At 63.7% G+C, this 55,109-nt stretch carries 58 protein-coding genes and 1 riboswitch (2 of these 59 running past the window's edge); of the genes, 30 read left to right on the top strand and 28 right to left on the bottom strand.

The genetic code is table 11. From position 1 onward, the window contains the following. From AC1IQ6_RS26565 to AC1IQ6_RS26545, 5 genes are all read left to right on the top strand, one after another. Positions 1-96 carry the end of a D-alanyl-D-alanine carboxypeptidase family protein gene (locus AC1IQ6_RS26565; protein WP_102775113.1) on the top strand. Its footprint begins 1,173 nt before the window's first position, so 96 of the gene's 1,269 nt are visible here — the last part of the coding sequence; its start codon lies beyond the left edge, outside the window; its stop codon occupies positions 94-96. A gap of 135 nt (positions 97-231) precedes the next feature. Next, positions 232-1,098 (top strand): D-amino acid aminotransferase, encoded by an 867-nt coding sequence (locus tag AC1IQ6_RS26560; protein WP_485865555.1) that lies wholly within the window; start codon positions 232-234, stop codon positions 1,096-1,098. A gap of 99 nt (positions 1,099-1,197) precedes the next feature. Next, a complete protein-coding gene (locus AC1IQ6_RS26555; RefSeq protein WP_102775115.1) occupies positions 1,198-1,470 on the top strand; it encodes a YbeD family protein in 273 nt (90 codons plus the stop codon). Positions 1,471-1,483: 13 nt separating this feature from the next. Next, positions 1,484-2,125, top strand: a complete 642-nt coding sequence (gene lipB / locus AC1IQ6_RS26550; RefSeq protein ID WP_111826919.1) for a lipoyl(octanoyl) transferase LipB — start codon at positions 1,484-1,486, stop codon at positions 2,123-2,125. After that, positions 2,122-2,847 (top strand): tetratricopeptide repeat protein, encoded by a 726-nt coding sequence (locus AC1IQ6_RS26545; protein WP_102775117.1) that lies wholly within the window; start codon positions 2,122-2,124, stop codon positions 2,845-2,847. The genes lipB and AC1IQ6_RS26545 overlap by 4 nt, the downstream gene beginning before the upstream one ends. A 5-nt stretch (positions 2,848-2,852) precedes the next feature. Here AC1IQ6_RS26545 and AC1IQ6_RS26540 read toward each other — a convergent pair whose 3' ends face one another. Then, positions 2,853-3,665, bottom strand: a complete 813-nt coding sequence (locus AC1IQ6_RS26540) for a LacI family DNA-binding transcriptional regulator (RefSeq protein ID WP_111826918.1) — start codon at positions 3,663-3,665, stop codon at positions 2,853-2,855. Positions 3,666-3,835: 170 nt separating this feature from the next. Here AC1IQ6_RS26540 and lipA point away from each other — a divergent pair, with 170 nt between their 5' ends. The 8 genes from lipA (at position 3,836) to AC1IQ6_RS26500 (ending at position 13,351) form a co-directional block, all read left to right on the top strand. Next, positions 3,836-4,840, top strand: a complete 1,005-nt coding sequence (lipA, locus tag AC1IQ6_RS26535) for a lipoyl synthase (protein ID WP_102775119.1) — start codon at positions 3,836-3,838, stop codon at positions 4,838-4,840. Between the two features lie 210 nt (positions 4,841-5,050). Continuing rightward, positions 5,051-6,484: a UbiA family prenyltransferase gene (locus tag AC1IQ6_RS26530; RefSeq protein ID WP_485865554.1), complete on the top strand. Its 1,434-nt coding sequence runs from the start codon at positions 5,051-5,053 to the stop codon at positions 6,482-6,484. Then, positions 6,478-7,776 (top strand): FAD-binding oxidoreductase, encoded by a 1,299-nt coding sequence (locus tag AC1IQ6_RS26525; RefSeq protein ID WP_485866602.1) that lies wholly within the window; start codon positions 6,478-6,480, stop codon positions 7,774-7,776. Before AC1IQ6_RS26530 ends, AC1IQ6_RS26525 begins: the two co-directional genes overlap by 7 nt. A gap of 2 nt (positions 7,777-7,778) precedes the next feature. Continuing rightward, positions 7,779-8,543, top strand: a complete 765-nt coding sequence (locus AC1IQ6_RS26520; RefSeq protein WP_485865553.1) for an SDR family NAD(P)-dependent oxidoreductase — start codon at positions 7,779-7,781, stop codon at positions 8,541-8,543. Positions 8,544-8,606: 63 nt separating this feature from the next. Then, positions 8,607-10,703 (top strand): hypothetical protein, encoded by a 2,097-nt coding sequence (locus AC1IQ6_RS26515; RefSeq protein ID WP_485865552.1) that lies wholly within the window; start codon positions 8,607-8,609, stop codon positions 10,701-10,703. 10 nt (positions 10,704-10,713) lie between these two features. Beyond that, positions 10,714-11,658: an NAD-dependent epimerase/dehydratase family protein gene (locus AC1IQ6_RS26510; RefSeq protein WP_485865551.1), complete on the top strand. Its 945-nt coding sequence runs from the start codon at positions 10,714-10,716 to the stop codon at positions 11,656-11,658. 2 nt (positions 11,659-11,660) lie between these two features. Beyond that, positions 11,661-12,950, top strand: a complete 1,290-nt coding sequence (locus AC1IQ6_RS26505; RefSeq protein ID WP_485865550.1) for an NAD(P)/FAD-dependent oxidoreductase — start codon at positions 11,661-11,663, stop codon at positions 12,948-12,950. Positions 12,951-12,952: 2 nt separating this feature from the next. After that, positions 12,953-13,351: a GtrA family protein gene (locus AC1IQ6_RS26500; RefSeq protein ID WP_485865549.1), complete on the top strand. Its 399-nt coding sequence runs from the start codon at positions 12,953-12,955 to the stop codon at positions 13,349-13,351. A gap of 367 nt (positions 13,352-13,718) precedes the next feature. On the opposite strand, the gene AC1IQ6_RS26495 is transcribed toward AC1IQ6_RS26500, so the two are convergent. The 14 genes from AC1IQ6_RS26495 to AC1IQ6_RS26430 all read right to left on the bottom strand — a co-directional run bounded on the left by AC1IQ6_RS26495 (position 13,719) and on the right by AC1IQ6_RS26430 (position 28,155). After that, positions 13,719-15,245 carry a polysaccharide pyruvyl transferase family protein gene (locus AC1IQ6_RS26495; RefSeq protein WP_485865548.1) on the bottom strand — a complete coding sequence of 509 codons (1,527 nt, stop codon included), beginning with the start codon at positions 15,243-15,245 and terminating at the stop codon, positions 13,719-13,721. Between the two features lie 166 nt (positions 15,246-15,411). Beyond that, positions 15,412-16,908 carry a hypothetical protein gene (locus AC1IQ6_RS26490; protein WP_485865547.1) on the bottom strand — a complete coding sequence of 499 codons (1,497 nt, stop codon included), beginning with the start codon at positions 16,906-16,908 and terminating at the stop codon, positions 15,412-15,414. 90 nt (positions 16,909-16,998) lie between these two features. Next, positions 16,999-17,754 carry an ABC transporter ATP-binding protein gene (locus AC1IQ6_RS26485; RefSeq protein WP_485865546.1) on the bottom strand — a complete coding sequence of 252 codons (756 nt, stop codon included), beginning with the start codon at positions 17,752-17,754 and terminating at the stop codon, positions 16,999-17,001. A gap of 28 nt (positions 17,755-17,782) precedes the next feature. Continuing rightward, positions 17,783-18,520 carry an ABC transporter permease gene (locus tag AC1IQ6_RS26480; protein WP_485865545.1) on the bottom strand — a complete coding sequence of 246 codons (738 nt, stop codon included), beginning with the start codon at positions 18,518-18,520 and terminating at the stop codon, positions 17,783-17,785. A 134-nt stretch (positions 18,521-18,654) separates the two neighbouring features. Further along, on the bottom strand, positions 18,655-19,725 hold the full coding sequence (locus AC1IQ6_RS26475; RefSeq protein WP_485865544.1) for a rhamnan synthesis F family protein: 1,071 nt from the start codon (positions 19,723-19,725) through the stop codon (positions 18,655-18,657). A gap of 1 nt (position 19,726) precedes the next feature. Further along, complete coding sequence (locus AC1IQ6_RS26470) at positions 19,727-20,674, bottom strand: NAD-dependent epimerase/dehydratase family protein (RefSeq protein ID WP_485865543.1); 948 nt, start codon at positions 20,672-20,674, stop codon at positions 19,727-19,729. Further along, positions 20,671-21,933 (bottom strand): glycosyltransferase family 4 protein, encoded by a 1,263-nt coding sequence (locus tag AC1IQ6_RS26465; RefSeq protein ID WP_485865542.1) that lies wholly within the window; start codon positions 21,931-21,933, stop codon positions 20,671-20,673. Before AC1IQ6_RS26465 ends, AC1IQ6_RS26470 begins: the two co-directional genes overlap by 4 nt. A gap of 6 nt (positions 21,934-21,939) precedes the next feature. Beyond that, positions 21,940-22,950 carry a glycosyltransferase family 2 protein gene (locus tag AC1IQ6_RS26460; protein ID WP_485865541.1) on the bottom strand — a complete coding sequence of 337 codons (1,011 nt, stop codon included), beginning with the start codon at positions 22,948-22,950 and terminating at the stop codon, positions 21,940-21,942. Positions 22,951-22,964: 14 nt separating this feature from the next. Next, the gene (rfbC, locus tag AC1IQ6_RS26455) at positions 22,965-23,510 is read right to left on the bottom strand and encodes a dTDP-4-dehydrorhamnose 3,5-epimerase (RefSeq protein ID WP_485865540.1); all 546 of its coding nucleotides are present in this window, start codon (positions 23,508-23,510) and stop codon (positions 22,965-22,967) included. Further along, the gene (rfbA, locus tag AC1IQ6_RS26450) at positions 23,510-24,391 is read right to left on the bottom strand and encodes a glucose-1-phosphate thymidylyltransferase RfbA (RefSeq protein ID WP_485865539.1); all 882 of its coding nucleotides are present in this window, start codon (positions 24,389-24,391) and stop codon (positions 23,510-23,512) included. The genes rfbC and rfbA overlap by 1 nt, the downstream gene beginning before the upstream one ends. Beyond that, complete coding sequence (rfbD, locus tag AC1IQ6_RS26445) at positions 24,388-25,284, bottom strand: dTDP-4-dehydrorhamnose reductase (RefSeq protein ID WP_485865538.1); 897 nt, start codon at positions 25,282-25,284, stop codon at positions 24,388-24,390. The genes rfbA and rfbD overlap by 4 nt, the downstream gene beginning before the upstream one ends. 7 nt (positions 25,285-25,291) lie before the next feature. Then, positions 25,292-26,215, bottom strand: a complete 924-nt coding sequence (locus AC1IQ6_RS26440; RefSeq protein WP_485865537.1) for a glycosyltransferase family 2 protein — start codon at positions 26,213-26,215, stop codon at positions 25,292-25,294. A 140-nt stretch (positions 26,216-26,355) separates the two neighbouring features. After that, positions 26,356-27,417, bottom strand: a complete 1,062-nt coding sequence (rfbB, locus tag AC1IQ6_RS26435; RefSeq protein WP_485865536.1) for a dTDP-glucose 4,6-dehydratase — start codon at positions 27,415-27,417, stop codon at positions 26,356-26,358. Between the two features lie 177 nt (positions 27,418-27,594). Next, positions 27,595-28,155 (bottom strand): cob(I)yrinic acid a,c-diamide adenosyltransferase, encoded by a 561-nt coding sequence (locus AC1IQ6_RS26430; protein ID WP_485865535.1) that lies wholly within the window; start codon positions 28,153-28,155, stop codon positions 27,595-27,597. A gap of 208 nt (positions 28,156-28,363) precedes the next feature. Between AC1IQ6_RS26430 and AC1IQ6_RS26425 the strand changes: the two genes are divergently transcribed. Continuing rightward, a complete protein-coding gene (locus AC1IQ6_RS26425) occupies positions 28,364-28,669 on the top strand; it encodes a copper-binding protein (protein WP_485865534.1) in 306 nt (101 codons plus the stop codon). Between the two features lie 68 nt (positions 28,670-28,737). On the opposite strand, the gene hslU is transcribed toward AC1IQ6_RS26425, so the two are convergent. From hslU to AC1IQ6_RS26400, 5 genes are all read right to left on the bottom strand, one after another. Then, positions 28,738-30,072 carry an ATP-dependent protease ATPase subunit HslU gene (hslU, locus tag AC1IQ6_RS26420; protein WP_102775126.1) on the bottom strand — a complete coding sequence of 445 codons (1,335 nt, stop codon included), beginning with the start codon at positions 30,070-30,072 and terminating at the stop codon, positions 28,738-28,740. A gap of 53 nt (positions 30,073-30,125) precedes the next feature. Next, the gene (hslV, locus tag AC1IQ6_RS26415) at positions 30,126-30,665 is read right to left on the bottom strand and encodes an ATP-dependent protease subunit HslV (protein ID WP_102775127.1); all 540 of its coding nucleotides are present in this window, start codon (positions 30,663-30,665) and stop codon (positions 30,126-30,128) included. Between the two features lie 117 nt (positions 30,666-30,782). Further along, positions 30,783-31,247, bottom strand: coding sequence for an RNA polymerase-binding protein DksA (gene dksA, locus AC1IQ6_RS26410; RefSeq protein WP_102775128.1), 465 nt, complete (start codon positions 31,245-31,247; stop codon positions 30,783-30,785). Between the two features lie 124 nt (positions 31,248-31,371). After that, positions 31,372-32,487, bottom strand: a complete 1,116-nt coding sequence (locus tag AC1IQ6_RS26405) for a CobW family GTP-binding protein (protein ID WP_485865533.1) — start codon at positions 32,485-32,487, stop codon at positions 31,372-31,374. A gap of 397 nt (positions 32,488-32,884) precedes the next feature. Beyond that, positions 32,885-33,391: a Fur family transcriptional regulator gene (locus AC1IQ6_RS26400; RefSeq protein WP_102775130.1), complete on the bottom strand. Its 507-nt coding sequence runs from the start codon at positions 33,389-33,391 to the stop codon at positions 32,885-32,887. A 152-nt stretch (positions 33,392-33,543) separates the two neighbouring features. Here AC1IQ6_RS26400 and AC1IQ6_RS26395 point away from each other — a divergent pair, with 152 nt between their 5' ends. The 6 genes from AC1IQ6_RS26395 to AC1IQ6_RS26370 are packed head-to-tail and all read left to right on the top strand — an operon-like array spanning position 33,544 to position 37,859. Further along, entirely contained in the window at positions 33,544-33,702 is a 159-nt protein-coding gene (locus AC1IQ6_RS26395; RefSeq protein WP_485865532.1) for a hypothetical protein, read from the top strand. Next, the gene (locus AC1IQ6_RS26390; RefSeq protein ID WP_102775131.1) at positions 33,699-34,418 is read left to right on the top strand and encodes a metal ABC transporter ATP-binding protein; all 720 of its coding nucleotides are present in this window, start codon (positions 33,699-33,701) and stop codon (positions 34,416-34,418) included. Before AC1IQ6_RS26395 ends, AC1IQ6_RS26390 begins: the two co-directional genes overlap by 4 nt. Further along, on the top strand, positions 34,415-35,281 hold the full coding sequence (locus AC1IQ6_RS26385) for a metal ABC transporter permease (protein WP_485865531.1): 867 nt from the start codon (positions 34,415-34,417) through the stop codon (positions 35,279-35,281). The genes AC1IQ6_RS26390 and AC1IQ6_RS26385 overlap by 4 nt, the downstream gene beginning before the upstream one ends. Positions 35,282-35,299: 18 nt before the next feature. Next, on the top strand, positions 35,300-36,274 hold the full coding sequence (locus AC1IQ6_RS26380; protein ID WP_485865530.1) for a metal ABC transporter substrate-binding protein: 975 nt from the start codon (positions 35,300-35,302) through the stop codon (positions 36,272-36,274). Positions 36,275-36,324: 50 nt separating this feature from the next. Further along, positions 36,325-36,918, top strand: a complete 594-nt coding sequence (locus AC1IQ6_RS26375) for a DUF1007 family protein (RefSeq protein WP_246842542.1) — start codon at positions 36,325-36,327, stop codon at positions 36,916-36,918. Then, entirely contained in the window at positions 36,909-37,859 is a 951-nt protein-coding gene (locus AC1IQ6_RS26370; protein ID WP_479731837.1) for a nickel/cobalt transporter, read from the top strand. The genes AC1IQ6_RS26375 and AC1IQ6_RS26370 overlap by 10 nt, the downstream gene beginning before the upstream one ends. Position 37,860: 1 nt before the next feature. Here the strand turns inward: AC1IQ6_RS26370 and xerC are convergent, their stop codons facing one another. The 5 genes from xerC to AC1IQ6_RS26345 are packed head-to-tail and all read right to left on the bottom strand — an operon-like array spanning position 37,861 to position 42,252. Continuing rightward, positions 37,861-38,844: a tyrosine recombinase XerC gene (gene xerC, locus AC1IQ6_RS26365; protein ID WP_209165863.1), complete on the bottom strand. Its 984-nt coding sequence runs from the start codon at positions 38,842-38,844 to the stop codon at positions 37,861-37,863. A 1-nt stretch (position 38,845) separates the two neighbouring features. Continuing rightward, positions 38,846-39,523 (bottom strand): DUF484 family protein, encoded by a 678-nt coding sequence (locus AC1IQ6_RS26360; RefSeq protein ID WP_102775136.1) that lies wholly within the window; start codon positions 39,521-39,523, stop codon positions 38,846-38,848. Positions 39,524-39,526: 3 nt separating this feature from the next. Further along, positions 39,527-40,438: a diaminopimelate epimerase gene (gene dapF, locus AC1IQ6_RS26355; protein WP_209165862.1), complete on the bottom strand. Its 912-nt coding sequence runs from the start codon at positions 40,436-40,438 to the stop codon at positions 39,527-39,529. A gap of 28 nt (positions 40,439-40,466) precedes the next feature. Beyond that, the gene (locus tag AC1IQ6_RS26350) at positions 40,467-41,357 is read right to left on the bottom strand and encodes a lysophospholipid acyltransferase family protein (RefSeq protein ID WP_102775138.1); all 891 of its coding nucleotides are present in this window, start codon (positions 41,355-41,357) and stop codon (positions 40,467-40,469) included. A 40-nt stretch (positions 41,358-41,397) separates the two neighbouring features. Beyond that, entirely contained in the window at positions 41,398-42,252 is an 855-nt protein-coding gene (locus AC1IQ6_RS26345; protein WP_209165861.1) for a lysophospholipid acyltransferase family protein, read from the bottom strand. 285 nt (positions 42,253-42,537) lie between these two features. Here AC1IQ6_RS26345 and metK point away from each other — a divergent pair, with 285 nt between their 5' ends. Then, complete coding sequence (gene metK, locus AC1IQ6_RS26340) at positions 42,538-43,701, top strand: methionine adenosyltransferase (protein WP_111826903.1); 1,164 nt, start codon at positions 42,538-42,540, stop codon at positions 43,699-43,701. Between the two features lie 74 nt (positions 43,702-43,775). Here metK and AC1IQ6_RS26335 read toward each other — a convergent pair whose 3' ends face one another. Beyond that, positions 43,776-44,699, bottom strand: a complete 924-nt coding sequence (locus AC1IQ6_RS26335; RefSeq protein ID WP_209165860.1) for a LysR family transcriptional regulator — start codon at positions 44,697-44,699, stop codon at positions 43,776-43,778. 126 nt (positions 44,700-44,825) lie between these two features. Between AC1IQ6_RS26335 and AC1IQ6_RS26330 the strand changes: the two genes are divergently transcribed. From AC1IQ6_RS26330 to metF, 9 genes are all read left to right on the top strand, one after another. Then, positions 44,826-45,809 (top strand): tripartite tricarboxylate transporter substrate binding protein, encoded by a 984-nt coding sequence (locus AC1IQ6_RS26330; protein ID WP_485865529.1) that lies wholly within the window; start codon positions 44,826-44,828, stop codon positions 45,807-45,809. Positions 45,810-45,825: 16 nt separating this feature from the next. Then, entirely contained in the window at positions 45,826-47,241 is a 1,416-nt protein-coding gene (leuC, locus tag AC1IQ6_RS26325) for a 3-isopropylmalate dehydratase large subunit (RefSeq protein WP_111826979.1), read from the top strand. Then, positions 47,242-47,892 (top strand): 3-isopropylmalate dehydratase small subunit, encoded by a 651-nt coding sequence (gene leuD / locus AC1IQ6_RS26320; protein WP_485865528.1) that lies wholly within the window; start codon positions 47,242-47,244, stop codon positions 47,890-47,892. Between the two features lie 9 nt (positions 47,893-47,901). After that, positions 47,902-48,804 carry an alpha/beta fold hydrolase gene (locus AC1IQ6_RS26315; protein WP_102775149.1) on the top strand — a complete coding sequence of 301 codons (903 nt, stop codon included), beginning with the start codon at positions 47,902-47,904 and terminating at the stop codon, positions 48,802-48,804. A gap of 74 nt (positions 48,805-48,878) precedes the next feature. Next, positions 48,879-49,115, top strand: a complete 237-nt coding sequence (locus AC1IQ6_RS26310) for a DUF1289 domain-containing protein (protein WP_062683348.1) — start codon at positions 48,879-48,881, stop codon at positions 49,113-49,115. Between the two features lie 100 nt (positions 49,116-49,215). Beyond that, on the top strand, positions 49,216-50,280 hold the full coding sequence (locus AC1IQ6_RS26305; RefSeq protein ID WP_485865527.1) for a glycosyltransferase family 4 protein: 1,065 nt from the start codon (positions 49,216-49,218) through the stop codon (positions 50,278-50,280). Between the two features lie 57 nt (positions 50,281-50,337). Continuing rightward, positions 50,338-50,441: riboswitch (S-adenosyl-L-homocysteine riboswitch) on the top strand. A 100-nt stretch (positions 50,442-50,541) separates the two neighbouring features. Next, entirely contained in the window at positions 50,542-51,960 is a 1,419-nt protein-coding gene (gene ahcY, locus AC1IQ6_RS26300; RefSeq protein WP_111826892.1) for an adenosylhomocysteinase, read from the top strand. Positions 51,961-52,077: 117 nt separating this feature from the next. Continuing rightward, positions 52,078-52,413 (top strand): phage holin family protein, encoded by a 336-nt coding sequence (locus AC1IQ6_RS26295; protein ID WP_006389784.1) that lies wholly within the window; start codon positions 52,078-52,080, stop codon positions 52,411-52,413. Positions 52,414-52,551: 138 nt separating this feature from the next. Beyond that, a complete protein-coding gene (gene metF, locus AC1IQ6_RS26290; RefSeq protein WP_102775152.1) occupies positions 52,552-53,400 on the top strand; it encodes a methylenetetrahydrofolate reductase [NAD(P)H] in 849 nt (282 codons plus the stop codon). A 178-nt stretch (positions 53,401-53,578) separates the two neighbouring features. Here the strand turns inward: metF and AC1IQ6_RS26285 are convergent, their stop codons facing one another. Together AC1IQ6_RS26285 and AC1IQ6_RS26280 are read right to left on the bottom strand one after the other, a co-directional pair. Beyond that, positions 53,579-54,550 carry a Bug family tripartite tricarboxylate transporter substrate binding protein gene (locus AC1IQ6_RS26285; protein ID WP_485865526.1) on the bottom strand — a complete coding sequence of 324 codons (972 nt, stop codon included), beginning with the start codon at positions 54,548-54,550 and terminating at the stop codon, positions 53,579-53,581. Between the two features lie 28 nt (positions 54,551-54,578). Continuing rightward, a protein-coding gene (locus AC1IQ6_RS26280; RefSeq protein ID WP_485865525.1) for a CaiB/BaiF CoA transferase family protein crosses the window boundary here: on the bottom strand, positions 54,579-55,109 show its final stretch. The gene runs 627 nt beyond the window's last position; 531 of the gene's 1,158 nt are visible here — the last part of the coding sequence; its start codon lies off the right edge, out of view; the stop codon is at positions 54,579-54,581.

Raw genomic sequence — 55,109 nt, 5'->3', positions numbered from 1 at the left:
GTGCTGCGCAGCGAGCCGCTGGTGGTGCAGGACGCGGTCGAACGCGCGGGCTTCTTCGGCCGCATGGTCGATACGGTCAAGCGCTGGTTCGAATAACAGAACGGCCGGGGGCGCGGCCGCGCGCCCCGTGGGTGTAAGCTAGCGACGGGCGTTTCGTGATGAAACGCCCGTCTTCATTCCCGGGGCGGACCTGCCGGTGCGCCCCTATCCTTCGATTCTCAGGAGTGCGTCATGATTCCGGGCGTGCCGGGCGATAGCCAGGTGTATCTCAACGGTGAGTTCCTGCGGGTGGACGAGGCCAAGATCTCCGTCCTCGACCGCGGCTTTATTTTCGGCGACGGCATCTACGAAGTCGTGCCCGTGTACCAGGGCAATGCGTTCCGCATGGCCGAGCATCTCGACCGCCTGGACCGCAGCCTGGCGGCGCTGCGCATCGCCCAGCCCTTCGACCGCGCCGGCTGGATCGACCTGATCCAGCAACTGCTGGCGCGCACCGAGCTGGAAACCTGCATCGTCTATCTGCAGGTGACGCGCGGCGTGGCCAAGCGGGACCACCAGTTCCCGTCGGTTCCCGTGACGCCCACCGTCTTCGGCATGGTGTCGGCCTGGTCGCCGCCGGCCGCCGCGCAGCGCGACCAGGGCCTGTCCGCCATCAGCATCCCCGACGAGCGCTGGCTGCACTGCGAGATCAAGTCGGTCTCGCTCCTGGGCAACGTGCTGGCCAAGCAGCAGGCTGTCGACGCGCAGGTCGACGAGGTGCTGCAGTTCCGCGACGGCTACCTGACCGAAGGCTCGTCCACCAACATCTGGGTGGTTTCCGGCGGCAAGCTGCTGGCCCCGCCCAAGAACAACCTGATCCTGGAAGGCATCCGCTACGGCCTGATGGGCGAGCTGGCGGCGGAGGCGGGCATCCCGTTCGAATCGCGCCGCATCTCGCGCCAGGAGGTCGAGCAGGCCGACGAACTGATGCTGTCTTCGGCCACCAAGGAAGTGCTGGCCATCGTCTCGCTGGACGGCAAACCGGTGGGCGCGGGTAAGCCCGGCCCCGTTTTTGAGCAACTGCGCGCGGGTTATGATGCCCGCATCGCCGCGCTCTAGGCTTCAAGGCCTTCGGGCCTGCGGCATCGGGCGGCCCCGGCGGGGCCGCGCCGGCGGCCTTGCCGGCGCGCTGCCCGGCTCAAGGTTAAAAGGTAGATCATGCATATCCCGCCCGAAGAGTCCCTCATCGAATATCCCAGCGACTTTCCCATCAAGGTGATGGGCAAGCAGCATCCCGATTTCGCGCAGACGCTGACCGAAGTCGTCCTGCAGTTCGACCCCGGCTTCGACGCCGCGACGGTGGAAATGCGGCCCAGCAAGGGCGGCAACTACATGGGGCTGACCTTCACCGTGCGCGCGACCTCGCGCGAGCAGCTGGACGCGCTCTACCGCGCCCTGCACGGCCATCCCATGGTGTCCATCGTTCTCTGAAGCAAGGCGTGTCGTGATCAAGTGGCTCGCGCGGCCGGCGGATTACCTGTCGACCTGGCAGGAGATGCAGGCCTATACCAACCTGCGCGGCGCCGATACGCCCGATGAGATCTGGCTGTGCGAACACGCGCCGGTCTACACCCTGGGCCAGGCCGGGCTGCCGCAGCATGTGCTCAACCCCGGCAACATCCCCGTCGTGCGCTGCGACCGCGGCGGGCAGGTCACCTACCACGGCCCCGGCCAGGTGATGGCGTACGCGCTGTTCGACCTGCGCCGCGCCGACATGTACGTCAAGGAATACGTGAACCTGCTGGAAGGCGCGGTCATCGACACGCTGTCCGATCTGGGCGTGGCGCACGCCTGTCGCAAGCCGGGCGCCCCGGGGGTATACGTGCCCGACCCGGACGGCGGCGGCGAGCTGGCCAAGATCGCCGCGCTCGGCATCAAGATCCGCAACGGCCGCGCCTATCACGGCGTGTCGCTCAACGTCGCAATGGACCTGGCGCCTTTCCTGGGCATCAATCCCTGCGGCTACCAGGGCCTGCGCACCGTCGACATGGCCAGCTGCGGCGTGCGCTGCGCGCCCACCGAGGCCGGCGACGCGCTGGCGCGCAATCTGCAGCAGGCCTGGCGGCGCGCGAGGGAAACGGCATGAAGACCTACAGCGCGGCCGACGTCGCCGCCACCACGCCCGAGCAACTGGCCCGCCTGCGCGAACAGGGCCCGCCCGAGGAGTACGCCGCCTGGATCGGCGCGGCCGCCGAGCTGGGCCTGGCCGAGGCCCAGGCCATCTACGGGCAGATGCTGCTCGACGGCGCCGGCGTCGAACGCGACCAGGCGGCCGGCCTGGCGTGGTTCAAGCGCGCCGCCAACGCCGACCACCCCATGGCCATCAACATGGTCGGGCGCTGCTACGAGAACGGCTGGGGCGTGGCGCCGGATGATACCGTGGCGGCCTACTGGTTCCGGCTGGCCGCCGATCGCGGGCTGGACTGGGGCATGTACAACTACGCCCACATGCTGCGCAGCGGCCGCGGCGGCGTGGCACAGAATTCCGCCGCCGCGCTGGCGCTGTACCAGCAGGCGGCGCAGGCCGGCCACGTCAAATCCATCGGCATGGTCGGGCGCTACTACGAAGCGGGCGACGTGATCGCCCAGGACATGGAACGCGCCTTCGACTGCTACCAGCGCTGCGCCGAAGGCGGCGATTTCCGCGGCATGTTCCACCTGGGACGCCTGCTGCTGTTGCGCGGACGCAAGGAAGAGGCCGTGCAATGGCTGGTCCGCGTGCCCGAAACCGCCACCCCCGCCTTTCTGCGGGAAGCCAACGCCATGCTGCAGGCCAGCGGATTCCCGGCGTTGTACGAGGGCGTGTAGCCCCGTTACGTGCTCAACCGCTCCTCGAATACGGCCTCGATCGTTTCCCGTTCGCCGGCGCCGCGTTCGCCCTGCAGGCGGTCGAGCAGGAACCGGGCGGCGCGCCGGCCCAGGTCGGCGGCGTCCACGGCCAGGGTGGTCAGGCCTTGCGCCCATTGGGCCGCGCTGCCGTCGTCGCTGAAGCCCAGCACCGCCAGGTCCTGCGGCACGTGCAGGTCGCGGTTATGCGCTTCCGATACGGCGGCCGCGGCCAGCAGGTCGGAGCTGCAGAACACCGCGTCGAAGATGGTGTTGGTGGCCAGCAGGCGCAGAAAGGCCATGCGGCCGTCGTTCAGGTGCTGCACCTCGGGCTGCACGATGTCGGCCACCAGTTCCAGCCCCAGCGCGGCGGCGCTGCCGATGAAGCCGGCGCGCCGCGCGCGTTCCCAGGGGCAGTCGGCGCTGACGCAGGCCACCCGCGCGTAGCGTTTGGCCGCGAAGTGCCGCGCGGCCCGGCGTCCCGCTTCCTCGTTGTTCACCACGACAGCGCCGTCGGGCGGCTGCGCCGAGGCGCTCCAGGTCTCGACCAGCGGGATCTCCAGCGCGGCCACCGCGGCCCGCAGGCCGGGGTCGTCCAGTGGGCCGATGACCAGCGCGGCCGCCGGGCGCAGCGCGTCCAGCATGGCCAGCGCCGCCGGGTCCTGCCAGGGCGCGGCGGCCAGATAGTAGCCGGCGGGCGCCAGCGCTTCGGCGCAGGCCTGCATGGCGCGGGCGGCCGGGGCGGCGTCCAGGCGCGGTGCGATCAGGGCGATGGGGCGGGGCGGGAGCAGGCTGGCCATGGGGAAAACCGGGATTCGTCAGGCGTGACGATAACCCAGGCGAGCCGGCCGCGAGGCGGGCCGTCCGTCCTGGGATCGGTCCGCTTCGGGGGCGTTTCCGGCCGCCAGGGGTAAAATGCCATTTTTGTCCCAAAGCCGGCCCGTTCGCGCGCCGGCCGTGAAGGTGTCCAATGTCCACGCTCGCCGAGTCTCCTGTTCCTTCGAACGAATCCGCCGCCACGCCTGCGGACGCGGCCTACGATCCGACGCAAAAGCAGAAATCGCAGGCCAAGACGGCGCGCATTCCCATCAAGATCGTTCCGGCCGAACGCCTGAAGAAGCCCGAGTGGATCCGCGTGAAGGCCGCCGCGCCCGGTTCGCGTTTCTACGACATCAAGCGCATCCTGCGCGAACACAACCTGCACACGGTCTGCGAAGAAGCCTCCTGCCCCAACATCGGCGAGTGCTTCGGCAAGGGCACGGCCACCTTCATGATCATGGGCGACAAGTGCACGCGCCGCTGCCCGTTCTGTGACGTGGGCCACGGCCGTCCGGACCCGCTGGACACCAAGGAACCTGAAAACCTCGCGCGCACCATCGCCGCGATGAAGCTGAACTACGTCGTGATCACCTCGGTCGACCGCGACGACCTGCGCGACGGCGGCGCCGGCCACTTCGTCGACTGCATCACCCACATCCGCGAACTGTCGCCCACCACCCGCATCGAGGTGCTGGTGCCGGACTTCCGCGGCCGCCTGGACCGCGCGCTCACCATTCTCAACGCCGGCCCGCCGGACGTGATGAACCACAACCTGGAAACCGTGCCGCGCCTGTACAAGCAGGCGCGTCCGGGGTCGGACTACATGCACTCGCTGAAGCTGCTGGCCGAGTTCAAGAAGCTGCATCCCGAAGTCCCGACCAAATCCGGCCTGATGCTGGGCCTGGGCGAGACCGACGAGGAAATCCTGCAGGTGATGCGCGACATGCGCGCGCACGGCGTGGACATGCTGACCATCGGCCAGTACCTGCAGCCGTCCGAACACCACCTGCCGGTGCTGCGCTACGCGCATCCCGACACCTTCGCCATGTTCGAGCGCGAAGCCTACGCGATGGGGTTCTCCCACGCGGCGGTGGGCGCGATGGTGCGTTCTTCGTACCATGCCGACGAGCAGGCGCATGCGGCCGGGGTTAATTAAAGCTTTCAAGTATCGGCGATAGGTCAGGCGGCGGCAGTTCCCTCCTCCTGGCTCGCCAGATACCCCATTACTTTCCGTTTTGTTTAGTTATCTGTGAGCGCGCTAAAATGGCGTGCTTTTGTTTTGGCTGGTCGTTTTATTTAACGCCCGGTCGGATCGTGACGCGTATGCGCGGCCGGCTGGCCCATTTTCTATTTTGAAGGTGCCCGCTTGACTGCAATTCCGCTTGTTGTTGACCTCGACGGTACGTTGATCCGCACGGACATGTTGCATGAGGCCGCATTGAAAGCGGTTCGTGAACACCCTTTGGACGCCTTGCGTATACCGATGTGGCTGGCTCGAGGCAAAGCGATACTGAAGCATCATCTAGCCCAGCGCGCGGATATGGATGCCAGCTTGCTGCCGTATAACAAGGAGCTAATAGACTGGCTGCGTGGCGAGCGCCAGGCGGGCCGCATGCTGGTGTTGTGCACCGCGTCTGACAAGGTGCAGGCCTGTGCGATCGCCGAGCATCTTGAACTGTTCGATATCGTCATGGCCAGCGACGGCGAAATAAATCTGGCGGGCACGAACAAGGCTGCTGCATTGCAGCGGCGTTTCGGCGAACGAGGCTTTGATTACGCCGGGAATTCATCTGCAGACCTGCACGTCTGGCAAGCGGCGCGTCGCGCCGTGGTGGTGGAAGCACCCAAAGGTTTGGCGCAGTTGGCATCTTCCCTCTGTGAAGTCGAGCGGGAGTTCAAGACGCCCGTGGCCGAACTGGCTGTCTGGCGCCGGGCGCTGCGCATTCACCAATGGCTGAAGAACATCCTGCTTTTCGTGCCCTTGTTCGCCTCTCATCATTTTTCCGATGTCGGTATCTGGCAGGCCTTGGCACTAGCGTTCCTATCGTTCAGTTTGTGCGCCTCCTCGGTCTATATCGCCAATGATCTGACGGACCTGGATAGCGATCGGCAACATCCGCGCAAGTCCAGGCGGCCGTTTGCTTCTGGTGCCTTGCCAGTGTGGAAAGGCGTGATAGCTGCGCCCTTGCTGTTGCTGCTCAGCTTGGCAATCGGAACATTCGTGGGCGGCCATTTCCTTGTTGCACTGAGCATCTATTTTTTCGTGACATGCGCCTATTCCTGGGGTTTGAAGCGTTTGATGCTGCTTGACTGTCTGACGCTGGCGGTTCTATATACGATGCGCATCGTTGCCGGAGCTGCGGCGTCCGATCTCGAGCTGTCGTTTTGGTTGTTAGCGTTTTCCGGTTTTCTGTTTCTTTCGCTGGCGTTCGTGAAGCGATACGCCGAATTGCAACTCCAACTTTTACGCGGCAAGAACAGGGCGCACGGGCGCGCCTACGTTACTACTGATGCACCGCTGATCCAGGTGCTAGGCGTGAATTCGGGTTTTGCCGCTGTCGTGGTGCTGGCGTTGTATTTCAACAATGAAAGTGTGCTGCGCCTCTACCATACGCCCGAGCTTGCCTGGGTAGGTGTGCCGGTCATGCTGTTCTGGATCAGTTGGGTATGGATACGTGCTCACCGCGGTGAAATGCACGATGACCCCGTGATTTTTGCAGTCAAGGACCGCGCGAGTCTTGTCGCCGGGGTTATTTTTGGTGCGGTGTTAATGGGAGCATCCGCTCCGTGGCCATGGTAGCGGTCTCCTCCTGGGGGCGGCTCACCAGTGACGATCACGAAGTCCTGGCGCTGTCCGAACTGCCGGATGTTCAGGCTCATATGCAAGCCTGTAGGCTGCCTGGCCTTGCTTATGGCATGGGACGCAGCTATGGCGACGTGTGCCTGAATCCTGGAGGTACGCTGTGGCGCACTTCCGGGCTGAATCGTTTCATCTCATTCGATAGCGACACCGGCCGATTGGTATGCGAGGCGGGTGTTCTGCTGCGGGACATTCAGCGGTTGGCCATTCCCCGCGGCTGGGCGCTTCCGGTCACACCTGGTACGCAGATCGTTACGGTCGGCGGTGCCATTGCCAACGATGTGCATGGCAAGAATCACCATGTCATGGGCTCCTTCGGCGACAACGTACTGTCCTTGCGGTTGATCCGGACAAACGGAGATGTGCTTGATTGTGGACCGCGTCAACAAGCGCCCTGGTTTGCCGCGACTGTCGGCGGATTGGGTCTGACTGGCGTAATTGTTCAGGCGGAGTTGCAGTTGCGTCGATGTCATGGGCCCTGGTTGTCGACGGAAACCTTGCCTTACGCCGGTGTGGATGAGTTCTGTGAGTTGGCCGATGCCTCCGAGGCCGACTGGGAATATACGGTCTCCTGGATCGACTGCATGTCGCCGAAAGGTCGGGGCGTTTTCATGCGCGCTAACCACGCTGATGCTGGGCAATTGCCGATGCCGGCTCGCGTTCCCCGAACTATGCCGATCGTGCCTCCCATGTCCCTGGTGAATCGCTTGTCTCTCAAACCCTTCAATTTCCTATATTTCCACATGAACCGGATGAAGGCGACCAGGGGACTTGATCATTACCAACCGTTTTTCTATCCCTTGGACAATCTGCTGGAATGGAATCGGATGTACGGTCCCAAGGGCTTTTTTCAATACCAGAGCGTGGTGCCACGAAATGTGGGCAAGGACGCCGTCAAGGAGATGCTCAATGTGATCTCTCGCTCTGGACAGGGATCCTTTCTGGCCGTGTTGAAGACCTTCGGCGATAGGCAGGCATCCGGCATGTTGAGTTTTCCGCAACCCGGCATAACGCTTGCTCTCGACTTTCCCAACCGTGGCAGCGCGACCCACCGGTTGTTGATGCGCCTGGACGAGGTCGTGCGGTCTGCAGGGGGGCGCATTTATCCGGCGAAAGACGCGCGTATGCCTCGCGAGCTGTTCGAAGTGGGTTACCCCCGCTTGCCAGAGTTCCTGGCCTATCGCGATCCGGGAATCAGTTCGGCGCTCTCGCGCCGCTTGATAGGAAGCTGAGAATGCATGGAAACCTGACGCGGGTCGTTGTCGTCGGCGCCACGTCCGCCATTGCCGAACACTGTGCGCGGCTGTGGGTAAAGGACGAAGCAATTGAACTGACGCTGGTGGGCCGTGATTTGGCCAAGACCGAGCGGGTGGCGGCCGACCTCAGAGTCCGCAGCCCGGGCTCGGAGATCATCGTTCGCCATTTTTCGGATTTCGCAGATCCTGAGGCCGTTGGCGCATTAGTGTCTGAATTGACCGCAACGCGCCCTGTGCATCGCGTGCTGATTGCGCATGGTTCGCTTCCCGATCAGCGTGCATGCGAATTGAATCCTACCGAAACCGTCAAAGCTCTGGAAATCAATGCGACGTCGCCGGTCTTATTTGCGGAAGCCTTCGCATTGACCATGGAGAAGGCTCAATTGGGTACGCTGGCCCTGATCGGCTCGGTTGCAGGTGACCGCGGCAGAAGGTCAAATTACGTTTACGGTGCTGCAAAAGGCCTGGTTACGCGGTACGCGCAGGGGCTGCAGCATCGCTTTGCGGCGAGCCCCGTGAAGGTCGTTCTGATCAAACCAGGCCCTACCGAGACGCCCATGACAGCATCAATGCGGCAGGCAGGCAAAGGCGGATCCATGGCCCGCGTCGAGGATGTGGCGGCCGTGATCGTCAAGGGCATGGCGCGCGGAGCGCCCGTTATCTATGCGCCCGGCAAATGGGCGCTGATCATGCTAGTTATCCGCCATTTGCCACGATTCGTGTTCAACAAGATGGATATCTGAGCGGCCATGTTCTACTCAGCATCATCGCGTGAGTCCCCCCTCCACTCCGACAACACAATAAGCATGCGTCTAGGCGAAAGATGCATCCTGGCGGCATTTTTCGTGGCGACAGCGTTCACAGTAGCCTTCGCCGTGGTGAGCGGGATACGCATGTATTCGCCTGTGCCTTACTGGGACATGTGGGACGGATACCTGGACTTCTACATGGCTGTCACTCAGGGAGATTGGTCGGCCTGGTGGATGCAGCACAACGAACACCGGATATTCTGGTCTAGGGTGTTGTTCTGGTTGGATATAAGTTGGTTTGGGGGGGCGGGCGTTTTCCTGGTGGTCATGAATTATGTGCTGGCAGGCCTTGCCGGCCTGGTTTTTTGCCGCGTGCTTGCGTGGTCGATGCCGGGTCCGGGCTTGCGGCTCTCCCGCTGGTGCATCAGTCTTTTCCTGATGGGGTGGGTGTTCTCCTGGTGCCAAAGCGAAAACTTCACCTGGGGGTTTCAAAGCCAGTTCTTTTTGGCACAACTGTTGCCACTGTGCGCGCTGACCGCCTTGTATCGCTCGGAAGAGCCCCAGGCTGTGCGAGGTACGTATGTGCTCGCCTGCCTGTTCGGTCTGGCTTCCATGGGGACGATGGTCAATGGTGTCATCGTCTTGCCTTTGATGGTGTTGTACGCGGTACTGTTGCGCATGTCCTTGTCACGGATTCTGGTATTGCTGGTCCTGACAGTTGGCGGCAGCTTGCTCTACTTTTATAACTATGTGTCGCCCAATTCTGCGAGCCACGATTCGATACTGGTCATTCTGCTCGCACATCCGATGGATATAGCACGCAATGTGCTGGCTTATCTCGGCAGCCCATTTTTCTATCTGATGCACAAGAGTAGCCACAAACTTCAGATCGCGATCGGCGCAGGGACGCTGCTGGTCGCGACATCTGTCATCTGGGGTATTGCCGCGGCCTGCCGCGCACGGCAAGCAGGCTTGCGGCTTGCGCTCTTAAGTTATTTGATATTCATTGGAGGTACTGCGCTTGCGACAGCCATTGGACGCCTGCAGTTCGGGCCCGAACAGATTCTTTCCAGCCGCTACAGCACGCCAGCCATCATGGCATGGGCGGCTTTCTTTGTTCTATTGACCGATAGTCTGAAAGCGCGAATCAAGGGGCGGGCGTTCGCATACTTATTACCGTTACTTGCGCTGCATGCCTACGTCGGGCTTGTTCAGGGACGAGATCTGTCCGGACCGCTTGTTGCCGAGTCGGAAAGAAAGCTGGCTGCGTTAGCGCTGGCCATGGGTGCCAAGGATGACAATAGGATTGGCCTCGTTTATCCGTTCATCGGGCATGTAGAAGGGATAGCCGCTCGCGCAGCGCAGGCCGAATTGTCAATCTTCGATTCACCCGCCTTGCGCGGAGTTCGCGCAAGGCTGGGTACGCCTGCCGAGGTGGGCACGGTGGGCGAGTGCCAAGCGCGGGTCGACTATGTGTTCGAACTTGCGGCAGGAGACTACGATCGGATAAGCGGGTGGGTACGCGGCACGGCGGTCGTTAACGGTCAGGGGGCTTGGTTGAGCGATAGCAATGGCAGGCGGATAGGGTACGCTCTGATTTCAAGTCCGCCGCTCTTGTTCCGACAAAGTGGCGATACTTTGCACCGTTTTGAAGGGTACCTCGCGAAAGCAGGAGCTGTGGGCCTCGAAGCCGTACAGGTGGTGGGAGCGGGTTGCACAGCAAGACTGACCTCGCCACTGCCTAGTCTGAAGGCTTCAACCGCGAACGCCTCCATGCCTGACGGACAGGACATTGGTATTAGCGCGGTCTTGGCCAATGGCGGTTGGACCGGATCCGACTACGAGAGGTCAAGCTTCAAGGGATTGCAGGTGATAGGCAGCAATGTTCAAGGAGACTCCGACACCGGTACGCTGCATTTGAAAGTCAAATCGGGCGAGTCGGTTCTATACCGTTCCGGTCCCTATGCGCGCTCGCAATTTCTTCTGATCGGAAAAGAAGCGACTGCGCCAGTGATGTTGCCCTCGACCGAGGGTTGGATCCGGCTCGAATTCGATCGCTTGGCTTGGCCTGCGCAAGAGTACGAAATCACGCTTACGGATGCGGGCACAGGCTTTGGCGAGTGGTCCGCTGTGGCACTGCGCCTGGATAGATAATTTAGAAACTATGAGCGAAAGTCAAAGAAAGATCCTTATCCCGGGCGGTGCCGGTTTGGTCGGCCAGAATATGGTAGCTCAGCTCAAGCGCAAGGGCTACACAAATATCGTCGTTCTGGACAAGCATCGAGCCAACTTGGAGGTGCTGCGCTCGTTTCACCCTGATTTGATCATCGAGTATGCGGATTTAGCGGAACGGGGAGAATGGGAAAAGCATGTGGAAGGGGCTGATACCGTCGTGATGCTACAGGCGCAGATCGGTGATCCGAACCTGGAGCCGTTCATCCGGAACAACATCACGTCGACCGAAATTCTGCTGGCGGCGATCAAGCGCTATGACGTCCCTTATACCGTCCACATCAGCTCGTCCGTCGTGGAATCGGTAGCCGACGATTTCTACACCAATACCAAGAAGGATCAGGAGCGTATCGTTCTGGAAAGCGGAATCAACTGCGTGGTGCTGCGGCCCACGTTGATGTTTGGCTGGTTCGATCGCAAGCATCTGGGATGGTTGTCGCGCTTCATGCAGCGCGTGCCGGTATTTCCGATTCCAGGGGACGGAAAATTCATGCGCCAGCCGCTATATGCCGGAGATTTCGCCAGCATCATCGTCAGTTGCATCGAGTCCCGCATCAATGGTCAGGTGTTCAACATTACCGGCCTGGAGAAAATCGACTACATCGATATCATCCGTGCGATCAAGGCCTCGACGGGCGCGAAGGCGAAGCTGCTGAAAATCCCGTACGGCTTGTTCTATCTGCTGCTGAAAACCTACGCACTGTTCGACAGCGACCCGCCGTTCACGGCGGCCCAGCTCAAGGCATTGGTGGCCCACGATGAATTTGAGGTTATCGACTGGCCCGCCTTATTCAATGTGACGCCTACCCCTTTCGCCAAGGCGATCGATGAGACGTTTCACGATCCTGTGTACAGCAAAGTGATTCTGGAGTTTTGACGATGGGGCAAAGGATTGCTGTTCTCGGCGCCGGGCCGATGGGTCTGGCGGTTGCATACCAGCTGGCGCTGGATGGCCATCAGCCGGTGATATTCGAAGCGGACGATCGAGTCGGCGGTATGACTGCGACGTTCGATTTCAATGGTCTGGACATCGAACGCTACTATCACTTCCACTGCACGTCGGACACCGCATTCCTCCAAGTGCTGCAGGAGCTGGGCTTGGCGGAAAAAATGCGCTGGGTAGAAACCAAAATGGGGTATTGGTATCAGGACAGATTGCAGCCATGGGGCAATCCTGTTGCGCTCTTGAAGTTCAAGGGGCTGAGCTTCATCGCCAAAGTGCGTTACGGCATCCATGCCTTTCTGTCTGTCAAGCGCAATGACTGGAAGCCCCTGGATCGCGTTGAAGCCACCGGATGGATTCGACGATGGGTCGGCAAGGAAGCCTACGAAGTCCTGTGGCGCAGGCTGTTTGATTACAAATTCTACGATTACACGGATAACTTGTCCGCCGCATGGATCTGGAGCCGCATTCGCCGCATTGGGCGATCGAGGTATAGCTTCTTCAAGGAGAAACTGGGCTACCTGGAAGGAGGTTCGTCTACCCTGCTACAAGGCTTGGCTGACGCCATTCGCAAACATGGCGGAGAGATACGCTTGAAGTCTCCGGTTAGCAAGGTGGTGATCGAGAGCGGTCAGGTGCGAGGTGTGGTAGCTGGCGGCGAAATGCATGCGTTCGACAAGGTCGTGAGCACGGTACCGTTGCCCTATGTCGCACGCCTGATGCCGGACTTGCCTCAACCTATTCTGGACAAGTTCAACAATAAGAAGAACATTGCCGTGGTGTGCGTCATCGTCAAGCTGAAGCAGGCTCTGACAGAGAACTTCTGGCTTAATATTAATGATCCGGAGATGGATATTCCCGGACTGGTGGAGTACTCCAATTTGCGGCCCTTGAGCGAGCACGTCGTGTATGTACCGTTTTACATGCCGGGCGAAAATCCCAAGTATGCTGAGCCGGATAAGGCATTTCTGGACAAGGTGAAACGGTATGTGCAGAAAATAAATCCGACTCTGTCGGACAGTGACTTCGTAGATATGCGGGCCAGTCGCTACCGCTATGCGCAGCCGATTTGCGAGCCGGGCTATCTGGATGATGTGCCGGATGCAAAACTGCCGGTTCAAGGGCTATGGGCAGCAGATACATCATATTATTACCCGGAAGATCGTGGTATTTCAGAAAGCATTGGCTATGGGAGAAATTTGGCTCGTAGAGTGCTGAAGCAATAACCATGAAAACATTCATGAATAGACAGTTCACAATGTTCGTCGTGACTGGTGGAGTCGCCGCAGCCGCAAATTTTGGGTCGCGAATTATTTACAATCGATGGGTAGATTTTTCTGTGGCAGTCATCCTTGCCTATATTACCGGGATGGTGGTTGCTTACTTGTTGGCGAAAGCATTCGTATTTAGAGAGAGTGTGCAGTCCACAAGCAAATCGGTATGGTATTTTATTCTCGTGAACACGTTCGCAGTGCTGCAAACTTGGTTGATTAGTATGGGATTGGCTGTATATATACTTCCTTTATTGGGGGTGAACCGCTACTCACATGATATTGCTCATGCCGCCGGTGTTGTGGCGCCAGTTTTCACCAGCTATCTCGGACACAAGCATTTTTCATTTCGCTAATTTATTACCGAGATAGACCGAAGATGGCCGTGTAATGCTTTTTTTCGGGTTACTCCTATTGTATACGTAGTCAGGTGAGCGAACTCAACCTGCCCCGCCTTCCGCCAGCAGGCCGATCACGTCGCGTCGTTTGTTTAGACCGTGTCAAATATTCTAAACAAGAATAGAGTTTCCGGCGCGCGTGGCGTTGTCGGATGCCATCAAAACATCGTATCGTTGAACGGTTAATCCGGATGTGCCGCGCGCCGGCGTCGTACCGCTGCGCAGTGACAATGGCAGACGCCCGGATCTCGAGTGCAGCATGCTTTAGATGCGGGCATAGCGCCTGACAGCCAGTTGATACATCTGGTCCAGTTGCTACTGGATCTCACTCAGTTCGCGAGCCTTTGCATCGAATGCCCCCCTGCATAATTTTATGGTCGTCCTGTACGTTCGCCAGCGACTGCTTCAAGGTTTCGAGCTCTTCGGTTAATGTGGCGATTTTGGTTTTGTATTCTTGTATCTCAGCGATGTGGTTGCTTAGCGTCTGTTGGTGATGGCGTGTATCGTCGGAAATTCGGGCTTCAAGCTGGGCTTGTTGTTCGATCAGCAGTTCATGGGCTCTGCGTTCTACTTCACGATCCTGCATGAGCACATTTAATGCCTGTTCCTGCTGCGCCATTGATTCTTTTAATGTTGTTGTTTCAGCCTGCGCAGCCAATGTAAGCCGCGCAAACTTTTCCGCCAACGCCTCTGTTTGTAACATGGCGATATTCCAGATTTTGAAAAAATCCGGACGATTTTGCTTTGATTCGGACAGTTTGCCGGCAGCTAGAGAGCGCGCGATATGTTTCCAATGCGCATCTAGTGCGCTGCGGGCTTGCTGGGCGATAATGCATGGCCTTCGAACGGTCAAGTGCGCGATGTAATCTTCAGGTAAGGGCTGATCGCCACTGTCATACAGGAAAACATTCTTCGACGCTTCAATGAACTCATATTTGGTCAGGCGGGTTCGGGAGTAGCGTAGTATGGGAAGTCCATAACACAGCGAGGTAATCGTTAAGTGCAGGCTGATCGCCACGGTGCCTGAGCTGGCAGCTATCAGCGCAGCTATATCTAGTGGAGTAGGCCAGAAATTCAGGCTTTTCGTCTCGGGGACGGCATCTGTAATAAGAGAAGGGTGTTCACCCAGGATCGGGCCGATAGTCAGGACAAGAATTTGTAGGCCTTGCGTGCCTGGGTGCGCGGCTAGCGCTTTTGCAATGCCAGCTAATTCCGATTTGGCCTGCACAACGATATACGGCCCGGTAATACCTGCTTGCTCTAGTAACGGAGCTGCGCGCATGCGGGCCTCGTCAAGCGAGAGTAGGTCAGGCAATCCGAACACCGTATCGGGAATAATCGAACATTGCCCAGAATATCCAATGCGGCGTATTTCCATAGCAGTTTGTTCATCGCGAACAGCCACATATTCACTCATGGATAATGCGGCACGCAGTAACGGTGCTCCCCATGCCGGTGTGTCCAGTGATGCGCTGGGTCCGTTCCAGAAAACGGGTATCCCCAAATTTGCAGCGGCGAGGCCTGGAGTGAGCCAATATCCCGTCGGGTGGTGAGTCTCACCATCAGATGGGTAATAACCTTTAGCCACCCCTTTGTCGAAGCGGATTAGATGTCCACCTCCAATCAACAAGCCGTCATGATTTGGTAATTCAACATTTAGCTTGCTGAGTGGTGTGACATCGTAGGGCCAGCTGTGGGAAACCTTCTCAAGATACGAATATCTGGTCAGGCGTATGCTACCCAGGCGTCGAGATAATTCGTACTCCGCAATAATCGGGAACATTAAGTCGCCGTAATTTTCGACGTCGAAAGTGCCAGATATCGCGATATTGTATGTAATAGGTATATTCATTTTAATTATGCGCGCGAGTTATGGCTGGGATGCGTGGCTTCATTTCAAGCGGAAATATACTTATGTTAGTAAGCATTTTAGTTCAAAAAAACGCCAACAGTGATTCTCGCTAAAATCTGGCAATTGGCATCGGCGATATACTGACAGCATTGACAACGGCGAAAGGCTACCGTCGGCGTGTAGACCAAGCGTCCTTTGCCGAGCGCAAGGGTCCCGTCAAACGCCACGACAGTGATGACCGAAGACGGCGAATTTCGTCTTGTAGGTCGGAGTTCTCGGCGGCCAGGGCATGGCGTGCCGCGTCGTAGCTGTGCTTCATATCCTGGAGGTGTCGACGGCCGTCCTCCGTTTCCGCTCGTTGTTGCTCGGCAATCGTTCGCCACGTTTGATGTAGATCTGCCTCCAACTGATGTTTGGCCCGCGCTTCAACCAAATTGGCATGAGCCTGTTCCAGCTCTGTCCTGAGCTGCCTTTCGGTTTCGGGAGTATGCGTCGATGAGGGGGAGGATGACACGGTAGTGCCAAGATGGACCAGTTCTTGAGTAGTTCTGAGGAGGCGGTTCCAGGCGAGATAAGACGAGGGAGTGGCGATTTGAGCGGTAGGGGGAAGCTGGCTGAACTGTGCCGCGAGCTTGTTCCAGTGGACATCCAGAATGCTGGTGGCGTTTCGCGCTCTGGCGCACAGGACGTAGGTCCCCAACCGGTCCAGGAAAGCGCTAGGCACGGGATCGTCCGGCGTGCCCGTCACGACTTCGTCCGCCGCGAATAGTCCCGCCACGTTTCGCGTGACGGGGGGCAGCAACACGGGCAGTCCATACGCGAGCGCGGTCGTGACCAAGCTTTCGTCGAGCGCGACAACGCCGGCGCTATGACCGATCAGGGTTGCTGTGTTCACAGGGTCAGGTGCAGGCATGGACGGACGGGCGGCGGGCTCAGCACCCGTCGTCACATCGAGCAATGACAGAAAGACGGACGTGATACCGCGCTGTGTCAAAGCGTGTTCCAGCGTGGCCCGCATGGGTTGGACAAGATCATGATCCTGAATCACGACATAGTCACCGTTGGCGTTGCCCGCCGGCAGCAGTTTCTGAATCGCCTCGGGTAGAGGGGCGCCCACGGTTCTGGCCGCAATCAGCTGGGGAATATCGAACAGTACGGACGGCACGATGGGAGAATCGCCGCAAAAGCCGGCGTTGCGGATAGCCGCGACTACATTTTCGTCACGCGCGGAAACATAGCGGCTTAGAGATAGCGCGAACGTCAGCAATGGACGCGCCCATTCGGGAATGTCGCGGATGGCGGCGCTGTTCCAACAGACGGGAAGGCCGGCGGTCGATGCCGCCAAGGCCGGCGCAAGCCAACTGCCCGCGGATTCATGAATGCCGCCTGCGGGAGGCGAACTACAGGATGGGGAGGATAGGTTCAGCGGTTCGAGATTGCCGATCAATACTCCTGTCAGTCCTGGCAAGTCGTGCTCGAATTCTTCGAAGGGGCGAACATCGTAAGGCCAACTGCTGGCGCTGCGGGCACCGGCCGAGTAACGCACCAGAGTAAGGTCTGCCAATCTTTTCCGTAGCGCGGCTTCAACGACAAGCGACGCGGCGGTGTCGCCATAGGATAGCCGGTCGAATGTGCCGCACAGGGCTAATTGAATGGGACGCATGGCTTGGCTCGCTTCATAGCCAGCGCCCCCGACTACCCGAATATTGGGAAGGTGTCTCTACCTGCCGACACCCAGCCTTGGACCTGGCTGTTATTGGTTGGCGTGTGGCCCAAAGTACGCGGCAGTTACCTCAGCCGCCGGGCCATCCATTTTTATCCTACCGTGCTCAAGCCAGATGACGCGGTTGCAGGTGTGACAAACTAGTTCACGGGAATGGCTGGCAATCACGAGGATATTGGTCGAGGCGACTAGCTCGGTCAGGCGTGTTTCAGCGCGCCCCTTAAAGCTCTCATCACCGACCGATAGCCATTCATCCATCAATAGGATCTCGGGTCGGATGACTGTGGATACTGCGAATGCCAAACGAAGATGCATCCCGGCGGAATAGGTGCGCACGGGCATGTCGATGAAATCGCCCAGTTCCGAGAAGCTGATTATTTCTTCGAGTTTGCTTTGAATCTGCGGTCGGGTCAGGCCCAATAGCGCACCGCGCAGGTAAATGTTCTCCCGGCCAGTGGCCTCGCCGTCGATGCCGAAACCGATATCAATCAGCGAACCGATCTCACCCTTGATCTGGGCATGGCCGCTGGAAGGCTCATAAACTCCGCTCAGCAGCCGCAGCAGGGTACTCTTGCCTGCGCCGTTATGGCCAAGCAACCCGACCCGGTCACCATCTTTGAAGGTAAAGGACAGATCATCAAGGGCGCGCACGTTCAGGCGCCCGGCGGCATCGGTGCCGATCTGGCCGCCTGTGGCGACCTGGAACAGCCGCTTCTTCAACGAGCGGGCGTTGGCGCTATATATAGGGAAATCGACACAGACCTTGTCGAAAACAATGGAAGCCATAGTTCGTGATACCTAACTTGTTGATTGGTTACAGCCAATACGCAATGCGGCGCCGATAACGCGCGAACAGCAGGATGGTCGCAATCCAGCCCACAACGGCGATACCAATGGTGACAAGCCAATTTTCCATTGACGGTAACTGCCCTAGTAACGGGCCACGAACGATTTCAAGAAAATGGAAGAAGGGGTTCAGGTCCAGCATATACGTGCCGGCACGTTGAGGCAGCAGGCTGGGAAGCCACATGATGGGGGTCAGGTAGAAAATTACCTGGAGCAGGCTTGAAATAATTTGCGGAATATCGCGAAAGCGAGTGCAGATAATGCCCAGAAAGATGCAGAGCCATATCAGATTCAACAGAACGAGCAATAAACCAGGAACCGCAAGAAACATATTCATGCTAGGTGCTTTGCCCACGGCAAGCATCACCAGCGGAAAGATAACGATGTTGTGCGCCAGGATGATCAGGTTGCGCCACAGCTGCCGGAATACGTGCACGGACAAGGGAATCGGCAGCTGCTTGATCACCGCTTCGGCGGCGATGAAGCTCGAACAGCCCTCGGTGATGACGGAAGATATGAACGTCCAAAGGATAAGCCCCGCGGCCAGGAAGGGAAGGAACTCTTCCATGGGCGATTTGAAGATCTGACCGAAGACCAGGCCGATCGTGCCGATCATCACCCCCATGCTGATGGTTAGCCAGAACGGACCCAGCGCGGAGCGGCGGTAGCGTTGGCGGACGTCTTGCCAACCGAGGGTGGCAATCAAGGTAGATCGGTGCAGAGCGGAGGAAAGATCGCCCAATGCCCCCGATATAGAAGTGTTAGCCATTTCTTGAACAAAAAGTAAGCGTTGTGTCCAGACGCTGGATCACCGCAGCTTAACGCAGCATGGTGACGAACTTACAAAGTTCCCGGCTCAGCCGAGTTCAATAAGGGACGGAAAACTAGTGGCATTCCGCGTTCGATGTCTTCGGGCTCGTGTACCGGGATCAGCGTATCAGGTAGCGGATAGCGGTCGCGCAATCCCACTTTGGCCCAGGCATATCCATTTGCTTCGACCGCATATAGAAACGCGCGTTCAATAGCGTGCGCCAGTGTGCCGTCGATCTGTCCGGCTTCATCGTCGAAGTCGCTGAATTGCAGATTCTGGTCCAGCAGTTTTGCCAGAGCGTCGGTGCGGCACCAGAACATGGACCCGGACGGACACTCGAGCATGACGTTCTCGTCGATTGTGATGTTCATGCGCGCCAGCAGGCTGCGGCAGATCGCGAAATTCGCGCCCCATCCCAGGATGTCCCGCAGGAAAAAAAAATGCTGGGGAAACACCATGCCTACCCGATCGCGAGCGAGCAGTTGGAAAATTGATTGCACGATCTCCGGCGAACCCAGCAAGTGTTCGTAGAGATAGTCGCGCCAGCCTTCGAGCGCGGCGCCCGCGTGGGGCGATTTTTTGGTGTGCAGGCTGAGTGCCAGCTCATAGCGATCGTAGACGTCACGAAAGCCCACCAGTTTCGGTGCGATGTCGCGCCCCCGGTTCTCGAAAACCCGGATTTCGACGCTGCCCTTGTCGTACCCGTCGAAGACTCGCTGGATTTCATCACGCTTTTGGTCGCTGGTTGTTGATATGTACACGTCCAGCTGACCGGGCACGTTTTCAAGGTAGCGCCGCACGTCGGGGCAGAGCTCGGGGTAAAAGGCATGCACAATGGCGCACGCACGCCGGCCATCGCGAGATGCGGGATGGTCGAAGGGCAATTCAAAGGCGTAATCGTCCTCGTCAGCAGGGCGATTCCAGGCATGACCTACAGGCGCTGGAGTAATGGCTGGCGAGGGCGTGGACAGCCGTGCCCGCACGCCCTGCCAACCTTCACTTCGCAGAACTCGCAGAAAGGTTCCAGCCGCGGCAGAAATGCCGCCTTGTTGCTTCACCAGTATCCGTGCGCGTTTCGCGGCACGAAGCAGTTTTTTCATTTCAGAGTCCCACGCAGTCTTCTTGTGCCAGCAGCCACTGCCAGGTTCGGTGTATTCCGGTCTCGAACGGGATTTTAGGCGCCCATCCCAGCTCTTCACGCGCCAGCCGCGTGTCCAGAATGCTCTTGGGAATATCGACACTGCGGCTGGGCGATACTTTGACGGCCAGCGATTTTCCCGATTCGGCTTCGATGGCTTCGATGATCTGCAACAAACTGCGGCCTTCTCCACTGCCGATATTGAAGATCCGCGAAGGGCCTTCATGGGTGGCGGACAGGCACAACGCCTCCACCACATCATCCACGTAGATGTAGTCGCGCACGCTAGTGCCGTCGCCCCATAGATGGATGGGATGGCCGGCGATGCATTGGCGCATGAATGCGGCGATGACTCCCTGATTCTTCAGTGCGATCTGATACGGGCCGAAGGGGTTGGCCACGCGAAGTACGCGGTACTCCAGTTCGTGCAGATATTCGAATAACCCCAAGTATTTCTCGATGGACAGCTTGGAGATGCCGTAGGCGGTAATAGGGGAGGTCGGTGCGGTCTCGGGCGTGGGCACCACCTCGGGTACGCCGTAGATCGTGCCGCCGGAGGAGACGAAAATAACGCGCTTGACGCCTTCTTCGCGGCACGCTTCCAATAGACGCAACGTACTGGCGACGTTGGCCTGAAGGTCCGCCAATTTATCGATGTTCGCGCTGGCTGGGGTGGTGGCGTTGACTAGATGGAATACCGTGTCGCGGCCGGAAATAGCAGATGCGATGCTGGTCGGATCGGCAAAATCTCCAGGCATCCATTCGATACCCTGCAACGCGCTGGGAAACGATTGACGGCGGCTAAATGCTCTCAAGGACGCCACCTGCGGAGCCAGCGCGCGGCACAGGTTGGTGCCGAGGAAGCCTCCAGCGCCGAGAACGACGCAGTGCATGTTCTGTAGTGAGCTCATTGTGTTCCCGAGGTTTGCTGAGCCGTGGCAGGGGAAGCGTTGGCAGCGGTGTCCAGGGAGCGTAGTGCGGCGCCCAGCTTGCGTCCTTCGACCTCCCAGTCGGTTCCGTGGGCTGTGGCCATTCCGGCCTGCCGCAGCTTTTCCGCGTCGGCGGGGTGCGTAAGCAGGTGGCAGATGGCATCGGCCAAGGCGGTCAGCGTAGGCGCTTCGAGTCTCGAGTTCTCATCCGTCAACAACCATTCGGTATACGGCGCGCGGTTGCTCACCACCGGCACACCGCAAGCCATTAGTTCCAGCGGCAGCAGCGACAGATTGGAGAAGGACAGCACCAACGCCACATCACATTGGCTATAGAGCTCGGGTAATTGATCCAGGTCCATGATCCCGTGGTCCTTATGTTCGAACGGGATCTCGAAATTGGACAGATCGGCGCCTGCAAAGGCGATCGTTGTGCCGGGCAGGCGACGCGCCACTTCGTCCAGCACCAACATTCCTAGTTCGAACGAGCGGCGAGGGGTATTGGGGCGTGCATAGAAGAAAACACGACGCCTCTCCGGATCTTTTCGCGGCAATGGGCGATACAGCTCACGATCATACGAAAAGCTCAATGCGTGAGTCGTCATTCCATACTGCTTGTTCAGCACCTCCGCCAGCCAGTTGCCCGCCGTGATGCCGACAAAACCAAAACGGTATGTCTCTTCGGCAAAGCTGGCGGCGGAACCGCTCGCGTAGAACCACGGTTCAAAGTCCTGAACGAAATAGCACTTGTGAATTGTGGACTGGAAATTCCGCACGTCATAGGCGGTCTGCCAGGCCGTTGCGATCGTGATATGAGCCGCGGGCGCATTCTTGCTGCCTACATACGCTCGTGCCTTGAGCGGAAAGAACCAGGTACGGATTTCGTTTTCAACGATATCGCCGGTCAGGCCGGGAAAGTCACCTGACACGATGATGCGGCATTCGAAGCCTTGCTGCTCGAGGAAACGGACGAAGCGGAAGATGTTCAGGTGGCCGCCCGAGCCACGGCCCACTGGGGGAATGAACCAGTTGACAGTCTGTGCATCCACGTCTCGCAGGCCAATGGGAGAACCAATTTTTTGTTCACGCACAAAGCCATAACCATTGACGATGTCGGTTTTGGCGAAGATCGGCTGCTTCAGCGCCATTTGTTTGACGAGCCGCAGCAGGGCAATCGGGCCGTTGTCCCTGCCATAACGGATTGCTGTACGGGCGCGGCGCGCAAAGGTGTGGATATTCATCGCTGTCTATTTTTTCCTTGAGGTGGGCAGACCTCGCAGCATGCGCCGGTCTCGGGACATCCAGTGGCGTACACGCGTTGGCAAGTGTTCCGCACGCGAGCCGAGGTAATGGCCGATCGATCGCATCAAATTGTGCACTGGCGTATTCAGCGTCAGCGAAAAGTGTGAGCGCCACATCCCGGTCGCACGTGCATACCGCCAGTCGTTGCGCGTTTGCGCCAGCCAGGAGAGCACCATGTGTTTGAGCCCGGGCGTGAGCACGTAGCCAAACAATCGGTACAACGCATAGGACTCGTCGAAACTGCGCTGCAGTTTTTCGATGTTCTCAAAGTCGTGTGAGTGATAGACGGCGCCGTCATGCGCGTACGCCTTCTTCCACCCAGCCTTGAGCGCTTCTTCTGCCCAGATCTGATCCTCGGCGAAGTCTACGTCGGGGTAGGGCAGTTTTTCCCATACACTGCGACGAATCAACGCATTGTTGTCCGAAAAGAAATGCAGGCGTTGCCGCAGCCCCGCATCATTGTCGTACTGTGTGCGATCATGAATCCACACCACGGGCTCGACCGTGAAATTGATGAAATGCTGTTCCAGATCGCGCTTGGTGTAGGGGCTGGCGTCGGGATACGCAAGGTGCCGGCCGAATACGCCCGCGATTTGCGGGTCCGCTTCTGCTGCCGTCACCATGGCTTGCAGCCAATGTTCGTCAGCGGGCAGCGCGTCGTGCGTGATGAGCACGGCAAACTCGCCGCTGGAGAGAGACACACCCAGATTGCGCGTCTTGCCATGGCCGAACTCCGTCGGTGCGATTTCATGCAGACGCACTCGCTTGTCCGGGTAGCTGCGCACATATTCGACGGTTCCATCCTTCGAACCAGAGTCGATGACAAGCACGTCAAATGGAAATGCCGTCTTTTGCGCGCACACCATAGGCAACACGCGGCGAAAGATCTCACCGGGGTTTTTGGTCGGAATGATTACCGCGGCTTTTACGGCATCCGTCGAATTCAAGGAATTCATTCGTTCTCGGGACCTTACGGGTAGACGTTCGCTTCGGACAACGGCTGGCCCTGTTTGTCTTTGGCTGACAATTGAGGGGTGCCCTGGATTCGCCAATCGATGGCCAGCGTGGGGTCATTCCAGATAATGCAACGTTCGTGCTCCGGCGCGTAATAGTCGGTCGTCTTATACAGAAACTCGGCGGTGTCGCTAAGTACGACGAAACCGTGTCCGAAGCCAGGCGGGACCCACAGTTGATGCTTGTTCTCGGCGCTGAGTTCGGCACCGACCCATTGACCAAAGGTGGGTGACGATTGGCGCAGATCTACTGCGACGTCAAACACAGTGCCTTGTGTGACGCGTACCAGCTTGCCTTGCGCCTGCTGGATCTGATAATGGATGCCACGCAGTACGCCACGCACCGACTTGGAATGGTTGTCCTGGACGAACGTGACTTCGTGTCCGATCGCTTGCGTAAACACCTTGCTATTGAAGCTTTCGAAGAAAAATCCCCGATCGTCGCCGAACACCTTTGGCTCGAACAACACGACCTCGGGGATGGCTAGCGGCGTGGCTTTCATCAATACACCTTTTCAGTCAAAAGACGTTGTAGGTACTTGCCGTAGTTATTCTTGGCCAGAGGCGCGGCCAGGGCCTGGAGCTGATCGCCCGAAATCCATTGCTGGCGGTAGGCGATCTCTTCGGGACATGCGACCTTCAAGCCTTGGCGGTTCTCCAGCGTGGAGATGAACTGACTGGCCTCGAGCAGAGACTCGTGCGTGCCGGTATCCAGCCACGCATAGCCGCGGCCCATGATTTCGACAGACAGATTGCCCTGTTCGAGATAGGCGCGGTTGACGTCGGTGATTTCCAGTTCGCCGCGGGGCGAGGGTTTGATCTGTTTGGCAATGTCCACGACCTGCTGGTCGTAGAAATACAGGCCCGTTACGGCGTAGTTGGATTTCGGTTCGGTCGGCTTTTCTTCCAGCGATAGCACCTTGCCGTTGGCATCGAATTCGGCAACGCCATAACGTTCCGGATCGTGCACGTGGTAGGCGAATACGCTGGCGCCGGTGGTTCGCTTGTTGGCATTGCTCAGCAGGCTGGCGAAATCATGTCCGTAGTAGATGTTGTCGCCCAGAACCAGTGCCGAGGGTGAATTGCCCACGAACGATTCTCCAATGATGAACGCCTGTGCCAGACCGTCCGGCGACGGCTGGATCGCGTACTGCAGATTGAGGCCCCATTGTTCGCCCGTGCCCAGCAACTGCTGGAAGCGTGGGGTGTCCTGCGGAGTGGAGATGATCAGGATGTCCTGAATGCCGGCCAGCATGAGCGTGCTGAGCGGGTAATAGATCATGGGCTTGTCGAAGACAGGCAGCAATTGCTTGCTGATCGCCAACGTCGCTGGATGCAGCCGGGTGCCGGAGCCTCCGGCGAGAATAATGCCTTTGCGTTTCATGCGGAATGCTCCAAGGTAGTCAATTGATCCACGGTGCGGTTCACGTGGACGGTCCAGTCGGGAAACTGGAGCAACAGTGCGTCGCTAAGCGCGGCTGTGTCCAGGCGGGAGTTTTTCGGACGGGGGGCGGGCAGCGGATACGCTTCCGTGGGAATTGGCGAGATACGTTCTACCGCGGCTTTCAGGACCACCCCGTTTGCAGCGGCGCGGGCCACGATGTGGCAGGCCAGGCCATGCCAGGTAGTGTGGCCGGCAGCAGTCAGGTGATAGATGCCGCTCTTGCACAACCCTTGCCGATGACCGGCAATGGCCAGAGCGGTGACGTCCGCGATCAACTCGGCGGAGGTGGGGGCGCCGTGCTGGTCGGCGACGATGTTCAGCGCTTCGCGCTCCTTCGCCAGGCGCAGAATCGTTTTCACGAAATTGCTGCCGTGTGCGGAGAAGACCCAGCTGGTGCGAAACACCAGGAATCGGCAGCCGCTGGCCACGATCGCTTCCTCGCCCTGGCGCTTGGTCGCGCCATAGACGCTCAACGGATGGGTGGCGTCAGCGGGTTCATAGGGCGAAGCCTTGAAGCCGTCGAAGACGTAGTCCGTGGAATAGTGGACTAACAGGGCGTCGTGCGCCTTCGCATAATCGGCAATGACGGCCACCGACTCGGCATTGACGGCCTGAGCGGCTTCGCGATTGGTTTCAGCTTTGTCGACGGCGGTATAGGCAGCCGCATTCACGATCACGTCAGGCGAATGTGTTTCCAGCACCGTGCGCAACATTGCGGGCTTTTCAAGGTCTGCTGTGCTGCGATCCAGCGCTATCAGCGTACCCAGCGCAAGTAAGGTACGCTGCAGTTCGGTGCCGACCTGTCCGTTTTTGCCAAGAAGAAGGATTTTCATGATCGCCTTATATTCGATTAAATATCGCTGCTATCAACAGGCCGAGATTGCCTAGGCGGGTCTGTCGATAAATTCCGCTGCGCCATATTCCAAAAATTCTGGGGATGATGCTCCGTTGGCGTGCTGACGTAAATCGATTGAATAGGGAAAGATTGTCAGGCGATAAGCGCGGAAGAATCGGCTGCATCGCGATAATGTGCTGATCGATCCAGGTTTTCAAATGGCCTTGAAATAATTTGCTGATACGCGCCAGCCGCGCGCCGATACCGGCATTGGCGCCGATGAGATTTTCCGCGTGCTGCCGATAACGCAATGATGGCGTCGGATCGTAAAAAACCTTGCCACCGCAGGCGCTTACCACGACATAGACCCACCAGTCGTGAGCCACCACTTGTACGTCAGCGCCTGCAGCTTTCAACAAGTGGCGGGCAGCGTCGTTGAAAACCATCGTATTACCACCGGCGACGTTTTGCACCATGGCATTGGCAAACGACGGGGGGCGTGTGAACAGGGGGGAATATCCGATTTTGCCGCCATTGTCGTCGACGAGTTCGGTACGGGTGCAATACAGCGCAGGAACGCCCTGCGGCACCGTCTCCAACCATCGGACGGCGCGTTCGAGCTTATCGGCATGCCAGATATCATCCTGATCGGACATTGCGTAGTAGTCAGCAGCCACCTCATCACGGCATACCAGGGACATGAAATTGGCGGCGAAGCCTTTGCGTGGTCCCGGGAAAATCGCCAAGCGGTCCGCACCCCATGCTTGCTGATGGGATTGCAACAGCTCGAGGGTGTTGTCACTGGAGCCGTCATCCGAGGCCCAGACCTTCCATTGGGTATGCGATTGCGCGTGGAACGACGCGAGTTGTTCCGCAAGGTACCGTCCGCCTTGATACGTGCAGAGCAGAATGGCGACGTTGTTGCTCATCGAGCCATCCAGGAAAGAACTTGGCGAGGAGGGAAGGCAATCGATCGACGCACTGCGGGGTAGTACTGGCGTTGCATTGGAATAGCGTTTTTGACCGCGAGGGGCTCACGCCCCAGGTAGAGCGCGAGTCGTTCTCGCATTCAGGCGTCGTACTGGGTATTGACCCAATCCCGATATGCGCCGCTGGTGATGTTGGCGACCCATTCCTGGTTCGCGAGATACCACTCGACGGTCTTACGTATGCCGGTTTCGAAGGTTTCAGCGGGCTTCCAGCCCAGCTCCCGTTCCAGACGAGAGGCGTCGATGGCGTAGCGCTGATCGTGACCCGGCCGGTCCTTCACAAACGTTATCTGGTTCTTGTATGGTTGGCCATCGGCCCGGGGGCTGAGTTCGTCCAGCAAAGCGCAGAGGGTGTGCACCACATCCAGGTTCGCCTTTTCGTTCCAACCGCCCACGTTGTATGTTTCGCCCAGTTGTCCATCGGCAAGCACGCGGCGAATCGCAGAGCAGTGGTCCTTCACATACAGCCAGTCGCGGATTTGCTGCCCGTCGCCATAGATCGGCAACGGTTTGCCCGCCAATGCGTTGTGGATGACTAGCGGAATCAGCTTCTCGGGAAAGTGATAGGGGCCGTAGTTGTTCGAGCAGTTGGTGGTCAGCACCGGCAAGCCATAGGTGTGGTGATAGGCGCGCACCAAGTGGTCGCTGGCGGCCTTGCTGGCCGAATACGGGCTATTAGGCTCGTAGCGGTTGGTTTCGCTGAAGGCCGGATCGTCTTTTTCCAGAGAGCCGTAAACTTCATCGGTGGACACATGCAGAAAGCGGAATGCGGCGCGTTCATCTTCAGGCAGGCCATTCCAATACGCCCGCACGGCTTCCAGCAAGTGGAAGGTGCCCACGATGTTGGTCTGGATGAATTCGCCGGGGCCGTGGATCGAGCGATCCACATGAGATTCGGCGGCGAAATTGAGAACTGCACGGGGTTTGTGTTCTGCAAGAAGGCGGCTTACCAGTTCAAAGTCGCCGATGTCGCCTTGCACCAGCTTGTGAGCGGCGTTGTCTTTGAGCGAAGCAAGGTTTTCGGGATTGCCCGCATAGGTGAGCTTGTCCAACGTCACGACGGGTTCATTGCTTTGCTGGAACCAGTCGAGAACGAAATTGGAGCCGATGAAACCTGCTCCGCCGGTAACAATAATACTCATTCTTATATAGTCCTTGAGCGTGGAGCGTGCACGCAAACGCGCTGATTAACTCACAATTATGCCGCAAGTGCCTTCGCACAACCTAGCAAATGAAACAGACTGTGCGGCAAATTGAAAACGTTACAAAACCTGCCTCCTTGAATTATTGCCGCACTGTCTAGCATTTAATCTCAGGAGTTACGTGGCCTTACGTGCATTGGGGCTAGCCCAGAACACATCATCGGTTCTCTGTGCGCGGTTGATGCAACGCGCCAGTACGAACATCAAATCCGACAAGCGGTTCAGATACTGTCTGACCGGCGGGTTGACCGGTTCGGTCCTGGCCAGCGCCACGACCGCGCGTTCCGCGCGTCGGCAGATGGTACGCACGATGTGCGCCTGCGCAGCGCCGCGCGAGCCGCCGGGCAGGATGAATTCGCGCAGCGGTGGCAAATTGCCATTGTAGTGGACAAGGCGCGCGTCGAGCCGGGCGACTTGCGCGTCGGTTAGTGCGGTGTGGCCGGGAATGCAGAGTTCTGCGCCCATATCGAACAAATCGTGTTGGACGGCGGACAGGTCCGCCGCCACTTCGTTGGGTAGTGATTCGGTCAGCAGCAGACCGATAGCACTGTTCAGCTCGTCCACGTCGCCCAGCGCGGCGATACGGGGCGCATCTTTGGGTGTGCGCGTACCGTCTCCCAGGCCGGTAGAGCCGTCGTCGCCGGTGCGGGTGGCAATCACTGATAGGCGGTTGGCCATGGCTTTCCTGTAAGAGTGACGAATGGTGTGAACTTCGTATCTATCCAGGGCTGAACGAGCCCCGGATGGTGTAGGAGCAATCAATGGTCAGAATTGTTGCGTTCCTGCGGGATGACCGTCGCAAAAGGGGCGTTATCCTAGCATTGCGAACCGTTCGGAAGGCCCAAGCTGCTGTCGCCCGGGTTCGCCGTAATTGGAGGATATCTGCATGGCTTTTGACCGCAAGTACGCAACCCCGCTGACCGTGGCCGCTTCGATCGCCATCGTGGCGGCAGCCACGCCGCTGGCATTCGCCCAGCAGGCCGACGCCAGCGGCGAAGTGCGGCGCGTGGACCCGGCCGCGGGCAAGGTCACCATCAAGCACGACGCCATCAAGGAACTGGACCTGCCCGCGATGACGCTGGTCTACGAGGCCGATCCGGCGCTGCTGGCCAAGATCAAGGCGGGCGACAAGGTGCGTTTCACCGCCACGCGCCAGGGCGGCAAGTACGTCGTCACGGCGATCACCAACTAGTATCCATGTAAAAACGCCGCCCGCCGCGGCAGCGGTGGACGGCGTTTTGCTGCCGGACAGGGCAGGGCTTACAGCACGTAGCGGGCCAGGTCCTGGCTGCTGGCGGCTTCGGCCAGTTGCGCGTTGACGTAGGCGGCGTCGATCTTGACGTGCTTGTCCTGGCTGGACGTGGCGTCGAACGACAGTTCCTCGAGCAGCTTCTCCATCACCGTGTACAGGCGGCGGGCGCCGATGTTCTCGGTGGTTTCGTTGACCTCGAAGGCCAGTTCCGCCAGGCGGCGCACGCCGTCTTCGGTGAACTCCAGCTCCAGGTCCTCGGTGGCCATGAGGGCCTTGTACTGCTTGGTCAGCGAGGCGTCCGTGTCGGACAGGATGCGCACGAAGTCTTCGGCGGTCAGCGATTCCAGTTCGACGCGGATCGGGAAGCGGCCCTGCAGCTCGGGGATCAGGTCGGACGGGCGCGACAGGTGGAACGCGCCGGAGGCGATGAACAGGATGTGGTCGGTGCGCACCATGCCGTAGCGCGTGTTGACCGTGGTGCCTTCGACCAGCGGCAGCAGGTCGCGCTGCACGCCCTGGCGCGACACGTCGGCGCCGCCGGATTCCTGGCGCGCGGCGATCTTGTCGATTTCGTCCAGGAATACGATGCCGTTCTGTTCGACGTTGTTGATCGCCACGGTGCGCAGGTCTTCCTCGTTGACGCGCTTGGCGGCTTCTTCGTCGACGATCAGCTTGAAGGCTTCGCGCACCTTCATTTTCTTGGGCTTTTTCTTGTCGCGGGCCATGCCGGCGAACATGCCGCGCAGCTGCTCGGCCATTTCTTCCATGCCGGGAGGCGTCATGACGTCCATCTGCGGCACGGCCTGGGCCACTTCGATCTCGATTTCGAGATCGTCGATCTTGCCTTCGCGCAGGCGCTTCCTGAAGGTCTGGCGGGCGCTGTTGTCCTCGCCGCGCTCGGGTTCGCCGGAGGCGCCGCGCGCCGGCGGCACCAGGGCGTCGAGGATGCGGTCTTCGGCGGCGTCCTCGGCCTGGGTGCGCACGCGGCGCATTTCCAGTTCGCGGGTCTGCTTGATCGAGTATTCGGTGAGGTCGCGGATGATGGTGTCGACGTCGCGGCCCACGTAGCCCACTTCGGTGAACTTGGTGGCTTCGATCTTGATGAAGGGCGCGTTGGCCAGCTTGGCCAGGCGGCGCGCGATTTCGGTCTTGCCCACGCCGGTGGGGCCGATCATGAGGATGTTCTTCGGGTGGATTTCATGGCGCAGGGGTTCGGCGACCTGCTGGCGGCGCCAGCGGTTGCGCAGCGCCACGGCCACGGCGCGCTTGGCGCGGTTCTGGCCGACGATGTACTTGTCGAGTTCGGAGACGATCTCTCCGGGCGTCATGTTGGATGCGGACATGAGGGCGAATCCTTGATGCGAGAGCAGGCTGGGCGGCGGCTGGGCGCCGCGGGTTACTCGCCCAGCGTTTCGATGACGTGGTTCTGGTTGGTGTAGATGCAGAGGTCGCCGGCGATTTCCAGCGACTGCTTGACGATGGTCTCGGGCGGCAGCTCGGTGTTGCGCAGCAGGGCCAGCGCCGCCGATTGGGCGTAGGCGCCGCCGGAACCGATGGCGGCCAGGCCGTGTTCGGGTTCGAGCACGTCGCCGTTGCCGGTCAGCACCAGGGTGTGCTCGGCGTCGGCCACGATCAGCATGGCTTCGAGCCGGCGCAGCACGCGGTCGGTGCGCCAGTCGCGGGTCAGTTCGACCGCGGCGCGCATCAGGTTGCCCTGGTGTTTTTCGAGCTTGGCCTCGAAGCGTTCCTGCAGCGTGAATGCGTCGGCCGTGGCGCCGGCGAAACCGGCAAGAATCTTGTCGTGGTACAGGCGGCGGATCTTGCGGGCCGTGCCCTTGATGACGATGTTGCCCAGGGTGACCTGGCCATCGCCGCCCAGTGCGACGCGGTTGCCGCGGCGCACGCACACGATGGTGGTGGCGTGAAATTGTTCCATGCGTTCCTTCCTATGAAGGGATTAGCTGGGGGCGGCCGCGTAAAAATCAAGACGAGAAAAAAGGCCATGCCGGAAAACCAGCATAGCCTTTTCGGGACGGGGCGAATACGGGACGGATCAGTCGCCGTACAGCTTCTGGCGCATTTCGCGGCGCTCCTGGGCTTCCAGCGACAGGGTGGCCGTGGGGCGGGCCAGCAGGCGCGGAATGCCGATGGGTTCGCCGGTTTCTTCACACCAGCCGTATTCGCCGCTGTCGATGCGGGCGATGGACTGTTGCACCTTCTTCAGCAGCTTGCGCTCGCGGTCGCGGGTGCGCAGCTCGAGGGCGTGTTCTTCTTCGATCGTGGCGCGGTCGGCGGGGTCGGGCACGAACTGCGTTTCACGCAGGTGCTCGGTGGTTTCGCCGGCGTTGGCCAGGATGTCCTGTTCGAGTTGTTTGAGCCGTTCCTTGAAGAACGCCAGCTGGCGGTCGTTCATATAGTCGGACTCGGGCATGGCCAGCAATTCTTTTTCGCTGGGCAGATCAATCGCCGTATCGCTCGTCGACTTGCTTGGTTTCTTGGTTGCTGCCTTGGTAGCCATGAAAACACTCCACTATGAATCGATCCTGGCGCGGGCGTCCATTCCCCGTCCGTTACTTGTTGCCTACGCTATTCGTACCTCACAGTACTGCCTTCGTCGCATCGCGTCACGTCAGGAAGGGGGATTACCCCGCCAGGCACTGCTCCAAGCCCCGGGTAAAAATCTCCTGGGGCAGCTTGCGTCCGATGAACACCATCTTGGTGGACGGTTTCTCGGCCGCGGTCCACGGCTTGCCGGGTTCGGCGCCCATCATCATGTGCACACCCTGGAACAACATGCGGCGGTTGATGCCCTTCATGTACAGGATGCCCTTGTAGCGCATCAGGTCGGGACCATAGACCTGCACCACGCCACCCAGGAATTCCTCGAGCCGGGCGGGATCGAACGGCTTGTTGGAGCGGAACACGAACGCGCCGATTTCATCGTCGTGCTGGTGGTGGTGATGGTGGGCATGATTGCAGTGCGCCCCGCATTCGCCTTCGTGGTCATGATCGTGATCGTGGCCATGATCGTGGCCGTGGTCGTGATCGTGCCCATGGGAATGGGCGGCGTCGGGGTGCTCATCGGCCAGGAATTCCGGGTCGATGTCCAGAATGGAATTCAGGTTGAAGCCGCTGATGTCGATGATGGACTTCAGGTCGGCGTCGCCGAAGTTGACGGGGGTGATCGGCGCGCGCGGGTTCATGTGAACCAGGCGGTGGCGCAGCGCTTCGTAGTCGACTTCGTTGACCAGGTCTTTCTTGGAGACCAGGATGCGGTCGGCGAAACCGACCTGCTTCTGGGCCTCGGGCTGTTCGTCGAGGGTGGCCATGCCGTGCTTGGCGTCGACCACGGTGATCACCGCGTCCAGGCGGTAGTACTCGGCGATGTCGTCATCCATGAAGAACGTCTGGCAGACGGGGCCGGGATTGGCCATGCCGGTCGTTTCGATGATGACGCGTTCGAAATTCAGTTCGCCGGCTTCGCGCTTGGCGCGCAGTTCGCCCAGCGTGCGCATCAGGTCGCCGCGCACCGTGCAGCAGACGCAGCCGTTGGACAGCTCGATGATTTCCTCGTTGCTGTCCTGCACCAGCAGGTCGTTGTCGATGCTTTCCGGCCCGAATTCGTTTTCGATGACCGCGACGCGGCGGCCATGATATTCGGTCAGGATGCGTTTGAGCAGGGTGGTCTTGCCCGCACCGAGAAAGCCGGTGAGGATGGTGACGGGAACCATTTTGTCCAAACTGCGCGGGGTATTCATGGCGAAGCTGCTAGCGTGAAGTCAAGGCGTTAAACGGAACTCTCGGCGCCGGGACTGCAATTCCGGAAGGTGTGATTCCGGCGATTGCCCTGCCCTGTGGACCGGAGTTTCCGATCCTGGCCGAAAGGCGTGTTTGCCACGGGCTGCAAAGGCCGCCGACAGCGGCCGGACGCAGGATTACAGCACAGTCGGGGGCAGGGGGCAAACCCAGGGTCAACCCTTGGCCCGCGGCCTCCCGGATCGCGGCCGTACGCCGTCGCGTGCCCGGCGATAACCCTATTTTGGGACGGTTTTCCGGATTTCAAGAGCGGATCGGTCCGCATGGCCGAGCAGGCCGGCGCGGCGCTACGCCAAAAGCATGAGGCCGCAGGGATGAAGCGAGGCGCGGCGGCGCGATTCAGTGCTGGTGGTGATGGTGGCCGGCGGCCTCGGCGGGCTGCTTTTTCTGGCATTGCGGGCACAGCGCGCGGATTTCGGTTTCGTGCGTGGCCAGGGCATAGCCGGTCTGGGCGACGCGTTCGGCCAGCTGCCGGCTCATGGCCGGGTCGGACACTTCGGCGACCGCGCCGCAGCCGGTACAGACCACCAGCAGGTCGTGCGGGGCGCCGCCGGCGTCATGGCAGGCGCTCCAGGCGTTGACCGCGTCCAGGCGGTGGATCAGGCCCTCGTCCATCAGGAAGTCGAGCGCGCGGTAGACCGTGGGCGGCGCGGCGCCGGGGTGCACCGCGCGCATGGCGTCCAGCAATTCGTAGGCCTTCAGGCTGCGGCCATGGCGCAGCAGCAGCTCCAGCACCTTGCGGCGGATGGGGGTGAGGCGGCGTCCGCGCTGCTCGCACAGCGTCTCGGCGACGCCGAGCTGGGCGTCCACGGTGTCGCTGCGGGGAGAGCGGGGCGTTGCGGGCATGGCTGGCTTCATGTGTATGGCTGACGCGCGCGACGCGCGCGAGATGCCTGGAAGGTAGCAGAAAACACCCAGATGCGGGCGAAACCCGGTCAATCAAGATTTTAGTTATGATATAACATAATAAAATCTTCGATCCCATTGCCCGATCTCCGATGTCGCATTTCACGCTGCTGCCCGCGCGGCCCGGCGCCGCGCCGCCCGCGCGCTCCGCTTTTCTCGTCTCCGCCTGGCGCCGCATGGCGATCGCGCTGGCCGTGGCCGTGGTCTTGTGGGCCCTGACCGGCTGGGCGCTGGACTGGTGGCCGCGATGAGCGCGCCCATCGCCATCGAGCTCGACAACGCCTCTTTCGGCTGGCATGGCCATGCCGCGCTGAAGTCGGTGTCGGGACGTTTCGCGGCCGGCGGCATGACCGCCGTGGTGGGGCCCAACGGCGCCGGCAAGTCCACGCTGATCAAAGGCATCATGGGCGTGCTGCGCCCCATGAGTGGCAGCGTGCGCGTGACCGGCGCCGGCCGCGCCGGGCTGGCGTGGCTGCCGCAGGCCGCCGAGCTGGACCGCTCGTTTCCCGCCACGGTGCTGGAACTGGCGGCCATGGGCGCGTGGCGCCGCGTGGGCGGATGGCGCCGCGTCGCGGGCGAGGAACTGGAGCGCTGCATGGCCGCGCTGGAAACGGTGGGCCTGGCCGACGCGGCCGGGCGCGCCGTGGGCGCGCTGTCCGGCGGCCAGATGCAGCGCGCGCTGTTTGCGCGCATGCTGGTGCAGGACGCGCCGGTGCTGCTGCTGGACGAGCCCTTCGCCGCCGTCGACAGCCATACGGCCGACGAACTGATGGCCTTGCTTTGCGGCCTGCACGGCCAGGGCCGGACCGTGATCGCGGTGCTGCACGACCTGGACCTGGTGCGCGATCACTTTCCCGAATGCCTGCTGCTTTCCGGCTCGGTGGTGGCCTGGGGCGATACCGCCGGCGCGCTCGACGACGCGCATCTGCGGGCGGCGCGCGCCTGGCGCGCGGAGTTCGCGGCATGAGCCTGGCGCAATGGGTGGTGTCGCCCTTCCTGGACTACGGCTTCATGCGGCGGGCGCTGGCCGGCGCCTGCGCGCTGTCGCTGGGTGCGGCGCCGCTCGGCGTGTTCCTGGTGCTGCGGCGCATGAGCCTGATGGGCGATGCGATGTCGCACGCCATCCTGCCCGGCGTGGCGGCGGGCTTTCTGCTGTCGGGCCTGTCGCTGGGCGCGATGATGCTGGGCGGCATCGCGACGGGCCTGGCCGTGGCCCTGCTCGCGGGCCTCGTGGCCAGGCTCACGCCGCTGCGCGAGGACGCCAGCTTCGCCGCGTTCTACCTGATCTCGCTGGGGCTGGGCGTGCTGCTGGTGTCGCTGCGCGGCTCCAACATGGATCTGCTGCACGTGCTGTTCGGCACGCTGCTGGGCCTGGACGACGCGGCGCTGCTGCTGGTGACGGCGGTGGCCAGCGCGACCCTGCTGGCGCTGGCCGCGATCTACCGGCTGCTGGTGGCCGAATGCCTGGACCCGGGCTTCCTGCGCGCCGCCGGCGGCGCGGGCAGCCGCGTCCACATGGGCTTTCTGGTGCTGGTGGTGGTGAACCTGGTGGCGGGGTTCCAGGTGCTGGGCACCTTGATGGTGGTCGGGATCATGATGCTGCCCGCCGCCGCGGCGCGGTTCTGGGTCCGTTCCGCGGTCGGCCAGATCGGGCTGGCCGCGGGCCTGGGCGTGGCGGCGTCGGTGGCCGGGCTGCTCGTGTCGTACCACTTCGACGTGCCGGCCTCGCCCGCCATCATCCTGGCCGCCGGCGCCGGTTATCTGTTTTCCGTCGTGGGCGGCCCGCAAGGCGGGCTGCTGCGCACCCCGCGCCGCATGCGGCCGGCCTGATTCAAAAGGAGATTCGACATGGGTTCCGTTTTCCGCGCGCTGCTGGCCGCGGCTGGTTTCTCTCTTGCGGCTGCGTCCGGCGCCGCGCCCGCCGATGCGCCGCTGCGGGCGGTGGCCAGTTTTTCCATCCTGGGCGACATCGTGCGCGAGGTGGGCGGCGACGACGTCAGCGTGGCCACGCTGGTCGGCCCCGATGGCGACGCGCACGAGTACGAGCCCACGCCCAGCGATGCGAAGCAGCTGTCCGCCGCCCGCGTGCTGTTCGTCAACGGCCTGGATTTCGAGACCTGGATGCCGCGCCTGGCGAAGTCCGCGGGCTTTTCCGGCCTGACCGTGGTGGCCTCGCAGGGCGTGGCCCCGCGCAAGTTCGCCGGGCCGCGGGAAGAACACGATCACGACCACGATCACGACCACGGCCACGATCATGACGACGACGCCGGCCACGATCACGACCACCATCACGGCGACCTGGACCCGCACGCCTGGCAGGACCTGTCCAACGGCGTGATCTACGCCCGTAACGTGGCCGAAGGCCTGGCCGCCGCCGACCCGGCGCGCGCCCCGGCCTACCGCCAGCGCGCGCAGGCCTACATCGCGCGCCTGCAGGCGCTGGACGCCGAGACCCGCAAGACCTTCGCCGCGATCCCGGCCGAGCGCCGCAAGGTCGTGACCTCGCACGACGCCTTCGGCTATTTCGGCGACGCCTACGGGGTGGACTTCATTGCCGCGATGGGCGTGTCCACCGACGCCGAGCCTTCGGCGGCCGAGGTGGCGCGCATCATAGGGCAGGTCAGGCGCGAGCGCGTGCCGGCGGTGTTCGTGGAAAATATCAGCAGCCCCAGGCTGGTCGAGCAGATCGCGCGCGAAACCGGCGCCAGGGTGGGCGGCACGCTGTATTCCGATGCGCTGTCCAAGGCCGGCCAGCCCGGCGCTACTTATCTGGAGATGTTCGAATGGAACGCACGCCAGCTCGCCGCGGCCTTGCGGTCCTGAGCGCCGCCGCGTCCTTGCTGGCCGCCGGCGACGCCGGCGCGCATCCGCATATGTGGATAGACGCCCGCGCGGCCGTCGAGATCGACGCCGGGCGGCGCATCACGGCGCTGCGGCAGGTATGGCTGTTCGACGAGATGTTCGGCGCCTACGCCACGCAAGGCCTGAAGAAGGACCGCAACGGCGCGCTGGCGCCGGATGTCCTGCGGGGCATGGCGCAGGATTGGATGAAGGCGCTGGGCGAACCCGTCACGCACTACTTCACCCGCGTCACGGTGGACGGCAAGAGCCTGGCCTTCGGCGCGCCGCAGGACGCGCGCGTCGATTGGAACCCCAAGACCGGGCGGCTGAGCCTGTCCTTCACGCTGCCCCTGGCCGAGCCGGCGGCGCCGGGCGCGGCAGGCGCGCAAGTGGACATCTACGACCCGACCTACTTTGTCGCCTACGCCTTCGACGCCAAGGACGCGGTCGCGCTTGGCGGCCCGCAAGGCGCGTCCTGTACGTCGGCGTACCGCAAGCCCAAGGAACTGGATTGGAAAACCCTGCAGCAACTGGCCGCGATACCGGCCGACCCGGACGCGTTGCCCGACGAACTCTTCGCCATCACCAAGGGGCTCACGCATCGCATCGAGGTGCGCTGCCTGTAGCCGCGGCCGCGCTGCTGCTGTGGCTGGGATGGAGCGCGGCGGCGGCGCAGGGCGCGCATCCGTTCGGCGTGCCGGAAAGCGGCGGCGCGGGCGGGCCGGGCTGGCTGTCGGGCGTCTTTGGCCAGGTCGCCGTCTGGCAATCGCATTTCTATCGCCAGCTGACGGGCGCGGTGCGCGCCTGGCAGCAGGACGGCGGCGCGGCCTGGGCCCTGGTCGGGCTGTCGTTCGCCTACGGCGTGTTCCACGCGCTGGGGCCGGGGCATGGCAAGGCGGTGATCTCCTCCTATGTGCTGGCGAACCGCCAGACCGCCCGCAACGGCGCGCTGCTGGCGCTGGTGTCCGCGCTGGTGCAGGCGCTGGTGGCGATCGCGATGGTGGCGGTGCTGGCGCTGGCGTTCAACGCCACGGCCGCGCTGATGAACGCGGCTACGCGCTGGCTGGAACTGGCCTCGTATGCGCTGGTGACGGCGCTGGGCGCCTGGCTGGTCTGGGCCAGGGCGATCCGTCCGCTGCGCGCGCGCGCCGCCACTTCCGCGCACGTCCACGCGCACGCACACGATTGCGGCTGCGGGCACGCGCATGCGCCCGAGGCGGCAAGCGTGGCCGGCCCGCTGGACCGTCGGCGCGCCGTGTCGGCGGTGCTGGCCGTGGGCCTGCGGCCCTGCAGCGGCGCGCTGATCGTGCTGGTGTTCGCCTTGTCTCAGGGCTTTTTCCTGGCCGGCGTGGCCTCGGCGCTGGCGATGGGCGCGGGCACGGGCCTGACCGTCGCGGCGCTGGCCATGCTGGCCGTGGCGGCCGGCGGCGCGGCCGACCGCCTGGGGCGCCGGCTTTCGGGCGCGGGCGCGGCGCGCCTGCGCTACGGCGTGCAGGCGCTGGCGGCGCTTGCCGTGCTGTTGCTGGGGGTGATGCTGCTGGGCGGCGCGCTGGCCGCGGGCGGCTAGGTCAGGACTTGCGGCCGGCGCGCGGATGGGCCTGGTCGTAGGCGCGGGCCAGATGCTGGAAGTCCAGCCGGGTGTAGACCTGGGTGGTGGAGATGTTGGCGTGGCCTAGCATTTCCTGCACGGCGCGCAGGTCCTGCGCGGATTGCAGCACGTGGCTGGCGAAGCTGTGGCGCAGCACGTGCGGATGCACGTGGGTGGGCACGCCGGCCGCTTGCGCCACGCGCGCCAGCTGCAGCTGCACCACGCGCGGCGAGATGCGGCGTCCGCGCGCGCCCAGGAACAGGGCGGCGGCGTCGGCCGGCGGCGCGCTGAAGGGCGCGAGCTGCGGGCGCGCCGCGATCCATTTGCGCAAGGCTTCCAGGGCCGCGTGGCCGACCGGCACGGAGCGGCGCTTGCCGCCCTTGCCCAGCACCACGACCTCGGCTTCGTCCAGGTTCAGCCAGCCGCGCGATTCATAGCCGTCGGCGCGTTCGTAGCGCAGGTCCAGCCCGACCAGCTCCGACAGCCGCAGGCCGCTGGAATAAAGCAGTTCGAACATGGCCTGGTCGCGCAGCGCGGCGGGCTCGGTCGCCACCTGCGCGGGGGCGCGGTCCAGCAGCGCCTGGGTCTGTTCCACCGACAAGGCCTTGGGCAGGCCGCGCGGGGCCTTGGGCGCGCGCACGCCCGCCACCGGATTGCCGGCCAGCCCGGCCGCCGGCGCCCACCATTGATAGAAGCCGCGCCAGGCCGCCAGCGTGCGCGCCAGGCTGCGCGGGCCGCGGCCCTCGGCGTGCAGGCGCGCCACGAACTGGCGGATGTGGCCGTTGCCGACCTGCTCCAGCGGCAGCCCGGCCTTGTCGGCCAGGGCGCGCAGGAAGTGCAGTTCGCGGCGGTAGCCGTCCAGCGTATGGGGCGAATAGCGGCGGTTGGCCGCCAGATGCTGCAGCCAGGCGCCCATCGCGTCGGGCAGGGGCGCCGGGGCGGTGTCGTGGGCGGCCTCTGCCATGCTAGGCCTTGGGACTGGCCGGATTCAGGCGGTGCAGCGCGGCCGAGGCCAGCTGGGCGATGGACTCCAGGAAGGTGGTGCCCATTTCCGGCGTGAAGCGGGCGGGGTCGTCCGAGCCCAGCACCAGCAGGCCGACGGCCGGGCCGTCGGCTTCCAGGCGCAGCGGCACCAGCGCCAGCGACTGGGGCTTGGCGTCCAGCCAGCCGGCGGCTTCGAAGCCGGTGTCGTTGCCACAGTACGGCGTCTTGAGGCTGTCGGTGAAGGTGCGCACGTCCTGCGAGACGGGCTCGCCATAGCCGGTCGGGGGCAGCTCCGACAGGTCCCACAGGCGCAGCGCCACGTGGTTCAGGTCGAACTGTTCGGCCAGGCCCAGCGCGATCTCGCCCGGCACGCGCTGCGGGTCGCATTCGGACAGCATGCGGCTGCACCACTTGGCCACGTGCGTGCCGATGGTTTCGTTGGCGGTGGCGTTGCGAACCAGCTCGTTGAGGCGCCATTCCAGTTCGCGGTTGCGCTCGCGCAGCGTCATGATCTGGCGTTCGCCCAGCGAAATCGCGCGCGAGCCGTGCGGATGGGGCACTTGCAGCGTGGCGAAGACGTCGGCGTGTTCGTCGAAAAAGCCCGGGTTGTCCTGCAGGAAGACGGCGATGTCCTGGGCGGTGAGAGCGGTATCAGTCATGGCTTATCGGTTCAGCCCCATGGAGAAAACGAGCTTGTCGATGTCGACCTGCCCCGTGTAGACGGATTGCGCCGGGCCGGTCATGCGCAGCTGTTCGCCGTTCCAGGCGACGGTCAGCGTGCCGCCGCGCGTCTGCACGCGCACCGGGGAATCGAGCAGGCCGCGGCGGATGCCGGCGGCGACGGCGGCGCAGGCGCCGGTGCCGCAGGCCAGGGTTTCGCCCGCGCCGCGTTCGAACACGCGCAGGCGGATATTGCCGCGGTCCAGCACCTGCATGAAGCCGGCGTTGACGCGGCGCGCAAAGCGCGGATGGGTCTCGATCAGCGGGCCGAGGATGGCGACGGGCGCGGTGTCCACGTTTTCCACGACCTGCACGGCGTGCGGATTGGAGATCGCCACCGCCGAAAGCCAGACGCCGCGCGGCAGGCCGGCGGGCGCGTCGAGTTCCAGCTGCCACAGCGTGTCCTCGCCCTCGGGGCGCGAGGCCAGGCCGGCGGTGTCGAAGGGCAGGGCGGCCGGATCGAAGCGGGTGCTGCCCATGTCGACCGTGACCTGCTCGTCGTCGCCTTCGTCCAGGACCAGGATGCCGGTGGCGATTTCGGCGCGCAGCGGATTGCGGTCGGACAGGCCCTGCTCGTGCACGAAACGCACGAAGCAGCGCGCGCCGTTGCCGCAGTGTTCGACTTCGCTGCCGTCGGAATTGAAAATCCGGTAGCGGAAATCGGCGTCGGGCCGGGTGGCCGGCTCGACCAGCAGGATCTGGTCGGCGCCGATGCCGAAATGCCGGTCGCCCAGGGCGCGCGCGCGCTCCGGCGTCATTTCGATGGTTTGGCGCACGCCGTCGAGCACGACGAAATCGTTGCCCGCGCCATGCATTTTGGTGAAGTTCCAGTTCATCACCGGATTATCGCCCATTATCGGGGCGCGGGCCGCGCGGCCGGGCTCAGTAGAGCTTGGGCTCGCCCGGCGGGCGCGTCTTGAAACGGCGGTGGACCCAGTAGTACTGGCTGGGGCAGCGGCGCACCCACGATTCGAGTTCGCGGTTCAGGCGGGCGGTGGCCTCCTCCAGCGAGTCCTCGCCCGGGAAGTCGGCCAGCGGCGGCAGCACGTCGATGTGATAGCGGCCGGTTTGCGGATTCCAGAAGCCCACGATGGGCATGACCGCGGCGTTCCACTTCTTGGCCAGTTGCGCGGTGGCCAGCAGGGTGGCGGCCGGCACGCCGAAAAACGGCACGAACACCGAGCCCTGGCGGCCGAAGTCCATGTCGGGCAGGTAGTAGACCGGGCGCGGCGCGCGCAGGTGGCGCAGCAGCTCGCGCACGCCGTCCTTGCGGCTGACCAGAAAGACCTCGTTGAAGCGGGCGCGGCCCGCGGCCACCACCGCGTCGATGTGCGGATCGCTTTGCGGGGTGTACATGGTGGCGCCGCTGGGCACCTCCATGGTGAGCCGGGTGGCGGCGGCGTCGAGCGCGATGAAGTGCGGGGCCAGCAGGATGACCGAGCGGCCTTCGGCCGTCAGGGCGTTGATGCGCTCGCTGCCGGTTTCCGTCACCATTTCCTTGATGGCCTCCGGCGTGCCGTACCAGAGCACGCCGCGGTCGACGATGGATTGCGCCAGCGCGCGGAAGTGTTCGGCCAGCCAGCGCTCGCGCACCGCTTCGGGCTGGTCGGGAAAGCACAGTTCCAGATTGCGCCGGACGATGCGCGCGCGCGACTTGGCCAGGCGCGGCGCCAGCCAGCCCAGGCAGGCGCCGATACGCAGCCGGGTCGACGGTTTGGCGCGGCCGAACCATTTCATCAGGGAGACCAGCGCGCGCGTTTTGAAATCAGTCATAAGTATCAGCAGGGAAACGGGCGGGGGGGCGCGGCGGGATTCAACCCGCCGTGGAGTCCGGCGCCGGCGGCGCCCCGCGCGGCGTCTTGTAGCGGTTGTAGCTCCAGAGGTATTGCTCGGGGCAGCGGCGGATCAGCGTTTCCATGGCGGCGTTGAGCAGCGCGGCCTGGGCCTGGGGATCGGCCGGCAGCGGTTCGGGCACGCGCACGTAGTGGATGCGCCAGCCCCGGCCCTTGGGCAGCCGTTCGCCAGCGGTCAGGATGATGGAAACGCCGGTCTGCGTGGCCAGCTTGCCGGGCAGCGTCATGGTGTAGGCCATGCGTCCGAAGAACGGCGCCCACACGCCGTCGCCCACGCTGGGCGCCTGGTCGGGCAGCATGCCCACGGACTCCCCGCGGCGCAGCGCGCGCACGAACTCGCGCACGCCCTGCATGGTGGCCGGCACCGCGTTGACGGCCGAGCTGTTGCGCGCGGTTTCCAGCAAGGGAGCCAGGATGTCCTTGCGCGGCGGGCGGAACATGACCGTCATGGGCATCTGGCGCGCCAGGTAGCGGGCGGTGATCTCGAAGCAGCCCAGGTGCGGCGTCAGGAAGAGGATGCCGCGGTTCTCGGCGCGGGCCGCGTCGACCACCGCGTTGTCGTCCGACACCACCTTGGCGAGGCTGTCCTCGTTGCGGAACCAGACCCGCGGGCTTTCCAGGATCATGGCGCCGATCTCGCCGGCGGCGCGGCGCGCGAAGGCCGGCGAGGGATAGCCGGCCTGGGCCGCGTTGGCCTGCAGCCGGCGCCGGTACTTCCCGGGCCAGGCGTAGATCGCGCGTCCGGCCAGGCGCCCCAGCGCGTGCGCAACGGGAAGAGGAAGGGCGGCGAATAGTCTGAACAGGAAGAGCAGCATGCGGCAATGGGATGGAGCGGGCAGGGGCGCGCCCGGGGCCGGAGCACGGGCGGGCGCCCCGGCGCGAGCAGCAGAACGGCATTTTCGCTTAAAATAGCGCAGTCGCCGAGTTAACCGACAACTTGCGGGGCGACGGCAGGGGGCAGCGCATGCGCGAGTCCTTTGCCAAATCCGCTAAAGCGTCGCGCCCAGATCAGTCATGCATGCCCCCAGGCATGCGATCCGGGGTGCTACGCGCCTCGTGAACCTATGCGCCGGCCAGGCCGGACACGTAAGGACGCATCTGTGGCCAACAACGACTTTCTCTTTACCTCCGAATCCGTCTCTGAAGGGCATCCCGACAAGGTTGCCGACCAGATCTCCGACTCGATTCTCGACGCCATCTTCACGCAGGACCCCAACGCGCGCGTCGCAGCCGAAACGCTGTGCAATACGGGCCTGGTGGTGCTGGCCGGCGAGATCACCACGACTGCCAACGTCGACTACATCCAGGTCGCGCGCGACACGATCCGCCGCATCGGCTACGACAACACCGACTACGGCATCGACTACAAGGGCTGCGCGGTGCTGGTCGCCTACGACAAGCAATCGCCCGACATCGCCCAGGGCGTGGACCGCAGCTCCGAGGACTACCTGAACCAGGGCGCCGGCGACCAGGGCCTGATGTTCGGCTACGCGTGCGACGAAACGCCCGACCTGATGCCGGCCCCGATCTGGTACGCGCACCGCCTGGTGCAGCGCCAGAGCGAACTGCGCAAGGACGGCCGCCTGCCGTGGCTGCGCCCGGACGCCAAGTCGCAGGTCACGTTCCGCTATATCGACGGCCGCCCGGCCGAAGTCGATACCGTGGTGCTGTCGACCCAGCACGCGCCCGAAGTCTCGCAGGAAACCATCCGCGAGGCCGTGATCGAAGACATCATCAAGCCCAGCTTCCCCGAAGGCCTGATCACGCCCAAGACCAAATTCCTGGTCAACCCGACCGGCCGCTTCGTCATCGGCGGCCCGCAAGGCGATTGCGGCCTGACCGGCCGCAAGATCATCGTCGACACCTACGGCGGCGCGTGCCCGCACGGCGGCGGCGCGTTCTCGGGCAAGGACCCGTCCAAGGTCGACCGCTCGGCTGCCTACGCCGCGCGCTACGTGGCCAAGAACATCGTGGCCGCCGGCCTGGCGCGCCAGTGCCAGGTGCAGGTCAGCTACGCCATCGGCGTGGCCGAGCCCATCAACATCACCGTCTACACCGAAGGCACCGGCGTCATCCCCGACGACCAGATCGCCAAGCTGGTGCGCGAGCACTTCGACCTGCGTCCGAAGGGCATCGTCAACATGCTGGACCTGCTGCGCCCGATCTACGCCAAGACCGCCGCCTACGGCCACTTCGGCCGTTCCGAACCGGAATTCTCGTGGGAAGCCACGGACAAGGTGCCGGAACTGAAGAAGGCGATGTAAGCCTCAGCCTTCCAGGCCAAAGAAGCGCCCGGAAGCTGGACCCAGGTCCGGCTTTCGGGCGTTTTCGTTGGCGCTCACCACACCGCGCCGTCCGAGCCCGGCGCCCGCAGGTGGCGGGCGAAGCGCTGCGCCAGGAATTCGACGAAGGCCAGGGTCTTGGCCGGCAGGTTCAGGCGTTCCGGATACAAGGCGTGGATGTCGGCCGGCGGCGTGCGCCAGTCGGGCAGCACCACGCGCAGGCGGCCGGCGCGCAGGTGCGCGGCCGTCTCCCACTCGGAGCGCATGACAATGCCGTGCCCGTCCAGCGCCCATTCCAGGGCGCTCTGGCCGTCGTTGGAGCTGACCGGGCCGCGCACCTTGACGGTCTCCGCGCGCAGGCCCGATTCCAGCCGCCAGGTGCCGTAGGCCACGTCGTTTTCGCGCACCACGATGCAGCGGTGGCGCTGCAGGTCGCCCGGGGCGCGCGGTTCGCCATAGGTCTCCAGATAGCGCGGCGAGGCGCAGAGCAGGCGCCGGTTCGAGGCGATCTTGCGCGCGGTCAGGCGCGCGTCCGGCAGGTCGCCGAAACGCACCGCCACGTCGAAGCCTTCCTCGATCAGGTTCAGCGGCCTGTCGGTCAGGCGCATCTGCACTTCCACCTCGGGGTACTGGCGCGCGAAGTCGGACACGGCCGGCACGATGTGGGCGCGTCCGAAGCCGAAGGTGGCGTTCAGCCGCAGCAGGCCCTGGGGCTGCGCGCGGGCGCTGGACACCGAGCGTTCCAGGGCTTCGAGGTCGGCCAGGATGCGTCCGCCCTCGGCCAGGTACAGCTCGCCTTCCTGCGTGACGCTGACGCGGCGCGTGGTGCGGTTCAGCAGCCGCACGCCCAGGCGCTGTTCCAGCTTGGCCAGCCGCGTGCTGACCGCCGGCGGCGTCAGGCCCAGTTCGCGCGCGGCCGCGGACAGGTTGCCGTGCTTGACCACCAGCGAGAAAAAAGCGAGGTCCGATAGGGCGTCCATGGGCTTATTTATAAATCATATTTAATAAAGCTTTATTCGGATTATTAATTATAAGAATCCAACAGGCCTATACACTGGACTCGCCCATACAGAGCCGCCTATCGCGGCCACACAAGGAGACCAGGAATGAAGATCAACACCGCGGCCGGCGCCTTGTGCGCGGCCCTTGCCGTCGCATCCTGTTGGACCCAGGCGGCGGCCGCCGCCGGCGCGTTTCCCGAACGCGCCGTCACGCTCATCGTGCCGTTCGCGCCGGGCGGCAGCGTGGACATCGCCGCCCGCCTGATCTCCGACGCCTGGGGCCGCGCGCTGGGGCAGAGCGTGGTGGTGGAAAACCGCGCCGGCGCTTCCGGCAATATCGGCATGGCCGCCGTGGCGCGGGCCCAGCCCGACGGCTACACGCTGGCGATCAACACCATGTCGCTGGCCATCAACCCGGCGCTGTTCCAGAGCATGCCGTTCGACACGAAGAAAGACCTGCGCTCGGTGGGCACGGTGGGAACCTCCCAGCACGTGCTGACGGTGACCAACGGCCTGCCGGTGGCCACCGTCGGCGAGCTGCTGTCCTACGTGCGGGCGCGGCCGGCCAACGATCTGAGCTTCGGTTCCGCGGGCACCGGCAGCACCTTCCACATGGCCGCGGAACTGTTCAAGTCCGTCTCGCAGACGCAGATCCTGCACGTGCCGTACAAGGGCGGCGGTCCGGCCATGCTCGACACCATCAGCGGCCAGGTGCAGATGAGTTTCCCGGTGCTGTCCGCGGCCAAGCCGCAAGTCGACGGCAAGAAGCTGCGCGCGCTGGGCGTGACCGGCACGCGGCGCTCGCCGCTGTTGCCGGACGTGCCCACCATCGCGGAATCGGGCCTGCCCGGCTACGAATTCAATACCTGGTTCGTCATCAGCGCGCCCGCCAATACGCCGCAGGCGGTAATAGACACGCTCAACGCCAAGCTGGAGCAGGCGCTGCGTTCGCCCGAGCTGGCGCAGCGCATGGGCAAGGAAGGCTTCGATCCGCTGATCTCCACGCCCGCCAGGACGGACGCGATGGTGGACGAAGAAATGACGCGCTGGGCCGGCATCGTCAAGCAAGCCGGCATCAAGGCCAACTGATTCAAGGATGCAAGACATGCCCGGCATGACGCTGTACGACAAACTGGTGGCCAGCCATGAGGTGGCCCGGATCGACGACGAGCACGTGCTGCTGTACGTCGATCTGCACATCATGAACGAATACACCAGCCCGCAGGCCTTCAGCGGCCTGGCCGCGCGCGGGCGCGCGGTGCTGCGCCCCGGGCAGCAGATGGCGGTGGTGGACCACGTCATCCCCACCCATCCGGTCGCGCCGGCGCTGCGCGTCATCGCCGACGAGGCGTCCTCGCGCCAGGCGGGCAACCTCAAGCGCAATTGCGATGCGCAGCAGATCGCGCTGTTCGACACCACCGATCCGCTGCAGGGCATCGAGCACGTGATCGCGCCCGAGCACGGCATGGTGTTGCCGGGCATGGTGGTGCTGTGCGGCGACAGCCACACCACCACCTACGGCGCGCTGGGCGCGCTGGGCTTCGGCATCGGAACCTCGGAAGTCGAGCACATCCTGGCCACGCAGACCCTGGTGTACCGAGTGGCGCGCAACATGCGCATCCGCATCGACGGCACGCTGGGCCGCGGCGTCACGGCCAAGGACCTGGTCATCTGCGTGGTGCATCGCATCGGCGCGCAGGGCGCGCGCGGCCATGCCGTGGAGTTCTGCGGCGAGGCGATAGACGCGCTGTCGGCCGAGGCCCGCATGACCCTGTGCAACATGACGGTCGAGGCCGGCGCGCGCGCCGCGCTGATCGCGCCGGACGCCACCACCGACGCCTATGTCGCCGCGCACGCGCCGCAGCTGCGGGGCGACATTTTGGCGCAGGCGCGCGCCAGCTGGGCCGGATTGCGATCGGACGCCGACGCCGTCTTCGACGTGGAGCACGTGCTGGACGCCGCAACCATCGCGCCCTTCGTCACCTGGGGCACCAGCCCGGACCAGGCCGTGCCGATCGACGGCGTCGTGCCCGACCCGCAAGCCGAGCCCGACGCGCTCGCCCGCCTGGCGCTGGAGAAGGCCATGGACTACATCGGCCTGACGCCGGGCGCGCCCATCGCGGGCCTGCCGATAGACCGGGTGTTCATCGGCTCCTGCACCAACGGCCGCATCGAGGATCTGCGCGCCGCGGCCAGCGTGGTGCGCGGGCGCAAGGTCGCGGCCGGCGTGCGGGCCATGGTGGTGCCGGGCTCGGGCGCGGTGCGCGCCCAGGCCGAGGCCGAGGGCGTGGCCGCGCAATTGATCGAGGCGGGCTTCGAGTGGCGCCAGCCGGGCTGCTCCATGTGCCTGGCCATGAACGACGACGTGCTGAGCCCGGGCGAGCGCTGCGCCTCCACCACCAACCGGAATTTCGAAGGCAGGCAGGGCCGGGCGGGGCGCACCCACCTGATGAGCCCGGCCATGGCCGCCGCCGCCGCGCTGGCCGGCCGCATCGTCGACGTGCGCGAATGGGAGAAATGAATGAACCCGATGATCGAAGGCGTGGCCGCGCCCCTGCCTTTTTCCAATCTGGACACCGACCAGATCATGCCCAAGCAGTTCCTGCGCATCATCGACAAGTCGGGCCTGGAGCGGGGGCTGCTGTATGACCTGCGCTTCGACGCCGACGGCGCGCCGCGGCCCGGTTTCGTGCTGAACCAGCCGGCCTACGCCGGCGCGCGCATTCTGGTGGCGGGGCCGAACTTCGGCTGCGGCTCCAGCCGGGAGCATGCCGTGTGGGGTTTGCAGCAGTTCGGCATCCGCGCGGTGATTGCGCCGAGCTTCGGCGAAATTTTCTACTTCAACGCGGTCAACAACGGCTTGCTGCTGGTCAGCCTGGCGCCAGCCGAGGTCGATGCGCTGCTGGCCCGGGTATCCGATACGGCCGCCAACCGCGTGAGCATCGACGTGGCGGCCGGCCGCGTCAGCGCCGCCGACGGCTGGACCGCCGGTTTCACGCTGCCCGAACGCCATCGCCGGATGTACGCTCAGGGCCTGGACATGGTGGGCGCCTCGCTGCAGCGGCTGGACGAAGTGCAGCGTTTCGAGGCCGGACATTGGGCGCGTCATCCATGGATGAAAGACGTGGCGCGCCGGGTGCGCGACCGCCTGGACGCTGGCCGCGCAGAGTGAGGCAGACCCATGACCGATTTCTTCGACCTACCCATCCGCCGCATCGCCGTCGACGGCGTGCGCATCGCCGCGCGCATCGACGGCTCGGGGCCGCCGCTGCTGCTGCTTCACGGCCATCCGCAGACCCATGCCATCTGGCACCGCGTGTGGCCCGAGCTGACGCGGCACCGCACCTGCGTGGCGGCGGACCTGCGCGGCTATGGCGACAGCGACAAGCCGCCCGCCAGCGCCGGCCACGCCGCGCATTCCAAGCGCGCAATGGCGGCCGACATGGCGGGGCTGATGCAGGCGCTGGGCCATGCGCGCTTCGAGGTGCTGGCGCACGATCGCGGCGCGCGCGTGGCGCACCGACTGGCGCTGGACCATGCCGCGGCGGTCCAGCGCATGATGCTGCTGGACATCGCGCCGACCCTGGACATGTACGAAGGCACGACGCGCGCTTTCGCCCAGGCCTATTTCCACTGGTTCTGGCTGATCCAGCCGGCGCCGCTGCCGGAAACCATGATCGAGCGCGACCCCGTTTTCTACCTGCGTTCGGTCATGGGCGGGCGGCCCGGCGGGCTGGCGCATTTCTCCAAGGAGGCGATGGCCGAGTACGAGCGCGCCGCGCGGCTGCCGGGCTGGGCCACCGGCATCTGCGAGGACTACCGGGCCTCGGCCACCCTGGACCTGGAGCATGACCGCGCTGGCCGCAAGGCCGGCGAGCGCCTGACCCAGCCGCTGCGGGTGCTGTGGGGCGAGCGCGGCGCGGTGGGCAGGAATTTCGACGTGCTGGGCCTGTGGCGCGCGGTGGCCGACGACGTGTCGGGCGGCCCGCTGCCGGGGGCGCACTACCTGGCGGAGGAGTGCCCCGAGGCGCTGATGGCGCAGGTGCGGGCGTTCTTCGGATGGGACGGCGATCCGGCCCCTTAGCCCACGGGGGCAAGCCTGGACGCGGAGTAGGGCCATCCAAAAAGGGACGCACCGTGGATGTTAACCTTCGGCCCATGAATCGCTACACCGTCGACCTCTCCGAGCTGCCCGCCGCCGAAGACGCGCAACGCGCCTTCAAAGCCACCGATTCGCCCTGCGTGGCGGTGTGCTCCACGCTGTTCGACGAAATCTGCCGCGGCTGCGGCCGCACGGCCATGGAAGTCGCCAACTGGGTCTTCATGACCGAGGAAGAAAAACGCGAGGTCTGGGTGCGCATCAAGGCGCAGGGCTATCCGCGCCGCAATAACTAGCCGGGCGTTGCGCGGCCGCAAAGGCCGTCTTGGGCGTGTCACATGGAGCGGGCTAAATCGCGCTTGTCATCCATTTCCGGCCCCCGCCACCGGCTCCATCATGCGCATCGTCCTGGTCACGGATGCCTGGCATCCGCAAGTCAATGGCGTCGTCCGCACCTGGACGACCATGCAGCAGATCCTGAGCGAATGGGGCCACGAGCTGATCGTGGTGAATCCCCAGGGCAGCCGCACGGTGCCCGCGCCATCTGAGCCGGACCTGCGCCTGTGCCTGCAACCCGGCCGGCAACTGCGCCGCATCCTGGGCGAGACCGTGCCCGACGCGCTGCACATCGCCACCGAAGGGCCGCTGGGCCTGGCGGCGCGCCGGCTGGCGCTGGCGCGGGGCTGGCGCTTCACCACCTCCTTCCACACCATGTTCCCCGACTATCTGCAGGCGCGCATGGGCATTCCGGCGGCCTTGCCGTGGCGCTACCTGCGCTGGTTCCACCGGCCCTCGCAGCGCGTGCTGGTGCCCACGCCCACGGTGCGCGACGTGCTGGCGCGGCGGGGGCTGGCCAATCTGCGGATCTGGTCGCGCGGGGTGGACCCGCGCAAGTTCCGGCCCGGCGCCGGCGCGGCGTTCGAAGGCCTGCCCCGGCCCGTATTCCTGAGCGTCGGGCGCGTGGCGCGCGAGAAGAATCTGGACGCCTTCCTGGACCTGGACCTGCCGGGCAGCAAGGTGGTGGTCGGCGCCGGTCCGGACGAGGCGCGCCTGAAAAAGCGCTTTCCCGGCGCGGTCTTCATGGGCATGCAGCAGGACCCCGCGCTGCCGGCGCTGTATGGCGGCGCCGACGTGTTCGTGTTTCCCAGCCTGACCGACACCTTTGGCCTGGTCATGCTGGAGGCCATGGCCTGCGGCACGCCGGTGGCCGCGTTTCGCAGCGAGGCGCCGCTGGCGGTGGTGGCGCAGGGGGTGACCGGCGTGCTCGACGAGGACCTCGGCCACGCCTGCCGCGCGGCGCTGTCGCTGGACCGCCACGCGGTGCGCGAGCACGCGCTGACCCGCAGCTGGGACGCGGTGGCCTCGGACCTGCTGGCCGCGCTGGTGCCGCTGGACGGCACCGCCCGCGGCGCGCACCTGTTCAGCATGCCGGAGAACGCCGGCCGGCCGGCGCGGCAATAAGCGTCCGTGGCCCCGCGCCTGCTGCCCGCGGCACGGTTCCCGGGTACAATGCTCGGCAATCCTGAGGAGCGTTGCGACGACCCAGCGGTCGCCAGGCTCAGGAATCCTTGTTCAAGCGGCGCGCCCTCGGCGCGGCGCTGCAGCAACGGCGCTCACCTTTGTCGCATATGGCGGAAAAGGCGGGCACTCGACTGTCGTGGTGTATTCGCGTTGTCCGGCCATCTTGCGCGCCGTTCGTATTTCACGTGGAGCCTACACACCATGAACGCTGTGACTGACAAATCCTTCTCCGACTACATCGTCGCCGACCTGTCGCTGGCCGGCTGGGGCCGCCGCGAGCTGGCCATCGCCGAAACCGAAATGCCCGGCCTGATGGCCATCCGCGAGGAATTCGCGGCCCAGCAGCCGCTCAAGGGCGCCCGCATCGCCGGCAGCCTGCACATGACCATCCAGACCGGCGTGCTGATCGAAACGCTGGTGGCCCTGGGCGCCGAAGTGCGCTGGGCCTCGTGCAACATCTTCTCCACGCAGGACCACGCCGCCGCCGCCATCGCGGCCTCGGGCACGCCGGTCTTCGCCGTCAAGGGCGAGACGCTGGAAGAGTACTGGCAGTACACCCACAAGATCTTCGAATGGCCCAACGGCCAGCACGCCAACATGATCCTGGACGACGGCGGCGACGCCACCTTGATGCTGCACCTGGGCACCAAGGCCGAGAAGGACATCTCGGTGCTGGCCAACCCGGGCAGCGACGAAGAGCGCATCCTGTTCGCCGCCATCAAGGAAACGCTGCAACGCGATCCCAAGTGGTATTCGACGCGCCTGGCCCAGATCAAGGGCGTGACCGAGGAAACCACCACCGGCGTGCATCGCCTCTACCAGATGTCGCAGAAGGGCGAACTGGCCTTCGCCGCCATCAACGTCAACGACTCGGTCACCAAGTCCAAGTTCGACAACCTGTACGGCTGCCGCGAATCGCTGGTCGACGGCATCAAGCGCGCCACCGACGTGATGGTCGCGGGCAAGATCGCGGTGGTGGCCGGCTACGGCGACGTGGGCAAGGGCTGCGCCCAGGCGCTGGCCGCGCTGCGCGCCCAGGTCTGGGTCACCGAGATCGACCCGATCTGCGCCCTGCAGGCCGCCATGGAAGGCTTCAAGGTCGTGACCATGGAAGAGGCCGCCGCGCACGGCGACATCTTCGTCACCGCCACGGGCAACTACCACGTCATCACGCGCGAGCACATGAACGCCATGAAGGACCAGGCCATCGTGTGCAACATCGGCCACTTCGACAACGAAATCGACGTCGCCAGCCTGGCCGACTGCAAGTGGGAAGAGATCAAGCCGCAGGTCGACCACGTCATCTTCCCGGACGGCAAGCGCATCATCCTGCTGGCCCAGGGCCGCCTGGTGAACCTGGGTTGCGCCACCGGCCACCCGTCGTTCGTGATGTCCTCGTCGTTCGCCAACCAGACGATCGCCCAGATCGAGCTGTACACGCGCAACGAGGCCTACAAGTCGGGCGAAGTCTACGTGCTGCCCAAGCACCTGGACGAGAAGGTCGCGCGCCTGCACCTGAAGAAGCTGGGCGTGAAGCTCACCACCCTGCGCCAGGAACAGGCCGACTACATCAGCGTGCCGGTCGAAGGCCCGTACAAGCCCAACCACTACCGTTATTGAGGGTTGTAGCAAAATAGGGGGAAGTACCGCGCCATGTCGGCGCGGGCTTACCGGTCCGCCGGCCTCGCGACCGCATTGCGGCCGCGAGGCCGGCGGACCCAACACAGGAGGTCGAACATGGCATTGATACTCGTCTGGATCCTGAACGCGGTGGCCCTGCTGGCGGTTGCCTATCTGCTGCCCGGCATCACCGTGGCCAGCTTCGGTTCTGCACTCATCGCCGCGCTGGTGCTGGGCCTGGTCAACATGCTGGTCAAGCCGGTGCTGGTGCTGCTGACGCTGCCCATCACGATCGTCACGCTGGGCCTCTTCCTCATCGTCATCAACGCCTTGTTGTTCTGGTTCGTCGGCTCCGTGCTGAAGGGCTTCCAGGTCAACGGGTTCTGGTGGGCCGTGGGCGGTGCGATCCTGTACAGCATCATCTCGGGCCTGCTTACCAAACTGATCCCCTAGAGTCGATCCCACCCCCGAGCGCTGCGCGCTCCCCCTCAAGGGGGCATGCCGGCGGACCGGCGAAGCCGGCTCCGCGGCATCCCGGTGGGGCGCACCCGGTTCATGCGGGACGCGTAGTGCTTATAGATAACTGCTGATATGTCCGATTCGATTTCTCCTGCTTTCAGTCTGGAATTTTTCCCCCCGCGCGACCTGGCCGGCCAAGAACGGCTGGTGCGCGCGGCCAAGCAGATGCTGGCCATCCAGCCCAAGTACGTCAGCGTGACGTTCGGCGCGGGCGGCTCCACGCGTGCGGGCACGGCGGACGCCGTGCGCACGCTGCGCAACCTGGGCTGCGATGCGGCGCCGCACCTGTCGTGCGTCGGCGCCTCGCGCCAGGACCTGCGGGACATCCTCCAGGCCTACAAGAGCGAAGGCGTGCGGCGCGTGGTCGCCCTGCGCGGCGACCTGCCCTCGGGCATGGGCGGCGATGCGGGCGAACTGCGCTACGCCAACGAACTGGTGACGTTCATCCGCGAGGAGACCGGCGACTGGTTCCACATCGAAGTGGCGGCCTATCCCGAAATGCATCCGCAGGCGGCCAACCCCTCGGCCGACCTGGACCATTTCGTGCGCAAGGTGCGGGCCGGCGCCAATGCCGCCATCACGCAGTACTTCTTCAACGCCGACGCCTACTTCGACTTCGTCGACCGGGCCCAGGCCAAGGGCGTGGACGTGCCCATCGTGCCGGGCATCATGCCCATCACGAACCACACGCAGCTGCTGCGCTTTTCGGAAATGTGCGGCGCGGAAGTGCCGCGCTGGATCCGCCTGCGCCTGGCGGAGTTCGGCGACGACAAGGCCTCCATCCGCGCCTTCGGCGTGGACGTGGTGACCGAGCTGTGCCAGACGCTGCTGGACAACGGCGCGCCGGGCCTGCATTTCTACACCCTGAACCACGCCGAAGCGCCGATGGCGGTGTGGCGGGAATTGTCGCTGCAGGGATGAGGGCGGGGGCTTTGGGCGCCTGATGGGTTCCGCGCGCTCGAGCCTTGATTTCTTGTGTCGAATATCTCGCGCTGCACCCATCCTACGGCCTCACCACCGTAGGATGGGCGCAGCGCGAGAACGCTTGGGCAAGAACACGAATATCGAACGCGCGTAGCCCATCGGCCCCCCGGGCCGCCTATTCCGGCTGAATCCCCGCCTGGCGGATCTGCTCGCCCCAGGCTTCATACTGCGACCGGACGAATTGCTGCAAAGGCTCGCCGACCGTCAGGTCCGGCTCCATGCCCATCGCGCGCAGCCGTTCCTGGACGGCGGCATCGCGCATCGTCGCGCTCAACTGGTCGGCCCACCACTTGGCCGCCTCGGGCGCCAGGCCGGCCGGGCCGGCCACGCCGATCCAGCCGGTCAGGTCCAGGCTGCCCATGCCCAGCTCGCCGGCCGTGGGCACCGCGGGCAGAATCGTCGAGCGCTTGCTGGAGACCAGCGCCACGGCGTTCAGGTTCTGCGCGCGGATCTGCGGCAGCACCGCGCCCAGGTCGGCCGCCACGAAGTCGATGCGCCCGCCCAGCAGGTCGGTCACGGCGGCGGGCTGGCCCTTGTAGGGCACGCCCAGCACCTCGGCGCCGGCGGCGCGGCTGAAGGCGGCCGCGACCACCTGGCCGGTGCCCGAGCCGTAGCCGCTGGTCACCGACTGCGGCTTCTGCCTGGCCGCCGCCACCAGCTGGCGCGCGTCGCCGTACGAGCCGCTGGCGCGCGTGACGATCACCACGTCGAACCGGACCACCCGGCCCACCTGGGTGAAGTCCTTGATCGCGTCATAGCGCTGGAACGCCTTGGACAGGTAGGGGCCCGAGGAACTGGTGGCGCTGGAGCTGGGCATCATGGTGTAGCCGTCGGGCGCGGCCCGGGCCACGGCGTCCACGCCCAGCACGCCCAGGGCGCCCGGCTTGTTCTCGACGACGATCTGCGCGCCGGTGCGGGCGCGGATGTCGTCGACCACCACGCGCGAGACGTTGTCGATGGTGCTGCCGGCCGGAAAACCGACGATGAAGCGTATGGGCTTGTCGGCCTGCGGGTAGCCGCCGGCGGCGGCCAGCGCGGGCACGCAGAGCGCGGCCGCCGCGAGGGCGGCTCGGATCGGGTTGTGCATGGTTGTCTCCTCTGTTTCTTTGTGCGGGTCAGCGAGCTTGGCCGGCGCGCGCCAGCGCCAGGATCTCGTCGGTGTGTTCGCCCAGCCCAGGCGGATGCCGGCGGATCTCGCCCGGCGTGCGGCTGAACCTGACGGGCAGGCCGGCCTGGATCAGGCGTCCTTCTGTGGGATGCTCCGATTCGTGCCAGAAGCCGGTGGCCTTGAGATGGGGGTCGGCCAGCAGCTCCTCGAAGCCGTTGACCGGCGCGAAGGGGATGTCGGCGCTGGCCAGCAGTTCGGTCCATTGCCCGGTGCTGCGTTCGGCCAGCACCGTCTCCACGTAGCGGTACAGCTCCGGGAAATGGCGGCTGCGGCTGTTGAGGGTCTGGTAGCGCGGGTCCTGCGCCATCTCGGGATGGCCGGTCAGGTCGAAAAAGCGCTGCCATTGCGGGGTGGTGTAGGGCACCACGCTCATGTAGCCGTCGCGCGTGCGGAACGGGCGGCGGTATTCGTTGAGCAGGCGCGTATAGCCCGCCGGGCCCTCGGGCGGCACGAAGGTCAGGCCGGCCAGATGTTCCGG

It is taken from the genome of Achromobacter sp. MUI-25009338 (genome assembly GCF_057359325.1).
This window is presented reverse-complemented; position numbering and strand designations above follow the sequence as displayed.

Coding starts and splice junctions, on each gene's coding strand:
- AC1IQ6_RS26560 (WP_485865555.1), top strand. CDS start 232: ATGATTCCGGGCGTGCCGGGCGATAGCCAGGTGTATCTCAACGGTGAG.
- AC1IQ6_RS26555 (WP_102775115.1), top strand. CDS start 1,198: ATGCATATCCCGCCCGAAGAGTCCCTCATCGAATATCCCAGCGACTTT.
- AC1IQ6_RS26545 (WP_102775117.1), top strand. CDS start 2,122: ATGAAGACCTACAGCGCGGCCGACGTCGCCGCCACCACGCCCGAGCAA.
- AC1IQ6_RS26540 (WP_111826918.1), bottom strand. CDS start 3,665: ATGGCCAGCCTGCTCCCGCCCCGCCCCATCGCCCTGATCGCACCGCGC.
- lipA (WP_102775119.1), top strand. CDS start 3,836: ATGTCCACGCTCGCCGAGTCTCCTGTTCCTTCGAACGAATCCGCCGCC.
- AC1IQ6_RS26525 (WP_485866602.1), top strand. CDS start 6,478: ATGGTAGCGGTCTCCTCCTGGGGGCGGCTCACCAGTGACGATCACGAA.
- AC1IQ6_RS26520 (WP_485865553.1), top strand. CDS start 7,779: ATGCATGGAAACCTGACGCGGGTCGTTGTCGTCGGCGCCACGTCCGCC.
- AC1IQ6_RS26515 (WP_485865552.1), top strand. CDS start 8,607: ATGCGTCTAGGCGAAAGATGCATCCTGGCGGCATTTTTCGTGGCGACA.
- AC1IQ6_RS26510 (WP_485865551.1), top strand. CDS start 10,714: ATGAGCGAAAGTCAAAGAAAGATCCTTATCCCGGGCGGTGCCGGTTTG.
- AC1IQ6_RS26505 (WP_485865550.1), top strand. CDS start 11,661: ATGGGGCAAAGGATTGCTGTTCTCGGCGCCGGGCCGATGGGTCTGGCG.
- AC1IQ6_RS26500 (WP_485865549.1), top strand. CDS start 12,953: ATGAAAACATTCATGAATAGACAGTTCACAATGTTCGTCGTGACTGGT.
- AC1IQ6_RS26495 (WP_485865548.1), bottom strand. CDS start 15,245: ATGAATATACCTATTACATACAATATCGCGATATCTGGCACTTTCGAC.
- AC1IQ6_RS26490 (WP_485865547.1), bottom strand. CDS start 16,908: ATGCGTCCCATTCAATTAGCCCTGTGCGGCACATTCGACCGGCTATCC.
- AC1IQ6_RS26485 (WP_485865546.1), bottom strand. CDS start 17,754: ATGGCTTCCATTGTTTTCGACAAGGTCTGTGTCGATTTCCCTATATAT.
- AC1IQ6_RS26475 (WP_485865544.1), bottom strand. CDS start 19,725: ATGAAAAAACTGCTTCGTGCCGCGAAACGCGCACGGATACTGGTGAAG.
- AC1IQ6_RS26470 (WP_485865543.1), bottom strand. CDS start 20,674: ATGAGCTCACTACAGAACATGCACTGCGTCGTTCTCGGCGCTGGAGGC.
- AC1IQ6_RS26465 (WP_485865542.1), bottom strand. CDS start 21,933: ATGAATATCCACACCTTTGCGCGCCGCGCCCGTACAGCAATCCGTTAT.
- AC1IQ6_RS26460 (WP_485865541.1), bottom strand. CDS start 22,950: ATGAATTCCTTGAATTCGACGGATGCCGTAAAAGCCGCGGTAATCATT.
- rfbC (WP_485865540.1), bottom strand. CDS start 23,510: ATGAAAGCCACGCCGCTAGCCATCCCCGAGGTCGTGTTGTTCGAGCCA.
- rfbA (WP_485865539.1), bottom strand. CDS start 24,391: ATGAAACGCAAAGGCATTATTCTCGCCGGAGGCTCCGGCACCCGGCTG.
- rfbD (WP_485865538.1), bottom strand. CDS start 25,284: ATGAAAATCCTTCTTCTTGGCAAAAACGGACAGGTCGGCACCGAACTG.
- AC1IQ6_RS26440 (WP_485865537.1), bottom strand. CDS start 26,215: ATGAGCAACAACGTCGCCATTCTGCTCTGCACGTATCAAGGCGGACGG.
- rfbB (WP_485865536.1), bottom strand. CDS start 27,417: ATGAGTATTATTGTTACCGGCGGAGCAGGTTTCATCGGCTCCAATTTC.
- AC1IQ6_RS26430 (WP_485865535.1), bottom strand. CDS start 28,155: ATGGCCAACCGCCTATCAGTGATTGCCACCCGCACCGGCGACGACGGC.
- AC1IQ6_RS26425 (WP_485865534.1), top strand. CDS start 28,364: ATGGCTTTTGACCGCAAGTACGCAACCCCGCTGACCGTGGCCGCTTCG.
- hslU (WP_102775126.1), bottom strand. CDS start 30,072: ATGTCCGCATCCAACATGACGCCCGGAGAGATCGTCTCCGAACTCGAC.
- hslV (WP_102775127.1), bottom strand. CDS start 30,665: ATGGAACAATTTCACGCCACCACCATCGTGTGCGTGCGCCGCGGCAAC.
- dksA (WP_102775128.1), bottom strand. CDS start 31,247: ATGGCTACCAAGGCAGCAACCAAGAAACCAAGCAAGTCGACGAGCGAT.
- AC1IQ6_RS26405 (WP_485865533.1), bottom strand. CDS start 32,487: ATGAATACCCCGCGCAGTTTGGACAAAATGGTTCCCGTCACCATCCTC.
- AC1IQ6_RS26400 (WP_102775130.1), bottom strand. CDS start 33,391: ATGCCCGCAACGCCCCGCTCTCCCCGCAGCGACACCGTGGACGCCCAG.
- AC1IQ6_RS26395 (WP_485865532.1), top strand. CDS start 33,544: ATGTCGCATTTCACGCTGCTGCCCGCGCGGCCCGGCGCCGCGCCGCCC.
- AC1IQ6_RS26390 (WP_102775131.1), top strand. CDS start 33,699: ATGAGCGCGCCCATCGCCATCGAGCTCGACAACGCCTCTTTCGGCTGG.
- AC1IQ6_RS26385 (WP_485865531.1), top strand. CDS start 34,415: ATGAGCCTGGCGCAATGGGTGGTGTCGCCCTTCCTGGACTACGGCTTC.
- AC1IQ6_RS26380 (WP_485865530.1), top strand. CDS start 35,300: ATGGGTTCCGTTTTCCGCGCGCTGCTGGCCGCGGCTGGTTTCTCTCTT.
- AC1IQ6_RS26375 (WP_246842542.1), top strand. CDS start 36,325: ATGTGGATAGACGCCCGCGCGGCCGTCGAGATCGACGCCGGGCGGCGC.
- xerC (WP_209165863.1), bottom strand. CDS start 38,844: ATGGCAGAGGCCGCCCACGACACCGCCCCGGCGCCCCTGCCCGACGCG.
- AC1IQ6_RS26360 (WP_102775136.1), bottom strand. CDS start 39,523: ATGACTGATACCGCTCTCACCGCCCAGGACATCGCCGTCTTCCTGCAG.
- dapF (WP_209165862.1), bottom strand. CDS start 40,438: ATGGGCGATAATCCGGTGATGAACTGGAACTTCACCAAAATGCATGGC.
- AC1IQ6_RS26350 (WP_102775138.1), bottom strand. CDS start 41,357: ATGACTGATTTCAAAACGCGCGCGCTGGTCTCCCTGATGAAATGGTTC.
- AC1IQ6_RS26345 (WP_209165861.1), bottom strand. CDS start 42,252: ATGCTGCTCTTCCTGTTCAGACTATTCGCCGCCCTTCCTCTTCCCGTT.
- AC1IQ6_RS26335 (WP_209165860.1), bottom strand. CDS start 44,699: ATGGACGCCCTATCGGACCTCGCTTTTTTCTCGCTGGTGGTCAAGCAC.
- AC1IQ6_RS26330 (WP_485865529.1), top strand. CDS start 44,826: ATGAAGATCAACACCGCGGCCGGCGCCTTGTGCGCGGCCCTTGCCGTC.
- leuC (WP_111826979.1), top strand. CDS start 45,826: ATGCCCGGCATGACGCTGTACGACAAACTGGTGGCCAGCCATGAGGTG.
- leuD (WP_485865528.1), top strand. CDS start 47,242: ATGAACCCGATGATCGAAGGCGTGGCCGCGCCCCTGCCTTTTTCCAAT.
- AC1IQ6_RS26315 (WP_102775149.1), top strand. CDS start 47,902: ATGACCGATTTCTTCGACCTACCCATCCGCCGCATCGCCGTCGACGGC.
- AC1IQ6_RS26310 (WP_062683348.1), top strand. CDS start 48,879: ATGAATCGCTACACCGTCGACCTCTCCGAGCTGCCCGCCGCCGAAGAC.
- AC1IQ6_RS26305 (WP_485865527.1), top strand. CDS start 49,216: ATGCGCATCGTCCTGGTCACGGATGCCTGGCATCCGCAAGTCAATGGC.
- ahcY (WP_111826892.1), top strand. CDS start 50,542: ATGAACGCTGTGACTGACAAATCCTTCTCCGACTACATCGTCGCCGAC.
- AC1IQ6_RS26295 (WP_006389784.1), top strand. CDS start 52,078: ATGGCATTGATACTCGTCTGGATCCTGAACGCGGTGGCCCTGCTGGCG.
- metF (WP_102775152.1), top strand. CDS start 52,552: ATGTCCGATTCGATTTCTCCTGCTTTCAGTCTGGAATTTTTCCCCCCG.
- AC1IQ6_RS26285 (WP_485865526.1), bottom strand. CDS start 54,550: ATGCACAACCCGATCCGAGCCGCCCTCGCGGCGGCCGCGCTCTGCGTG.